Source organism: Vibrio owensii CAIM 1854 = LMG 25443 (assembly GCF_000817815.1).
Lineage (GTDB): Bacteria > Pseudomonadota > Gammaproteobacteria > Enterobacterales > Vibrionaceae > Vibrio > Vibrio owensii.
In genome coordinates this window covers 1-57671 of the sequence record NZ_JPRD01000018.1, presented here as the reverse complement: position 1 = coordinate 57671, position 57671 = coordinate 1, and the positions used below count along the sequence as shown (strand labels likewise).

The window sequence follows — 57671 nt, the reverse complement described above, 5'->3', positions numbered from 1 at the left end:
GGTGTTAATGAAAGACATCGCGCAACCCTCACTCGATTTAGGCATGACTGAAGCATCTAAGCTGCTTAATAAGCGCTTATCTCGCGGTCGCATTGATGGCTTTAAGATGGCTGGTATTTTAGCGTCTATCACACCAAGCCTACATTACGCAGGCATCGAAGAATCAGACGTGATTGTTGAGGCCGTAGTAGAAAACCCGAAAGTAAAAGCAGCAGTGCTGAGTGAAGTCGAATCACATGTCGGTGACGATACCGTTATCACCTCAAACACCTCGACGATTCCAATCAATCTATTAGCAAAATCGCTAAAACGCCCAGAGAACTTCTGTGGCATGCACTTCTTCAACCCAGTGCATCGCATGCCTCTTGTTGAGATCATCCGTGGTGAACACACCTCTGATGAAACCATCAATCGCGTTGTTGCCTACGCAGCGAAAATGGGCAAATCACCAATTGTCGTTAATGACTGCCCTGGGTTCTTTGTAAACCGCGTATTGTTCCCATACTTTGGTGGCTTCAGCATGCTACTTCGCGATGGTGCTGACTTTACGAAAATCGACAAAATCATGGAGCGTAAGTTTGGCTGGCCGATGGGACCTGCATACTTGCTCGATGTTGTTGGTATTGATACTGCTCACCACGCACAAGCCGTTATGGCACAAGGCTTCCCTGAGCGTATGGGCAAACAAGGTCGTGACGCAATAGATGCGCTGTTCGAAGCAGATAAATACGGTCAGAAGAATGGCAATGGCTTCTACAGCTACACCATTGATAGAAAAGGTAAGCCTAAGAAAACCTTCTCTGAAGAAATCTTGCCGGTACTCGCTGACGTTTGTGCCGATAAGCAAGACTTTGACGAACAAACCATCATTCAACGTATGATGATTCCAATGATCAACGAAGTGGTACTGTGTCTACAAGAAGGCATAATTGCCACTCCACAAGAAGCGGATATGGCGCTGGTTTACGGTCTTGGCTTCCCTCCATTCCGCGGCGGCGTATTCCGCTACCTAGATAGCGTAGGTATTGCTGAGTTTGTTGCAATGGCAAAACAATACTCAGAGCTCGGTGCAATGTACCAAGTACCACAGATGCTGATTGATATGGCGGCGAAAGGTGAAAGCTTTTACGGTGCACAACAGCAAGGTTCTATCTAAGGAGGGATTCTAAAATGACTAATCAAACAAGAAATGTTGTCGTAGTCGATTGTCTACGTACTCCAATGGGTCGCTCTAAAGGTGGTGCTTTCCGTCATACGCGAGCAGAAGATCTGTCTGCGCGCCTAATGAAAGGTATTCTTGCGCGTAACCCACAGGTAAACCCAAGCGAGATTGAAGATATCTACTGGGGCTGTGTACAACAAACACTAGAGCAAGGCTTTAACGTTGCTCGTAATGCGGCGCTGCTTGCTGGCCTACCAATTGAGATTGGCGCCGTGACGGTTAACCGCTTGTGTGGTTCATCAATGCAAGCGCTTCACGACGGTACACGTGCCATCATGACGGGTGATGCTGAAATCTGCCTAATTGGTGGCGTTGAGCATATGGGACACGTACCAATGAACCACGGCGTGGACTTCCACCCGGGCATGTCAAAGACGGTTGCAAAAGCAGCAGGCATGATGGGCTTAACGGCTGAAATGCTTGGTAAGCTGCATGGCATTAGCCGTGAACAACAAGACGAGTTTGCTGCGCGCTCTCATGCTCGTGCACATGCTGCAACCTTAGAGGGTCGTTTTAAAAACGAAATCCTACCAATTGAAGGTCATGCGGCTGACGGCACGCTATTCACTCTAGATTACGATGAAGTGATTCGCCCTGAAACATCCGTTGAAGGTCTGTCTCAACTTCGTCCTGTTTTCGACCCAGCAAACGGCACAGTAACAGCCGGTACATCTTCGGCGCTGTCTGATGGTGCATCTGCGATGTTGATCATGAGTGAAGAAAAAGCCAATGAGCTTGGTTTGAAGATTCGTGCACGCATTAAAGGTATGGCCATTGCGGGCTGCGATCCTTCAATCATGGGTTACGGTCCTGTACCTGCGACGCAAAAAGCGCTCAAGCGTGCTGGTCTTTCAATTGAAGACATGGATGTGGTCGAGCTAAACGAAGCATTTGCTGCGCAGTCTCTACCATGTGCTAAAGACTTGGGTCTGCTTGATGTTATGGATGAGAAGGTCAACCTTAACGGTGGTGCGATTGCATTGGGTCACCCACTTGGTTGTTCTGGCTCACGTATCTCAACGACATTAATCAACCTAATGGAAGCCAAAGACGCGAAATACGGTCTGGCAACCATGTGTATCGGTTTAGGTCAGGGTATTGCGACGGTATTTGAACGACCATAGTTTGCTTGAGAAACGCTAGGTTGTAGTGATCAATCCAACAATCACGAGCAAATGAACCAATACTGAAAATTTTTAGTATTACACTTAAGGGCGGCATCTGATGTCGCCCTTTGTTTTACGCTAAATATTGCTTACATGCACAAAAAGCATACATTAAATGCTCAAGTTTCATTTTATTCATAGACAAAGAAGACATACACTTAGCAGCAGTTGATATCTTGCTGCATGTGACCCAGAGTCACGCTACCGCACAATCGGAGAACCTTATGTTTAATGCTCTAGTTCTAAATCAAGAAGACAAACGTACTATCGCTAGCATCGAGCAAATCGATGAAACACAACTGCCTGAAGGCGACGTTCTGATTGACGTTGATTACTCATCGTTGAACTACAAAGACGGTCTTGCAATTACAGGTAAAGGTAAAATCATCCGTAACTTCCCGATGGTGCCGGGTATTGACCTAGCAGGTACAGTAGTAAGCTCAGAAGACGACCGCTACCAAGCAGGCGACAAAGTTGTTCTTACTGGTTGGGGTGTAGGTGAAAACCATTGGGGCGGTATGTCTCAGCGCGCTCGTCTAAAAGCGGATTGGCTGGTACCACTCCCAAAAGGTCTAGACAGCAAGAAAGCAATGATGGTGGGTACTGCTGGCTTCACTGGCATGCTATGTGTTCAAGCACTGCTTGATGCAGGCATCAAACCTGAAAACGGCGAAATCCTAGTAACTGGCGCAAGTGGCGGTGTAGGCTCAGTAGCAGTAACGCTTCTAGCACAGCTTGGCTACAAAGTTGCTGCAGTGACAGGCCGCGTAGAGAAAAACGGCCCACTACTAGAAAAACTTGGTGCTAGTCGCATCATCGACCGCGTTGAATTTGAAGAGCCAGCACGTCCGCTTGAGAAGCAAGTATGGGCAGGTGCGGTTGATACTGTGGGCAGCAAAGTGCTAGCAAAAGTATTGGCGCAAATGGATTACAACAGTGCAGTTGCAGCTTGTGGTCTTGCAGGTGGCTTCGATCTACCAACCACAGTGATGCCGTTCATCCTACGTAACGTTCGTCTACAAGGTGTGGATTCTGTTTCATGCCCATTTGAAAAACGTACTGCAGCATGGGAAAAATTGGTTGAGCTGCTACCAGACAGCTACTTCGAACAAGCTTGTACTGAAGTTGAACTAGCGGAAGCACCAAAATACGCTGAAGACATCACAAACGGCCAAGTAACTGGTCGCGTGGTTATCAAGCTATAAGCGTTAACCCTTCGATAGAATAAACAAAGCCGGGTCATGCCCGGCTTTTTGCTTTTTCGATTATCGGAAAAATCAGTCCAATCCCATATCTTCAATTCGCTTAGCAATCAGACGACTACATTCTTCACGAACCACGGCACGCAACCATTCTTGAGCGGGAGAGTGCTCGCAACGCGCATGCCAAATCATCGAATATTCAAACGGCGTGAATTGGAATGGTAATGGCTTCACTACTAAGTCATAGCGATCAGCAACCAAGTACGCTAAATCGGCTGGTACGGTAATGATAATTGGCAGAGTATCGACAATCGCCAGCGCCGCTTCCAAGTGATAAGCGCGCAATACCATCTGACGTTGCGGCTTCTCCACCAGCGCTTGCTCAATCAGCGCCTTAACCCCATCGCTGATGGCAATCATGGCATGCGGATGACTGAGGTAATCATCCAGACTCATCTCTTTATCGGCTAATGGATGTTGCTTGGAGAGCATGCATAGCACACCGACTCGCCCTAGCACTTCACTACGTAGTGGCTCCACAGGACCTGTAGGGCGACAAATCGCTAAGTCCGCGCCTTCATATGTTAATTGATCAGATAAGCGGTCGTGTTGCAGTGGCAAGAAGTTAAACGACACGTTAGGCGCTTCTTGATAAATACGTGGCAATGCGAAGGGCAGAATGGTTTGCATCGCGTAGTCAGTCGTGGCGATATTAAACGTCTGATCGCAACTGCGTGGATCAAACTCACGTGGAGAAAGTAATTGGCGTAGTGACTCCAAAGGCTCACCCAAAGAACGATCAATTTCTAACGCTTTTTGAGTTGGGATCAAGTGCTGACCTTGACGCGTAAACAGCGGATCACCAAGCAGGTCGCGTAAACGCCCTAGCACACGACTCATTGCCGACTGGCTTAAATTGAGACGCGTTGCTGCTTTACTGACACTGCTCTCTTCGATCAACACACGTAATGCGACCAATAAGTTCAGATCTCGACGATAGATGTCTTCTAATTCCACGATTTGCCACTTACCATGTAGGGGATTTAGGTAAATTGTACTCTTCAGGCAAAAAAAATCCCGCCTTTCAGCGGGGAAGCCCAAGAAAAATGGGGATAGTGTCGGAATGAAGTGTCGTTAAACTTGGTGAGCGGTATATCAATAGGTTCCGATTACAGCAAGAAGCGCTAATTTTCTTGCTCAGACGCACCTGACCATTTGTGCATCTCAATCCAAATCCCAATAATCGTTGCACTCATGCCTACAAGAGGCAGCAATGAGGTTTCAGCTGGTGTTCTGAGTACTAATGCGCAGAACGAGATGAAACACAAAACCGAATAGATGGTTAGTCTGTCTAACGCTGTTAACATCGTGTCTCCTTACCAGTTGTTACCAAATTGTTAATTTAAGGTAAATCAAAAAATTCGGTTTGCCAAGTGGTTATTGAATATTTTTTCAACGAAAGTAAAATTCACCGCTCAGTTAGTTACGAGAATCACATTATGAGTTTTAATCCTGAACTGGCGACCAAGACATTAGAGGCGGAAGGATTACGCTGCCCAGAGCCAGTGATGATGGTCAGGAAGACAATTCGAAACATGCAAGATGGTGAGGTGTTGCTGGTTAAAGCGGACGACCCATCCACTACTCGAGATATCCCGAGCTTCTGCCGATTTATGGATCACCAGTTGATTGCGGCACAAACGGAGCAGCTTCCATACCAGTACCTAATTAAGAAAGGTTTGGAATAATCTCTGCAAGATCAAAAACGGCAGCCCAAAAGGCTGCCGTTTGTTTATTCATCGTATTCTAGTGTGCGAACTTCAGATTGTAGCTTGTTCAATTGTTTCCGCATTGCACGCATTTCCTCATGCATCGGAATGATATGAGCCACCCGAATCCACGCTTCTACCGTTAAACCAGTAAGAATGAAGGACCCTGCCACAATCGGCAGCCACATATCAGTCAGCACCATTGCTAGTAAGCAAAGCGCCAAACCAAAGGTGAATAAATAACTCTGACTCTTTGGGGTCATCCCCATGTAACGTGTAAGCATACCTTTGCCCTCTCGCTATCATTCACACCATTAAATTACCATGACAAGTATGACACTAATATGTCATCCGTCACGGTCTTGAACGATTTTGAGTCAGAGTTTGACGTTGTTTATTACTTCACTAGTTATTGATAATTCACACCATTTTACGTGCAACAAATCAGAACAATGCCGCTCCGATAGCTAGCGCGATAAACAGGAATGCGGTCACCTTACGAATCAACCCTAAAGGCATCTTATCGGCCGACAATTTACCAATCAGAACCACCGGAACGTTAGCCAGCAGCATACCGATCGTAGTGCCAAGAATCACCCAACTCAATGCATCTGCGTATTGCGCACCCAAGATAGAAGTCGCAATCTGAGTCTTGTCGCCAATCTCCGCAACGAAGAAAGCAATAAAGCTGGCAATGAATGGACCCCGGTTGGAGATCTGCTCGTCGTCATCCAGTTTATCTGGGATCAACACCCAAGCCGCCATGGCGACAAAACTGACCACCAGCACCCATTTGAGAACTTCAGGCGAAAGATAATCGGCTACCACCACACCTAACCATGCAGCCAAAGCGTGGTTGGCAATGGTTGCCAAAAAGATTGCTGCAATAATAGGGATTGGCTTGCGGTAACGACTGGCAAGTAATAGAGATAGCAATTGGGTCTTATCGCCAATTTCTGCTAACGCTACAGTAGTAATTGAAATAGCTAAAACGCTCACGACGTGCTCATTGGGGCGGGATAATTATTTTTAACCTAAGACAAATCTCACGCCCCACCCCGGTTCATGATGATTTGTCTAAGGTCTTGCTAAACTCATCGGGCTGATGAGTCTCGAACGCCATGGTGATTTTGCACCAATTATGTTGACGAACGAACTGGATGAAACAGACATTTCATCGAGTAAGCTACTCCCCAAAGACAGGCGCAATTCTAGCCATGTTTCCTCATCACCTCAAGAGTGAAAGCCAGTGAAAACTCCCTTTTAGGAAAAATTCAGCAGATAAAGCGGTAAAAATCCATTAAAGGAGAAAATTGCCCACGAATTAATCAAGATTAGCTCTACTCCCATGCTCAATATCTGGGTATACTTGATTGTTAATTTATTCAACCGTAATTACTTTGAATCGCCATTGTTGAGGCAAGAAAACCCAACAAAAAAGAGACGAATTCACGAGTAATAAGAGAATCGCGCGAACCTGACTTATGCAAAAATACGATATCAAAACCTTCCAGGGAATGATCCTCGCGCTGCAGGATTATTGGGCTCAAAATGGTTGTACCATTGTTCAACCACTAGATATGGAAGTTGGTGCGGGTACCTCTCACCCAATGACCTGTCTACGAGCACTTGGCCCAGAGCCAATGTCTACAGCTTACGTACAACCTTCACGTCGTCCTACTGATGGCCGTTACGGTGAAAACCCTAACCGTCTTCAGCACTACTACCAATTCCAAGTAGCGCTAAAACCATCGCCAGACAATATCCAAGAGTTGTACCTAGGTTCTCTAGAGGTTCTTGGTGTCGACCCACTTGTTCACGACATCCGTTTCGTAGAAGACAACTGGGAAAACCCAACACTAGGCGCATGGGGTCTAGGCTGGGAAGTTTGGCTAAACGGTATGGAAGTGACTCAGTTTACTTACTTCCAGCAAGTTGGTGGTCTTGAGTGTAAGCCAGTAACCGGTGAGATCACTTACGGTATCGAACGTCTAGCAATGTACATCCAAGAAGTAGACTCTGTTTACGACCTAGTTTGGAACATCGCACCAGACGGCAGCAAAGTGACTTACGGTGACATCTTCCACCAAAACGAAGTAGAGCAATCAACTTACAACTTCGAGCACGCAGACGTTGAATTCCTATTTGGTTTCTTCGAACAGTGCGAGAAAGAGTGTAAAGAGCTGCTTGAGCTTGAAAAGCCACTACCACTACCTGCTTACGAGCGCATTCTAAAAGCTGGTCACGCATTCAACCTACTAGACGCGCGTAAAGCGATCTCAGTAACTGAACGCCAACGTTACATCCTACGCATCCGCAACCTGACGAAAGCAGTTGCAGAAGCATACTACGCATCGCGTGAAGCTCTAGGCTTCCCAATGTGTAAGAAAGAACAAGCGTAAGGGGTAGAGTAACATGGCAAAAGAATTTCTAATCGAGCTAGGTACAGAAGAGCTACCACCAACGCAACTTCGCACTCTAGCTGAAGCATTCGCAGCAAACTTCGAAGCAGAACTAAAAGGCGCTGAGCTTGCTCACGAAGGCGTAAAATGGTTCGCGGCACCTCGTCGTCTTGCACTAAAAGTAGCAGCACTAGCAGACAGCCAGTCTGACAAAGTTGTTGAAAAGCGTGGCCCTGCGGTTTCTGCAGCGTTTGACGCGGAAGGCAACCCAACAAAAGCGGCTCAAGGTTGGGCACGCGGTTGTGGCATCACGGTTGACCAAGCAGAACGCATGGTTACAGACAAAGGTGAATGGCTACTGTTCAAACAAGAAGTGAAAGGTCAGCCAACGTCTGAGATCGTAGTTGAACTTGCAGCGAAAGCACTAGCAAACTTACCTATCGCAAAACCAATGCGCTGGGGTAACAAAACAACTCAGTTCATCCGTCCAGTTAAGACGCTAACCATGCTAATGGGCAGCGACCTAATCGAAGGCGAGATCCTTGGTGTTGCTTCTGACCGCACTATCCGTGGTCACCGCTTCATGGGTGAGCAAGAGTTCACTATCGATTCTGCTGAACAATACCCTGCGATCCTAGAAGAGCGCGGTAAAGTAATGGCAGATTACGAAGCGCGCAAAGCAATCATCCTAGCTGACGCACAAAAAGCGGCAGCAGCGGTTGGCGGTATCGCTGACCTAGAAGATGACCTAGTAGAAGAAGTAACGTCTCTGGTTGAATGGCCAGTGGTACTAACAGCGAAGTTTGAAGAAGAGTTCCTAAAAGTGCCTTCTGAAGCGTTGGTTTACACCATGAAAGGTGACCAAAAATACTTCCCTGTTTACGACGAAAACAAGAAGCTACTACCTAACTTCATCTTCGTATCGAACATCGAATCAAAAGAGCCTCGTTACGTAATCGAAGGTAACGAGAAAGTGGTTCGTCCTCGTCTTGCAGACGCAGAATTCTTCTTCAACACAGACCGTAAGCGTCCGCTTATCGACCGTCTACCTGAACTAGAGCAAGCGATCTTCCAAAAGCAACTGGGTACGATCAAAGACAAAACAGACCGCATCACTGAACTTGCTGGCTACATTGCTGAGCAAATCGGTGCTGACGTTGAGAAATCAAAGCGTGCTGGTCTACTAGCAAAATGTGACCTAATGACCTCAATGGTATTCGAATTCACGGATACTCAAGGTGTTATGGGTATGCACTATGCTCGTCACGACGGTGAAGCAGAAGAAGTTGCAGTAGCACTGAACGAGCAATACATGCCTCGTTTCGCAGGTGATGAACTGCCATCAAACGGCGTTTCAACTGCAGTTGCAATGGCAGACAAGCTAGACACTATCGTAGGTATCTTCGGTATTGGTCAAGCACCTAAAGGCAGCGACCCATTCGCACTACGCCGCGCATCTCTAGGTGTACTACGTATCATCGTTGAATACGGCTACAACCTAGATCTTGTTGACCTAGTTGCGAAAGCGAAGTCACTGTTTGGCGACCGCCTAACCAACGACAACGTTGAGCAAGACGTTATCGAGTTCATGCTTGGTCGTTTCCGTGCTTGGTACCAAGACGAAGGCTTCAGCGTAGACATCATTCAAGCGGTTCTAGCTCGTCGTCCGACTAAACCAGCAGACTTCGACCAACGTGTTAAAGCGGTTTCTCACTTCCGTGAACTAGAAGCAGCAGAGTCTCTAGCAGCAGCGAACAAACGTGTAGGTAACATCCTAGCGAAATTCGACGGCGAACTAGCAGCAGACATCGACCTAGCACTGCTACAAGAAGACGCAGAGAAAGCACTAGCAGAAAGCGTTGAAGTAATGACAGAAGCGCTAGAGCCAGCATTTGCTACAGGTAACTACCAAGAAGCCCTAAGCAAGCTAGCTGACCTACGTGAACCAGTTGATGCGTTCTTTGATAACGTAATGGTAATGGCAGACGACGAAGCACTTAAGAAGAACCGTCTGACACTACTGAACAACCTGCGTAACCTGTTCCTACAGATCGCAGACATTTCTTTGCTTCAAAAGTAATTCATTACTCTTAGAAGTGATTAAGAAATAAGTAAAAGGGAAGCAGATGCTTCCCTTTTTTGTTGCCTTCAAACCTATGAAGGTGACGCTTATTATTCATTTTGTGAACAAGACTAAAATTTGTAGGGTGAGACGCGTTTAACTTGTTGGTGTAGAGCTCGGATTGTAGAGGCACAGTTTTGCTATAACTGGACTGTTTATTCGGGGGAAGGACACAATGAAAAAAACAATTCTCGCACTCTCTATCGGTCTACTGAGCGCCTGCAGCCAGATTCCAGAAAATGCCATCGTATTAAGCGTTGGTGATGACACCGCTGTTTTTGAGGAAAACTCACAAGGCTTACTTGTCGCCGAGCAAAAACTCGAAAAAGGCAGTTACACCTTTACCATTGCTGACAGCAAGCAAAGCTGTGGCAGTAGCTTTGCCCTAGCAGAAGAAGATCGCATCAAGTTCAATCGTCCATTAAAAATGGATAACTGCGCCACTGATGCACAAATGCCGCTGCGCATCTTCAAAGCCAATACCTATCAATTTACGCTCAACCCAACCACCAACGAGCTAACGGTCAAAATCAAACCAAAGCAGAGCCAGGACATCACCTACTCTTGCCCTGTCGCAACTGACGCGCCAAAAACCATCAACGTTGCTCAAACCTTTAATGATAGCACTGTCGTTCGTGATGCCTTAACCGGACAAGAAGCCACAGTCGCCAATGGCAGCGTCACCATGCAGCCGGGTCCTATGAGTCAAGGTCTGTTGTTACTAGAAGAGGTTGAACAGCAAGCCGATAAACCGTTCAGCTGGGATAATGCGACGGTGTACTTCGTCATGACCGACCGCTTCTACAATGGCAACCCAGACAACGACAACAGCTACGGTCGCAGCAAAGATGGAAAATATGAGATTGGTACCTTCCACGGTGGTGACTTAGCGGGTCTGACGAAAAAACTCGATTACATCGAATCACTTGGTGTCAATGCTATCTGGATAACTTCACCACTGGAACAAATCCACGGCTGGGTTGGCGGCGGCGATAAAGGCGATTTTAAACACTACGGCTACCACGGCTACTATCACCAAGATTGGACCAAGCTTGATGCCAACATGGGTACCGAAGATGAACTCAGAACCTTCGTCGATACTGCCCATAAGAAAGGTATCCGCGTGATTTGGGATGTGGTCATGAACCACACAGGTTATGCGACATTAGCAGACATGCAGGAATTCGGATTTGGTCAGCTTTACCTTGATGACCAAGAAGCCAAAGAAGTCCTTGGTGAAAAATGGACCGACTGGCAGCCAAAATCAGGACAAAGCTGGCACAGCTTCAACGACTACATCAAATACGGGGATAGCGAAGCGTGGGATAAATGGTGGGGCAAAGATTGGATCCGCACTGACATTGGTGACTACGATGCTCCAGGCTACAACGACATCACCATGTCTTTGAACTACCTACCGGATCTCAAAACCGAATCGACTCAGAAAACCGGATTACCAAACTTCTTCCGCAATAAAGACACCAATGCGCAAGATGAGCTGCAAACCCCACGTGAACATCTGATTACGTGGTTATCCGATTGGGTGCGCGACTATGGCATTGATGGCTTCCGCGTTGACACAGCCAAACACGTTGAAATGGAAGCGTGGGCAGAGTTGAAAGCCAGCACCACCCAAGCGCTTGCTCAATGGAAGCAAAACAACCCGGACAAAGCCTTGGATGACCTACCTTTCTGGATGACAGGTGAAGTATGGGCACACAGCGTGGTGAAGAGCCCGTATTTCGATAACGGCTTCGATTCCATCATTAACTTCGAGTTCCAATCTGACGTGGCACCAAAAGCTCTGAAGTGTTTCGCTCAACTTGATAATGATTACCGCCGCTATGCAGAGCGCATCAATACCGATCCTGAGTTCAACGTGTTGAGCTACCTGTCTTCACACGATACACAGCTGTTCTGGTCAGCTCGCAGCCGCAGCTTTGATGACCAAGCACGTGCAGCGAATGCACTGATGCTGGCTCCGGGTGCAGTACAGATCTATTACGGTGATGAGATAGCTCGTGATTTTGGCATTACTGGTTCAGATGCTCACCAAGGCACACGCTCAGATATGCCATGGGATAAGATTCATGGCGAACGTGAAGATCTACTGCAACATTGGCAAAAGTTGGGGGAATTCCGTAAACGCCACCCAGCGGTTGCTCAAGGTAAGCACATCACTCGCAACCAAGAAGGTTACTACGCATTCGAACGCCAATACCAAGACGATAAGGTGCTGATTGTTTACACCGGTGAGTAAATCACACTCTCTCCACCAGCAAGGGAAGCATAAGCTTCCCTTTTTTATTGCTCTTTTTGCCTTTTTATCTCGTACCTCTGGTCTGATGACACACTTTTTTCTTTTTCGGCTTAATTCACACTTTGCGTCGTATAGACATTAAGGTAAGGTCAAGGATTATCCTATTGACCAGTCAAAGACTGGCGTTAAGACACATAAAGCAATCACAATGAATTAGGTATAACGACAAATGCAGTTCTCTAAGTTTGGTGAAAAATTTAATCAGTATTCAGGTATCACGCAGTTAATGGACGATTTGAATGATGGTCTGCGCACACCAGGTGCCATCATGCTCGGTGGAGGTAACCCAGCCGCCATTCCTGCCATGCTCGATTACTTTCGCCAAGCCAGTGAGGAAATGCTCGCCAGCGGAGAGCTCGTCGCCGCCCTTGCCAACTACGATGGCCCGCAGGGTAAAGACGCGTTCGTTAAAGCGCTGGCTCAGTTATTCCGTGAAACTTACGGCTGGGATATTTCCGAGAAGAACATCAGCCTAACTAACGGCAGCCAAAGTGGCTTTTTCTACTTGTTCAACTTGTTGGCAGGTAAACAGCCAGACGGTTCGCACAAGAAAGTGCTACTGCCTATCGCGCCTGAGTACATCGGCTATGGTGATGCAGGCATTGATGAAGATATCTTTGTCTCTTACCACCCAGAAATCGAGCTGCTAGATAACGGTCTGTTTAAATACCACGTCGATTTTGAGCAGCTCACCGTCGATGACTCTGTTGCGGCAATCTGCGCCTCTCGCCCAACCAACCCAACGGGTAACGTACTGACAGATGAAGAAGTACGTAAGCTGGACAAGCTAGCACGTGAGAACAACATTCCGCTGATCATTGATAACGCCTACGGTCTGCCGTTCCCAAATATCATCTTTGAAGATGTCGAACCGTTCTGGAATGAAAACACCATCCTATGCATGAGCCTATCTAAACTTGGCTTGCCGGGCGTGCGTTGTGGCATTGTGATTGCGAGTGAAGAAATCACGCAAGCGTTGACCAATATGAACGGCATCATCAGCCTAGCACCGGGCAGTGTTGGTCCAGCGTTGGCAAACCACATTATTGGTAAAGGCGACCTGCTTAAACTGAGCTCAGAGGTGATTAAGCCGTTCTACAGGCAGAAGTCGCAGCGTGCAGTTGAACTGCTTCAAGAAGCGATTACCGATGAGCGCTTCCGTATCCACAAACCAGAGGGCGCTATCTTCTTGTGGCTATGGTTTGATGAACTGCCAATTACGACAATGGAACTTTACCAACGCTTGAAAGCGCGTGGGGTCTTGATTGTTCCGGGTGAATACTTCTTTATTGGTCAGAAAGACGAGTGGGATCACGCGCACCAATGCTTGCGTATGAACTACGTTCAAGACGATGAGATGATGCAAAAAGGCATTGCGATTATCGCAGAAGAAGTGGAAAAGGCTTACCGCGAAGGTAAATAAACCGATTAAACTCAGCCGCTTCTCTTTGAAATTGCGGCTTTGAAAGCCCTAAACTAAAAAGAGCGCCCATATGGCACTCTTTCTCATTCTATAACCGTGTGGTTAACTGAAGTTTCATCAGCTGATTAGCTGTTTTCAATCAGGTTGTTACCACCGATAGTAATCTTACGCGGTTGCATTGCTTCTGGAATTTCACGAACTAAATCGATATGAAGTAGACCGTTTTCCATTGATGCACCGACAACTTTTACGTAATCCGCAAGTTGGAATTTACGTTCAAAATCGCGTTCTGCGATGCCTTGGTAAACGTAGTTTTTACCTTCTTCGGCTTTACGCTCGCCCTTCACGATCAACATGTTTTCGTTTTGAGTCAAATCGAGCTGATCTTCAGCAAAGCCAGCGACTGCCATAGTAATACGGTAGTTGTGCTCGTCTTTTTGCTCGATGTTGTATGGAGGGTAACCGCCAGAAGTGTTCTTCGCAGAGCTTGCTTCCATCAGGTTAAACAGACGGTCGAAGCCAATTGCATTACGGTATAGTGGTGAGAAATCTACATTACGCATAATCTATCCTCTTTTAAGCAATAGTCTTAGCCCAGATGAGGGTCATCCACGTGGCGCATTTATGCAAGAAAACGCCGAGCTAAGGGATCCGATGATTCATTCCTCTGACCTACTCTTTAGGTGCGGGGACATGATGTCGAATCTAGGGTCAAGTTGTGTGCTAAAACTGAGTATCCTCTCCTGAGCGATCTCGTTTAGCGATTCCAGAGGCGCTGTTCTTCTCTTGTTGAGCAAGTTAGCCATCCCTCTTCATAACTAGATATAAGGTCGAAAAATGGGCTTTCAAGGGCTCCGATGAAAATATTTTTAGATCCCCGACTCGGTCGTTCCTCCCTCTCGAAGCGTTCCCATATTCATAGGGCGCAGCCGTTCTCGTATCTCGACTCTTTTATCTCGTTTCTACCCAATAAAAAACGCCACCTCTTGCGAGATGGCGTTTTTAGTATGATTTGACTGAGTCTGTACGACTACACGTCTAGGTTTGCTACTTTAAGCGCGTTCTCTTCGATGAAGTTACGACGCGGCTCAACTTGGTCACCCATTAGCGTTGTGAACAATTGGTCTGCGCCTACCGCATCTTCAATTGTTACTTGCATCATGCGACGTGTCTCAGGGTCCATTGTGGTTTCCCAAAGCTGATCTGGGTTCATCTCACCTAGACCTTTGTAGCGCTGTAGGCTTAGACCACGACGCGACTCTTTGATTAGCCACTCAAGTGCCGATGCAAAGCTTGATACTGGCTGAGTACGCTCACCACGCTTGATGTAAGCGCCTTCTTCTAGCAGGCCGTCTAGTGCTTCAGATAGATCCGCTAGCTTACCGTACTCTTTCGAGTTCAGTAGGTCGATGCTAAGTGCGTAGTCATGAGTCACACCGTGAGTACGTACAATGATCTTAGGTAGGTTTAGACCTAGCTCTTCGTGTTGCTCAACTTCGAAGCTGTATTGGCTTGCGCCCACTTCTTTCGCGTTTAGCTGTTCAACTAGCTGTTTTGTCCACGCTTCTACTGCTGCTGCATCGTGACATTGCTCTGCCGTTAGACGTGGCGTGTAGATTAGCTCATGAACTAGCGCGCTTGGGTAACGACGGCTCATACGATCCGCCAGCTTGATACCTGCGTTGTATTGCTGAACTAGCTTCTCTAGCGCTTCACCTGCCAATGCTGGCGCTTCTGCGTTTACGTGTAGCGATGCGTTATCAAGTGCCAAAGCAACTTGGTATTGGTTCATCGCGTCTTCGTCTTTGATGTACTGCTCTTGTTTGCCTTTCTTCACTTTGTAAAGCGGCGGCTGAGCGATGTACACGTAGCCACGCTCAATAAGCTCTGGCATTTGACGGTAGAAGAAGGTCAACAGTAGCGTACGGATGTGCGAACCATCGACGTCAGCATCGGTCATGATGATGATGTTGTGGTAACGCAGTTTATCCGGGTTGTACTCGTCACGACCGATACCACAGCCTAGTGCAGTGATCAGCGTTGCTACTTCTTGAGAAGATAGCATCTTGTCGAAACGCGCTTTTTCTACGTTAAGAATCTTACCTTTTAGCGGTAGGATTGCTTGGTTCTTACGGTTACGGCCTTGTTTTGCGGAGCCGCCTGCCGAATCACCCTCCACTATGTATAGTTCAGAGAGTGCTGGATCTTTTTCCTGACAGTCTGCAAGTTTGCCTGGTAGACCAGCTAGGTCTAGTGCGCCTTTACGACGAGTCATTTCACGAGCTTTACGCGCAGCTTCACGAGCACGAGCTGCATCGATGATTTTCGAACAAACCATCTTCGCTTCTGTCGGGTTCTCAATCAGGAACTCAGACAGTTTCTCACCCATTGCTGATTCAACCGCAGACTTCACTTCAGAAGAAACCAGTTTGTCTTTAGTTTGGCTAGAGAACTTAGGATCTGGCACTTTAACTGAAACAACCGCAGTTAGACCTTCACGAGCGTCATCACCAGATGTTGCTGTTTTCGCCTTCTTAGAGAAACCTTCTTTATCCATAAAGGTATTCAGCGTACGCGTTAACGCAGCACGGAAACCAGCAAGGTGAGTACCACCATCGCGTTGCGGGATGTTGTTGGTGAAACAGTAGATGTTCTCTTGGAAGCCATCGTTCCATTGCATTGCTACTTCAACAGCAATGCCATCTTCACGTTCAAAATCGAAGTGGAAGATTTTCTCAATGATTGGTGTTTTGTTGGTGTTTAGGTGCTCAACGAACGCTTGAATACCACCTTCAAACATGAAGTGGTCACTCTTGTCTGCTTCACGCTCATCAACCAGCTTGATAGAAACACCTGAGTTTAGGAAAGAAAGCTCACGTAGACGTTTTGCTAGGATATCGTAATGGAATTCGATATTTGTGAAGGTTTCAGCGCTTGGCCAGAAGCGGATCTGTGTACCCGTTTGGTCAGTATCACCAATTACTGCTAGTGGCGCTTGAGGCTCACCGTGATGGTAAGTTTGCGTATGGATATGACCGCCGCGGTGGATAGTCAGAACCACTTTTTCAGACAGTGCGTTTACTACTGAAACACCTACGCCGTGAAGACCGCCCGATACTTTGTATGAGTTATCGTCGAACTTACCACCAGCGTGAAGTACCGTCATGATAACTTCTGCTGCTGATACTTTTTCTTCTGGGTGCATTTCTGTTGGAATGCCACGACCATCATCCGTAACTGAAACCGAGTTGTCCTCATGAATTGTCACAACGATGTCTTTACAGTGACCTGCCAACGCTTCATCAATTGAGTTATCCACCACTTCGAAGACCATGTGGTGAAGACCAGTGCCGTCGTCCGTGTCGCCGATGTACATACCTGGACGCTTACGTACCGCATCCAGACCCTTCAGTACCTTAATACTCGATGAATCGTAATTTTCAGACATGAGTTTCTCTCTTCTAGTTTGACTCTATCCTGCCATGTTCCACATGAAACAATTTGCCCGTATCGTCCAACATATCGGCGATTTGGCTTTCAGTGATAGAGCTTACAAATACTTGTGCGCCCGTCTCTTTCAAGCAGTCAGCAAGACGCTTGCGACGTTGGCTGTCTAATTCCGACGCAAAGTCGTCAATTAGGTAAATACATTGTTTTCCGGTCATTTCGGTAAGGTGTTGTCCCTGCGCGACACGCAATGCACACACCATGAGTTTTAATTGACCGCGTGACAAAACGTCCTCAACAGGCGTTCCGTTCACTTTAATGCGCAGATCAGCCTTATTCGGACCACTAAAGGTGTATCCCAACGACTGATCACGCTCGAAATTTTTTTCTAGTATCTCATGATAAGGGGTATCTTTGTCCCATCCACGATAATACTTTAATTGGATCTCAAATTCTGGCAAAAATGTCTGACAGATGGTTTCCGCTACGCTTTTCATCTGTTCGATGTACAGCGCCCGCCATTGACTGATGTTTTCAGCCAAACGAGCCATCTCTTGATCCCAATAACTGAGTTCGCGATAACTTCTGGCGGTTTTAAGCAGTGCATTGCGTTGCTTGTTAAGACGCTTGAAGCGTCCCCATGCATCATAGAAAGCTGGCTCGGTATGAAACACACCCCAGTCGATGAACGCACGACGATGTTTTGGACCATCCGTTAGTAGATCAAACCCTTCCGGATGTATCAACTGCAAAGGTAAAACTTGTGCGAGTTGTGCCAGTTTTTGCCCAGATTGACCGCCTATTTTAACCTCTGTTGAGCCATCACGCTGCTTATTAATGCCGATAGGTAGCTCAAATTGATCCGAGTTCAAAAAACGACCATGAACAAACAGTTCGTCACACTCATTTTGGATAACTCGACCCGTCAGCGAACTCTTGAAAGAGCGTCCGTGTCCGAGCAAGTAAATCGCTTCTAGAACACTGGTTTTACCGCTGCCGTTCGGCCCAATAAGAAAGTTAAAGCCTGCTGATAGGTCAATATCACAGGCTTTAATGTTTCGAAACTGCTGAATGATGAGGCGAGAAAGTGGCATTCAGATGGCTTATAGACGAATTGGCATCACCACGTACATGGCACTGTCGTCGTCTGCGTTTTCAATCAACGCACTTGCGTTCGCATCTGACATCGACACACGTACGTTATCGCAACGCAGTGTATTAAGCACATCAAGCACGTAGCTAACGTTGAAGCCGATCTCGATAGCGTCACCTTCAAAGGTCACGTCTAGCATTTCTTCTGCTTCTTCTTGCTCTGGGTTATTGGCAGTAATGCGCATTTCACTGCCCGCAAGATTTACACGAACACCACGGAATTTTTCATTAGAAAGAATCGCTGCACGAGAAAACGCTTGGCGTAATTCATCACAGCTTGCTTCTAGTGTTTTGGTCGTACTTTGTGGCATTACGCGGCGATAGTCAGGGAAACGACCATCAACAAGCTTAGAAGTGAAGATAAAGTTGTTCACTTCTGCACGCACATTTGAGCTACCAATTTGTAGCACGACAGGTTGCTCTGGTGCGTCCATTAGCTTCACAAGTTCTTGTACGCCCTTACGCGGCACGATGATTTGTTTCTGTGCGAAATCTGCACCGAGTTGTGTTTGAGATACCGCCATACGGTGACCGTCAGTTGCCACGCTACGTAGCGTCGTACCATCGATTTCAAACAACATACCGTTGAGGTAGTAACGAACGTCTTGGTTCGCCATTGAGAATTGTGTTTTCTCGATCAGCGTACGCAGATCAGACTGAGTCAGTGACACTTCCACTTCACTCTGCCAATCTTCAATGTTCGGGAAATCGTTCGCTGGAAGCGTCGCCAGTGAGAAACGGCTACGACCTGAACGAACTTGTACACGATCGCCTTCTAATACGAAGGTGATGATAGAGTCATCTGGTAGACCACGGCAGATATCAAGAAACTTACGAGAAGGAACGGTAATGCTGCCCGCTTCAAAATCCCCTTCTAGAGCCACTTTGCTCACCAATTCCACTTCCAAATCGGTTGCGGTCATGGATAACACGTTCTCTTCTACTTTAATCAGTAGGTTACCAAGAATTGGTAGGGTTGGTCGGCCACCTAGTGCACCCGAAACCTGTTGTAGCGGTTTGATTAAATGACTACGTTCAATGGTAAATTTCATGCTTGGCTCTTTACGCTGTCAGCTCAATTAATGATTTGCTTAGAATACTGTCATTCTAACCGATTACGAAGACAGGGTGCGAATCAAGTTAGAGTAATCTTCTTTAATATCGTGGCTCTCTTCACGCAGCTGCTCAATCTTGCGACATGCATGCAGCACCGTGGTGTGGTCACGACCACCAAATGCATCACCAATTTCAGGCAAGCTGTGGTTGGTCAGCTCTTTTGCCAGCGCCATCGCCAATTGGCGAGGACGAGCAACCGAGCGAGAGCGGCGTTTGGACAGCAAGTCCGCCACTTTAATCTTGTAGTATTCCGCGACCGTCTTTTGAATGTTGTCGATCGTTACAAGCTTTTCTTGTAGAGCAAGCAGATCGCGCAGCGCTTCACGAACAAAATCAATCGTAATTGGACGACCAGTGAAGTTGGCGTTTGCAATAACGCGGTTCAGTGCACCTTCCAGTTCACGAACGTTAGAACGTAGACGCTTGGCAATAAAGAACGCCACTTCATCCGCTAGGTGGATTTGGTGGTCTTCCGCTTTCTTCATCAAGATCGCTACGCGGGTTTCTAATTCAGGCGGCTCGATCGCAACCGTTAGACCCCAACCAAAACGTGATTTTAGACGATCTTCCACACCGCTGATCTCTTTTGGATAACGGTCTGATGTAAGAATGATCTGTTGGTTACCTTCCAATAACGCGTTGAAAGTATGGAAGAATTCTTCCTGTGAACGCTCTTTATTAGCAAAGAACTGAATGTCATCGATAAGAAGCGCATCAACACTGCGGTAGTAACGTTTGAATTCTTCAATCGCATTGTTTTGCAGTGCTTTTACCATGTCTTGGACAAAACGCTCAGAGTGCATGTACACAACTTTCGCGTTTGGCTTGTTATCCACAATCGCGTTGCCCACGGCATGCAACAAGTGCGTTTTACCTAAGCCAGTGCCACCGTATAGGAACAACGGGTTGTAAGCTGCGCCCGGATTATCAGAAACCTGACGTGCTGCAGCCAAACCTAGTTGGTTCGACTTACCTTCCACGAAGTTGTTGAACTTGTGCTTTGGGTTCACGTTTGAGCGGTGGTTGATGTTCGCGATCGCTTGAGCGTCGTCATCCCACGTTTTATGCACAGGCTTACGAGCTTGCAATTGCGCTGGTGCTGAAGATTCAGCAGCCACATCAGCTGGCGTACGTGTCGGTGCCGGCTTAGGAGCTGCAACTGGGCGACTGCCCACTTCAAAGCGTAAGCTAGGGACGTCGTTACCGCAGTATTCCTGCAGTAGACGATTGATGCTGTTCAGGTACTTGTCGCGAACCCAATCCAAAACAAAGCGGTTTGGAGCGAACAGAGTGAGAGTATTGTCATTGAGCTCCGCTTGTAACGGACGAACCCACATGCTGAATTCTGTAGCTGGTAGCTCTTCTTGAAGCTGCTGCAAACATTGCAACCAAAGCGAAGATGACACGGTGCCCCCACTGAGTATTTGAATTATCGGAAAAGACTGGCAATTTTACCTGTTGATAACCAAGATCGCCAGCAATTGATCGATGATCCAGTGAATAAGATCTAAGTTATTCACAATTATTTCGCCCAACTAAGCGAGATCAACACATCTTGCCCCAAATTTGCCCACACATTGATCCACATTTGGGCAAAATCAGCTAGATCGAGCAATTGGTGATAACTCTGTGAATGAATTTTGGTTCATCGATTTTTTTCGATCGTCATTTCTGCTCTTTCCGATCGTTTTTTCATCACTTATCCCTATATCTTGGCTACTATCTATACCAAATAAGATCTTATTACTCTGAGGTCTAGGTTATTGCACTTGGTTATTTCTTTAATTGAGCTAACTGACAGTAGTATTTCCAACCATAAAAGTATGGAGATGTATTATGAAAAACTGGATTAAGGTTGCCGTTGCAGCCATCGCTTTGTCTGCCGCGACCGTTCAAGCCGCTACTGAAGTAAAAGTAGGCATGTCTGGCCGTTACTTCCCATTCACGTTTGTGAAGCAAGATAAGCTGCAAGGCTTTGAAGTGGATATGTGGGATGAGATCGGTAAACGTAACGATTACAAGATCGAATACGTAACAGCGAACTTTTCTGGTTTGTTTGGCCTTCTAGAAACGGGCCGTATTGATACCATCTCAAACCAGATCACCATGACAGACGCACGTAAAGCGAAATACCTGTTTGCAGACCCATACGTGGTAGATGGCGCGCAAATCACGGTACGTAAAGGCAACGACAGTATTCAAAGTGTGGAAGATCTAGCAGGCAAAACCGTTGCGGTTAACCTAGGCTCTAACTTTGAGCAGTTGCTTCGCAGCTACGACAAAGACGGCAAGATCAACATCAAGACTTACGATACTGGTATTGAGCACGATGTAGCGCTAGGCCGTGCTGATGCGTTCGTTATGGACCGTCTGTCTGCATTAGAACTGATTAAGAAAACCGGTCTACCGCTACAACTTGCGGGTGAACCATTTGAAACGATTCAAAACGCTTGGCCATTCGTTGATAACGAAAAAGGTCGTAAGCTACAGGCAGAAGTGAATAAAGCGCTTGAAGAGATGCGTGCCGACGGAACAGTAGAGAAGATTTCTGTGAAATGGTTTGGTGCCGACATCACTAAGTAAAACTTCTCTTCTTTTAGGACGCAGAGCTTTATCTCGCGTCCTTTTTTAACTCAATGACAAGGTGGAACTTCGTATTCCACCTTTTCTTTTCTCAAGGTAAGTCGTATGGGATTTGATTTTAATTACATGTTGGAACTGTTGCCGATACTGCTCAAGTATCTTGGCACAACCATGGAAATGGCCACATGGGGATTGGTCTTTTCACTGATTCTAGCCGTTATTTTAGCGAACATTCGCGTATTTAAGCTGCCAGTTCTCGACCAATTGAGCCAACTTTACATCAGCTTCTTCCGTGGTACTCCGCTTTTGGTACAACTGTTTTTGCTCTACTACGGCTTACCGCAAATCTTCCCATTCATGGTGGGCATTGATGCCTTCTCCGCGGCAGTGATTGGCTTAACGCTCCACTTTGCCGCTTATATGGCAGAGAGTATTCGCGCCGCCATCATTGGTATCGATCGCAGTCAGATGGAAGCGAGCTTGTCAGTGGGGATGACGACACCTCAAGCAATGCGTCGGGTGATTTTGCCACAAGCAACGCGCGTCGCACTGCCTTCTCTTATGAACTATTTCATCGATATGATTAAGTCCACTTCCCTTGCCTTCACGCTGGGTGTGGCTGAAATCATGGCTAAAGCGCAAATGGAAGCTTCTTCAAGCTTCCGCTTCTTCGAAGCTTTCCTTGCCGTCGCTCTTATTTACTGGGGTGTGGTAGTGATTCTGACTCGAGTACAAATTTGGGCAGAGGCAAAATTGAATAAGGCGTACGTACGATGATCAAATTAGAAAATATCCACAAACGCTTTGGCGAAACAGAAGTCCTCAAAGGTATTGCTCTCGATATCAAGCAAGGTGAGATCATCGTTATTATTGGCTCAAGTGGAACGGGTAAATCGACACTTCTACGTACTGTTAACTTCTTAGAGCAAGCAGACGAAGGTCGTATTACCATCGATGACATCTCCGTCGATACACAAAAATACACCAAAGCAGAAGTATTGGCTCTACGCCGCCGAACTGGGTTTGTTTTTCAAAACTATGCCCTATTTGCTCATATGAACGCGCGTCAGAACATCGCAGAAGGCTTGATCACGGTACGCGGCTGGAAAAAAGAAGACGCTCTCAAGCGTGCTCAAGAAATTCTGGATGACATCGGCCTTGGCGATAAAGGAGAAAGTTATCCAGCGGCTCTGTCTGGTGGCCAACAACAACGTGTGGGTATCGGCCGAGCGATGGCGCTGCAACCAGAACTGCTGCTTTTTGATGAGCCAACGTCTGCGTTGGATCCGGAATGGGTTGGAGAAGTTCTCTCATTAATGAAGAAGTTAGCCAATCAACATCAAACAATGTTAGTGGTCACGCACGAGATGCAATTTGCTAAAGAAGTGGCGGATAGAGTGATCTTTATGGCCGAAGGCAACATCGTTGAACAAGGTTCTCCACAAGATATATTCGATAATCCACAAGATCCTCGTTTGAAAAAATTCCTTAACCAAGTTGGAATAGAGTAAAGATCAAGCATCAAGATCAATCGATCCTTGAGATTTTACTCACACTACGTATAATCGCCCGGCCGGAATTTCGTACTCATGAGTCATTGACACATTATGTGAGTGTGATTACAATTCCGCCTCTTTGTTGAGAGGCGTCGGTTGTTCTTCTTTAATAAAGAGCTTCTTTATATAAAGAAAGCAAAATGCCCACGCCGGGTTTAACAAGAACCTAAAACTACTGATCAGTAAAGGTAATTATCATGAAACGCACTTTTCAACCTACAGTTCTAAAGCGCAAGCGTACTCACGGCTTCCGTGCTCGCATGGCAACTAAGAACGGTCGTAAAGTTATCAACGCACGTCGTGCAAAAGGCCGTGCGCGCCTATCAAAATAATCGCTAGTTTATTTTGAACACGTACGCGTTTAATCGGGAGTTACGCTTGTTAACTCCCGAGCATTATCAAAACGTCTTCCAGCAAGCTCATCGAGCTGGCTCGCCTCATTTCACCATCATTGCACGCAATAACAAACTTTCTCATCCTCGATTAGGTTTAGCTGTTCCGAAAAAGCAAATCAAAACAGCTGTTGGTCGTAACCGCTTTAAGCGTTTGGCTCGTGAAAGCTTTCGTAACAATCAACATCAACTTCCAAATAAAGATTTTGTTGTGATTGCAAAGAAAAGCGCGCAAGATTTAAGCAATGAGGAATTATTTAAGTTGTTTGATAAGCTATGGCATCGCCTGTCTCGCCCTTCACGTGGATAGCCATTGGGCTCATTAATCTATATCGCTGGTTTATCAGCCCTCTGATTGGTCCTCGTTGCCGGTTCACTCCAACTTGTTCCACTTACGCGCTAGAAGCTTTGAGAGCTCACGGTTTTGTAAAAGGATGTTGGTTATCAGGCAAACGTCTATTAAAATGCCACCCTTTGAATGAAGGGGGGTATGACCCCGTTCCACCAGTCCAAAAACAAGACAGAGATAACTAACGATGGATTCTCAACGTAATATCCTGCTTATCGCTCTGGCACTGGTTTCTTTCTTGCTGTTTCAACAATGGCAAGTAGCAAAGAATCCAGCACCTCAAGCGGTTGAACAGGCTCAATCAAGCAGTACTCTACCTGCACCATCTTTTGCTGATGACTTGGATCCAGTTCCTGGCCAACAGCAAGCTTCTGCAAAAACTATCACAGTAACGACTGATGTTTTAACTCTGTCGATCGACACCGTTGGTGGCGATGTGGTACATGCCGACCTGAACAAATACGCTGCTGAACTTGATTCATCAGACCCATTCGTTCTGCTAAAAGACACCAAAGGCCACCAGTTCATCGCACAAAGCGGTCTAGTGGGTCCTCAAGGTATCGATCTTAGCAGCACTAACCGTCCTCACTACAACGTGAGCGCAGACAGCTTTACTCTAGCTGACGGTCAAGACGAACTACGCGTTCCAATGACATTCACTGCAAACGGTATCGAATACATCAAAACTTACGTATTCAAACGTGGCAGCTACGCGCTGAACGTGGAATACGATGTTGTGAACAACTCTGGTAACAACGCAACATTTGGTATGTACGCTCACTTGCGTCAAAACCTAATGGACGCTGGTGGTAGCATCACAATGCCGACTTACCGTGGCGGTGCTTACTCAACAGAAGACGTTCGTTACAAAAAATACAGCTTTGAAGATATGCAGGATCGTAACCTGTCTATCAACCTAGCAGATGGCCAAGGTTGGGCAGCAATGATCCAACACTACTTCGCTGCAGCTTGGATCCCACGCAACGAACCAGGTACTAACCTGTACACTCGCGTGATTGGTAACCTAGGTGACATCGGCGTACGTATGCCAAACAAAACTATCGCAACGGGTGACCAAGCGAAGTTTGAAGCAACACTATGGGTTGGTCCTAAGCTACAAAAAGAAATGGCTGCAGTAGCACCAAACCTAGACCTAGTAGTGGACTACGGCTGGCTATGGTTCATCGCTAAACCACTTCACTCATTGCTTGCTTTCATCCAAAGCTTCGTGGGTAACTGGGGTGTGGCAATCATCTGTTTGACCTTCATCGTTCGTGGTGCAATGTACCCACTAACGAAAGCGCAATACACGTCTATGGCGAAAATGCGCATGCTACAGCCTAAGCTGCAAGCTATGCGTGAGCGCATCGGTGATGACCGTCAGCGCATGAGCCAAGAGATGATGGAACTGTATAAGAAAGAGAAAGTGAACCCTCTGGGCGGCTGTCTACCTCTTATCCTACAGATGCCTATCTTCATCGCGCTTTACTGGGCACTAATGGAATCGGTTGAGCTACGTCACTCTCCATTCTTCGGTTGGATTCATGACCTTTCAGCGCAGGACCCTTACTACATCCTGCCTCTACTGATGGGTGCGTCAATGTTCCTAATCCAGAAGATGAGCCCAACAACAGTAACGGATCCAATGCAGCAGAAGATCATGACCTTTATGCCGGTTATGTTTACCTTCTTCTTCTTGTTCTTCCCATCAGGCCTAGTTCTATACTGGTTGGTGTCGAACATCGTTACGCTTATCCAGCAAACTTTGATTTACAAAGCGCTGGAGAAAAAAGGCTTACACACTAAGTAACCTTGATAGAAAAGCATAAGAAAGGCGGCCAAAAGGTCGCCTTTTTGTTTTTGGCTGATTACAATTCAGCTAATTAATTGGTTCTGGCTCCCTAGGGGTGTAAACCCTATAGCCCAGCTAAAAAGGCAAGATTATGACTACAGATACGATTGTCGCTCAGGCTACCGCACCCGGTCGTGGTGGTGTCGGCATTATTCGTGTTTCTGGCCCTAAGGCCAATCAAGTGGCGCTAGAAGTCACAGGTAAGACGCTAAAGCCTCGCTACGCAGAGTATCTGCCATTTCAAGCGGAAGATGGCACCGTGCTAGACCAAGGCATTGCCCTGTACTTCCCTAACCCACATTCGTTTACAGGCGAAGACGTACTTGAACTGCAAGGTCACGGTGGCCCGGTGGTAATGGATATGCTGATTAAGCGTATCTTGGGTATCGACGGCGTACGTGCCGCTCGACCTGGCGAGTTCTCAGAACGTGCCTTCCTAAACGACAAGATGGACCTAACTCAAGCAGAAGCGATTGCCGACCTGATCGATGCCAGCTCAGAAGAAGCAGCAAAATCAGCACTGCAATCATTGCAAGGCCAGTTCTCACAACGCATCCAAACGCTGGTGGAATCTCTGATCCACTTACGCATCTACGTGGAAGCGGCCATTGACTTTCCAGAAGAAGAAATCGACTTTTTGGCCGATGGTAAAGTGTCTGGTGACCTACAAACGATCATCGATAACCTAGATGCGGTACGTAAAGAAGCCAACCAAGGCGCGATCATGCGTGAAGGCATGAAAGTCGTAATTGCAGGCCGTCCTAATGCTGGTAAATCAAGCCTACTGAACGCTCTATCTGGCAAAGAATCCGCTATCGTTACGGATATCGCCGGTACTACGCGTGACGTATTGCGTGAACACATCCATATCGATGGCATGCCTTTACACATCATCGATACCGCTGGTCTGCGTGATGCTTCTGATGAAGTAGAGAAAATCGGTATCGAGCGTGCATGGGATGAAATCGCCCAAGCAGACCGTGTTCTGTTTATGGTTGATGGCACCACAACCGACGCAACGGATCCAAAAGACATTTGGCCAGACTTCGTTGATCGCTTGCCAAACAGTATTGGCATGACGGTGATCCGCAACAAAGCGGATCAAACGGGCGAAGATATGGGGATCTGCCATGTAAATGATCCGACACTGATTCGCCTCTCAGCAAAAACAGGCGCAGGTGTGGATGCTTTGCGTACTCACTTAAAAGAGTGCATGGGCTTCTCAGGCAATACCGAAGGCGGCTTTATGGCTCGTCGTCGTCACCTAGATGCGCTAGAACGTGCGGCTCAGCATCTTCAAATCGGCCAAGAACAGCTTGAAGGCTATATGGCGGGGGAAATCTTGGCAGAAGAGCTGCGTATTACTCAGCAACACTTGAATGAGATTACTGGCGAGTTCAGCTCTGATGACCTCCTCGGCAGAATCTTCTCCTCATTCTGTATCGGTAAATAATCAAAACGCGCGGTGTTAAGCATAAGTTTAACGCCGCGTTTCTTTTTGTACTCACGCACTGTGGTTACCCTAGGCGTGAGTATGGCTCAATAAAGGAAGACACATGATCCACATTATTACAGGCAGTACGTTAGGTGGCGCAGAATACGTAGGTGATCACCTGAGTGATCTGCTCAATGAAAACGGTTTAGAAACGACGATCCACAACCAACCAGAGTTGTCATCGATCGAGAACCAAGGCACTTGGCTAGTGATCACTTCAACTCACGGCGCAGGTGAATACCCAGATAATATCCAACCTTTTATTGCTGCATTACAAAACACACCGCCTAAGATGGCCGATGTGAAGTTCGCGGTGATAGCGATTGGAGATTCAAGCTACGATACATTCTGCGCAGCAGGTCAGCATGCTTATGACCTGTTAGAAGACATTGGTGCAACGCCTATCACTGACTGCTTGAAGATTGATGTACTCAGCCATGATGTACCTGAAGACGCCGCAGAGGTGTGGTTGAAGGAGAATCTGGCACGCTTTACCGCTTAATTCCTCTCTTACAGAGTCGCATCGCGGCTCTGTTTCTCCTCTTTGTGAATAACTTCCTACAAAACTTTTTGTTCAACCGCTCAAAAAACACTCAAACCATCTGTGGATAAGTAAGGTAAGATCCAGTGACTTTCCTTTAGTTATCCCAAGAACAACTTTGATCTGTTTTACCCCCTGTGTATAACCCCTCATTTTGATCTCAGGAAATCCTCGATCTGATCAAGTCATGATCACAAGATATGATCCAAAGAAGATCCATGATCTTGTTGATCATTTTCTAGTTATCCACAGAAACGGTCGATCCTAATAATAGATCCAATAAAAGATCATATATATAGATCTTATATATATAGTCTTAGGGACTAAAATTTGAAAAGCGAGAAAACGATTCTCTCTCACAGAGAAAAAAGGTAAAATACCGCTCTTTTTTATCTGTCCATTAAATCCTTTGAATACCTGAGGTCAGTTCATGCTTTATCACGAAAACTTTGACGTCATTGTTGTCGGTGGCGGACACGCAGGAACGGAAGCCGCGCTCGCATCTGCACGCACAGGACAAAAAACACTCCTTCTTACCCATAACATCGATACATTAGGCCAGATGTCATGTAATCCGGCGATTGGTGGTATCGGTAAAGGTCACTTAGTAAAAGAAGTGGATGCTATGGGCGGTCTGATGGCAGAAGCCATTGACCATGCGGGTATTCAATTCCGAACGCTAAATGCCTCTAAAGGTCCAGCAGTTCGTGCAACTCGCGCGCAGGCGGACCGTGCATTGTACAAGGCGTACGTACGCAACGCGCTAGAAAACGCACCAAACCTAACTCTGTTCCAACAATCGGTTGATGATCTGATTGTGGACCAAGATCGTGTGGTTGGCGTTGTGACTCAAATGGGTCTGAAATTCCATGCAAAAGCTGTGGTTTTAACCGTAGGTACATTCCTTGGCGGTAAGATCCACATTGGTATGGAAAGCTCTTCAGGTGGTCGCGCTGGGGATCCACCATCGATCGCATTGGCGGATCGACTACGTGAACTTCCATTCCGTGTGGATCGTCTGAAAACGGGTACACCACCACGTATCGATGCTCGCAGTGTCGATTTCTCTGTGTTAGAAGCACAGCACGGTGACAACCCAACACCAGTATTCTCATTCATGGGTAAACGTGAGCATCAGCCGCGTCAAATCCCATGTTTTATTACTCACACCAATGAGCAAACTCATGATGTGATCCGCAATAACCTTGATCGCAGCCCAATGTACGCAGGCGTGATCGAAGGTATTGGTCCGCGCTACTGCCCGTCTATCGAAGACAAAGTGATGCGTTTTGCGGATAAAAACAGTCACCAAATCTTCATTGAGCCAGAAGGCCTAACCACGCACGAGTTATACCCGAATGGTATTTCCACCAGCTTGCCGTTTGACGTGCAAGTACAAATCGTTCGTTCAATGAAAGGTTTTGAAAACGCACACATCGTTCGCCCAGGTTACGCGATTGAGTACGATTTCTTCGACCCACGTGATTTGAAGCAAACTTACGAGACCAAGTTCATCAGCGGTCTGTTCTTTGCGGGTCAAATCAACGGTACAACTGGCTACGAAGAAGCGGCAGCACAAGGTTTGATGGCAGGCTTGAACGCAAGTTTGCACAGTCAAGGCAAAGAAGGCTGGAGCCCACGCCGTGACCAAGCTTATATGGGTGTATTGATTGACGACTTGTCGACCATGGGTACCAAAGAACCGTACCGCATGTTCACATCTCGTGCGGAATACCGTCTGTTGCTTCGTGAAGACAATGCAGATCTACGTTTGACGGAAAAAGCGCGTGAACTTGGTTTGATTGATGATGTGCGTTGGGCACGCTTCAATGAAAAAATCGAGAACATGGAAACCGAGCGTCAACGTCTGAAATCGACGTGGATGAACCCAAATTCTGCAGGTATCGATGAGCTGAACAAGCTATTGAAAACACCAATGGCACGTGAAGCAAGCGGTGAAGATCTTCTTCGTCGTCCAGAGATCTCATACTCACAATTGACGCAATTGGATGCTTTTGCTCCTGCTCTCGAAGATCAACAAGCGTCAGAGCAAGTTGAAATTCAAGTCAAATACGATGGTTACATCAAGCGTCAGCAAGAAGAGATCGAAAAATCACTGCGCCATGAGCACACTAAGCTACCAGCGGACTTGGATTACAAAGACGTGAAAGGTCTATCCAACGAAGTAGTCGCTAAGTTGACAGAAGCGAAACCAGAAAGCATTGGTATTGCATCACGTATTTCTGGTATCACGCCGGCTGCGATTTCGATTCTGCTTGTTCACCTGAAGAAGCACGGCTTGCTGAAAAAAGGTGAGGAAGAGTAATGAGCGCTTTACGCACAAGATTGGATGCTCTGATCGCCCAAACTGATTTGGAAGTGTCTGAAAAACAACGCGAGCAGTTAGTCGGTTACGTCGAACTGCTCGACAAGTGGAACAAAGCATACAACCTGACGTCGGTCCGTGACCCACTTGAGATGCTAGTGAAACATATCCTTGATAGCATCGTCGTTAGCACTCACTTACCAGGTGAGCGTTTTATCGATGTTGGCACAGGACCAGGTTTGCCAGGTATTCCATTGGCAATCATGAATCCAGAGAAGACCTTCTTCTTGCTCGATAGCCTTGGCAAACGCATCCGCTTTATCAAGCAAGTTGTGCACACGCTAGGGCTGAAAAATGTGACGGCAATTCAAAGTCGCGCCGAAGAATTCCAGCCAGAAGAAAAATTTGATGGCGTTTTGAGTCGAGCTTTTGCTTCAATGACGGACATGGTGGAATGGTGTCATCATCTGCCTAAACAAGATTCTGGGGTGTTCTTGGCTTTGAAAGGTCTTCACCCTAAAGATGAAATAGATCTGCTTCCTGAATGGTGTAGTGTGACGGAGATCATATCTTTAGCTGTTCCTGAGTTGGAAGGTGATCGTCATCTAGTAATCTTATCGCGCAAGGAAAATTAGCGAGGTAATCGTGGGTAAAATTGTAGCAATCGCCAACCAGAAAGGTGGGGTCGGCAAAACAACAACGTGCATTAACTTAGCAGCTTCGATGGCGGCAACAAAGCGCAAGGTTTTGGTGATCGATCTCGACCCTCAAGGCAATGCTACGATGGCCAGTGGCGTCGACAAGTACATGGTTGACGCGACGGCGTATGATCTTCTGGTTGAAGATACCCCGTTTGATCAAGTGGTTTGTACTGAAACCACAGGGAAATACGATCTGATTGCAGCGAACGGCGACGTCACTGCTGCAGAAATCAAACTGATGGAAGTATTCGCGCGTGAGGTGCGTCTGAAAAACGCCCTTGCGTCAGTTCGCGATAACTATGATTTCATCTTTATTGATTGTCCTCCTTCTCTAAACCTTCTTACAATCAATGCTATGGCCGCAGCCGACTCTGTGCTGGTGCCGATGCAATGTGAATACTTTGCGTTAGAAGGTTTAACTGCTCTTATGGATACAATCAGCAAGTTAGCGGCCGTGGTCAATGAAAACCTCAAAATCGAAGGTTTACTGCGTACCATGTACGATCCACGTAACCGCCTGTCTAATGAAGTATCCGATCAACTTAAAAAACACTTTGGTAGTAAAGTTTACCGTACTGTGATCCCACGTAATGTGCGTTTGGCCGAAGCGCCGAGCCACGGTAAACCTGCAATGTACTATGACAAGTACTCTGCGGGCGCCAAAGCGTATCTTGCTCTAGCGGGCGAAATGCTCCGCCGCGAAGAAATCCCAGTTTAACTCTCTAACCTAAGGAATTCCTCCTATGTCTAAGCGTGGTCTAGGAAAAGGACTGGATGCGTTGTTGTCGACCAGTTCGTTGGCTCGTGAAAAACAACACATTGCATCGCACAGCCAAGCATTGTCGGCAGACGGTGAACTGACTGATTTGGCGATTGGTCAATTGCAGCCTGGTGTTTACCAACCGCGCAAAGATATGGCGCCAGAAGCGCTAGAAGAACTCGCAGCTTCAATTCAATCGCAAGGCATCATTCAGCCAATCGTGGTTCGCCAAGTGGCGAGTGGCCAGTTTGAAATCATCGCTGGTGAACGCCGTTGGCGTGCAGCAAAGCAAGCCGGTCTAAAACGTGTACCTTGTTTGGTGAAAAAGGTCGAAGACCGTGCCGCTATTGCGATGGCACTTATCGAGAACATTCAACGTGAAGATTTGAATGTGATTGAAGAAGCTCAAGCGCTTGAGCGTCTACAGGATGAATTCACGCTAACGCATCAGCAAGTGGCCGATGTGATTGGCAAATCAAGAACCACAGTTAGTAACCTATTACGTCTAAATCAGTTAGAAATTGATGTAAAAGGTCTGGTTGCAGACAAAAAATTAGAAATGGGTCATGCTCGAGCTCTGTTAGCCTTGGAAGGCGAGCAGCAGGTTGAAGTGGCTCTACAAGTGGCTAAGAAGCAAATGACCGTTCGCCAAACCGAACAGTTAGTAAAAAAGTGCTTAGCCCCACAAAATGAGCAAAAAGCTCAACAAGAAGATACCGAAGCGGAGCAAATGTCGCATAAATTGAGTCAACTGCTTGATGCTAAGGTTTCTTTGGTCCGTTCTGCAAACGGCAAAGCGAAAGTGACGATAAGTCTTGATGAGCCTCACAAATTGGATCAACTGATTGCCAAGCTAGAGGCCTAAATGAGATAATTGATTTAGGTCAATTAATTAAAATAATCGAATTTTGTGTGAAAGTTGTCGGATTGTAAACAAAACTGTAAGTTTTTGATGCAATATAATTGCATTCAATTGTTCGCACCGTATAATTTTCGCCAATTTCCCTGCACAGAGAGTTTAGTGCAAAGTGGATATTACTAGAGGTACGAATACATGGTAGCTGCGTTAGCTAGACCAGGACGAGAGCTCGCAAAGCAATTGTTAATGATCCAGTCTGGCGCGGTTATTTTTGTGGCTGCAGGAATGGCGATAGCCGTGAATCCTGAATGGGGAATTTCAGCGCTGGTAGGTGGAGGCATCTTTGTTGTTGCCAATGCTGTCTTTGCGCTATGTGCTTTTATGTTTAGTGGGGCTCGCGCTGCCAAGCGTATCGCGGCGTCTTTCTATACAGGCGAAGTTCTGAAAATCCTCATCACGGTTGTGTTGTTCTACGTAGCCTACATGTATATGCAGGTGGAACTTGTTCCCCTCAAACTAACCTATTTGCTGGTACTAGGTATTAATATCTGTGCACCAGTGCTATTCATTAACAACAAAAAATAGGATGAGTTATGGCTGCGCCAGGTGAAGCGCTAACATCGTCCGGTTACATTGCCCACCACTTATCAAACCTTTCTTTAGCTAAGTTAGGCTTGGTAGCGGATGAAGCAAGTTTCTGGAACGTACATATCGATAGCCTGTTTTTTTCTTGGTTTACTGGTTTAATCTTCCTCGGAATTTTTTACAAAGTAGCGAAGGGAACAACAGCGGGTGTACCGGGTAAGCTTCAGTGTGCTGTAGAAATGATCGTTGAATTTGTCGCGGAAAACGTCAAAGACACGTTCCATGGACGCAACCCACTGATCGCGCCTTTAGCACTGACTATCTTTTGTTGGGTATTTTTGATGAACGTGATGGACTTAGTCCCGATCGACTTCTTACCTTACCCAGCAGAGCATTGGCTAGGTATCCCTTATCTTAAGGTTGTACCGTCTGCTGATGTGAATATCACCATGGCTATGGCTCTAGGCGTTTTCGCATTGATGATTTACTACAGCATCAAAGTGAAAGGTCTAGGTGGATTCGCAAAAGAACTTGCACTACATCCATTCAATCACCCACTAATGATTCCGTTTAACCTACTGATCGAAGTGGTATCGCTACTAGCGAAGCCTCTTTCTCTTGGTATGCGTCTATTCGGTAACATGTTCGCGGGTGAGGTTGTATTCATTCTTTGTGCGGCAATGCTACCATGGTACTTACAATGGATGGGTTCACTACCGTGGGCAATCTTCCATATCTTGGTTATTACGATTCAAGCCTTCGTATTCATGATGTTGACAATTGTTTACCTGTCAATGGCACACGAAGACGCTGATCATTAATTTTTTAAGCTTTTTATTTGGGCACTAAGCCAACAACTATAAATTGGAGATAGTAATGGAAACTTTACTGAGCTTTTCTGCAATCGCCGTAGGTATTATCGTCGGTCTTGCTTCTCTTGGTACAGCGATTGGTTTCGCACTACTAGGTGGTAAATTCCTAGAAGGTGCAGCACGTCAACCAGAAATGGCTCCTATGCTACAAGTTAAGATGTTCATCATCGCAGGTCTACTTGATGCGGTTCCAATGATCGGTATCGTAATCGCGCTACTATTCACTTTCGCAAACCCATTTGTGGGTCAACTAGCAGGCTAATTAACAACTCTGTTAATTGTATTTTTGTAGTTGATTCTTAAAAGGGAGTAGCTGTTGTGAATATAAACGCAACTCTGCTAGGTCAAGCAATCTCGTTCGCACTATTTGTGTGGTTCTGCATGAAGTATGTATGGCCACCGTTGATGCAAGCGATCGAAGAACGTCAGAAGAAAATTGCTGACGGTCTTCAAGCAGCAGAACGTGCTGCAAAAGACTTGGATCTAGCACAAGCCAACGCTTCTGATCAGATGAAAGAAGCGAAGCGCACAGCAACTGAGATCATCGACCAAGCGAACAAGCGTAAGTCTCAAATTATTGATGAAGCTCGCGAGGAAGCTCAGGCTGAACGCCAGAAAATCCTAGCGCAAGCGGAAGCAGAACTTGAAGCTGAACGTAATCGTGCACGCGATGAGCTGCGCAAACAAGTTGCTACTCTGGCTGTAGCTGGTGCTGAGAAAATCCTTGAGCGTACTATCGATAAAGACGCTCAGAAAGATATTCTCGACAACATTACTGCAAAACTTTAAGTCTGGGGGCGCATATGTCTGATATGACTACAATCGCACGCCCCTATGCTAAAGCAGCTTTTGACTTTGCTGTAGACAAAGACCAATTGGACCAATGGGGCCAAATGTTGTCTTTCGCTACTGAAGTTGCCAAAAACGAACAAATGAATGAACTTCTAACGGGTTCTGTCTCTGCTGACAAATTGGCGGAGATTTTTGTTGCAGTTTGCGGTGAACAAGTTGATGCACACGGTCAAAACCTGATTAAGGTTATGGCTGAGAATGGTCGTCTAACGGCCCTTCCAGATGTTTGTGAGCAATTCTTCTTATTGAAGAAAGAACATGAGAAAGAAATCGATGTTGAAGTCATTTCAGCAAGTGAACTTTCTGATGAACAGCTAGCAAACATTGGCAGCAAACTTGAAGTGCGTCTTGAACGCAAAGTGAAGCTGAATTGCAGCGTAGATGAGACCCTACTTGGTGGGGTTATTATTCGAGCCGGAGACCTAGTCATCGATGACTCAGCGCGAGGTCGTTTGAACCGCCTGAGCGATGCATTGCAGTCTTAATGGGGATTGGAGCATGCAACTTAATTCCACGGAAATTAGCGATCTAATCAAACAGCGTATCGAATCTTTCGACGTTGTTAGTGAAGCTCGCAACGAGGGTACTATCGTATCGGTAAGCGATGGTATCATCCGCATCCACGGCCTAGCGGACGTGATGCAAGGTGAAATGATTGAATTACCGGGTGGCCGTTATGCACTAGCACTTAACCTTGAGCGTGACTCGGTTGGTGCGGTAGTAATGGGCCCATATGCTGACCTTAAGGAAGGCATGAAAGTTACAGGTACTGGCCGCATTCTTGAAGTGCCAGTTGGTCCAGAACTTCTAGGTCGCGTAGTGAACACACTAGGTGAGCCTATCGATGGTAAAGGTCCAATCGAAGCTAAATTGACTTCGCCTGTAGAAGTAATCGCACCAGGTGTAATCGACCGTAAATCGGTAGACCAACCTGTACAAACTGGCTACAAATCAGTTGACTCAATGATCCCAATCGGTCGTGGTCAGCGTGAGCTTGTAATCGGTGACCGTCAGACTGGTAAAACAGCAATGGCGATCGACGCGATTATCAACCAGAAAGACTCTGGTATTTTCTCAATCTACGTAGCAATCGGTCAGAAAGCATCGACTATCGCTAACGTAGTTCGCAAACTAGAAGAGCACGGCGCGTTAGCTAACACTATCGTTGTTGTTGCATCTGCTTCTGAATCTGCAGCGCTACAATACCTAGCGCCATACGCAGGTTGTGCGATGGGTGAATACTTCCGCGATCGCGGTGAAGACGCACTGATTGTTTACGATGATCTATCTAAGCAAGCGGTAGCTTACCGTCAGATCTCTCTACTACTAAAACGTCCACCAGGCCGTGAGGCATTCCCAGGTGACGTATTCTACCTACACTCGCGTCTACTAGAGCGTGCAGCTCGTGTAAACGAAGAGTACGTAGAGCGTTTCACTAACGGTGAAGTGAAAGGTAAGACTGGTTCTCTAACTGCTCTTCCTATCATCGAAACTCAAGCAGGTGACGTTTCAGCATTCGTACCGACTAACGTAATCTCGATTACCGATGGTCAGATCTTCCTACAAACTGAGCTATTCAACGCGGGCGTACGTCCAGCGGTTGACCCAGGTATCTCAGTATCTCGTGTAGGTGGTTCAGCTCAGACGAAAATCATCAAGAAGCTATCTGGCGGTATCCGTACTGCACTAGCTCAGTACCGTGAACTAGCGGCATTCGCACAGTTCTCGTCTGACCTTGATGAAGCGACGAAGAAACAGCTAGACCATGGTCAAAAAGTTACAGAACTAATGAAGCAGAAGCAGTACGCTCCAATGTCTGTATTTGACCAAGCACTAGTAATCTTCGCGGCAGAGCGCGGCTATTTAGCAGATGTTGAACTAAGCAAACTGCTAGATTTCGAAGCGTCTCTACTATCGTACGCTCGCGGTCAATACGCTGAATTCGCAGCTGAGATCGACAAGACGGGTGCATACAACGATGAAGTTGAAGCTCAGTTGAAGAAACTGACTGACGACTTCGTAGCAACCCAAACTTGGTAATTAGGTCGGTGGCAGTTTCTGCCACCAACTAACGGAGAGTAACGATGGCCGGCGCAAAAGAGATACGTAATAAAATCGGTAGTGTTAAAAGCACTCAGAAAATTACGAAAGCGATGGAAATGGTAGCAGCTTCAAAAATGCGTCGTTCTCAAGACGCAATGGAAGCTTCTCGTCCATACGCTGAAACAATGCGTAAAGTGATCGGTCATGTGGCTAATGCAAATCTAGAGTACCGTCATCCGTACCTAGAAGAGCGTGAAGCTAAACGTGTTGGTTACATCATCGTTTCGACAGACCGTGGTCTGTGTGGTGGTTTGAACATTAACGTGTTCAAAAAAGCCGTTACAGACATGCAATCATGGAAAGAGAAGGGTGCTGAAGTTGAACTGGCTGTAATTGGTTCAAAAGCAACAGCTTTCTTTAAACATGGTGGCGCAAAAGTTGCGGCACAGGTTTCTGGCCTGGGTGATAGCCCAAGCCTAGAAGACCTAATCGGTTCTGTTGGCGTAATGCTTAAGAAATACGATGAAGGTGAACTGGATCGTCTATATGTGGTGTTCAACAAGTTTGTGAACACTATGATTCAGCAACCAACGATCGATCAATTGCTACCTTTGCCTAAATCGGACAGCGAAGAGATGCAGCGTGAGCACTCATGGGACTACATCTATGAGCCTGAGCCAAAACCTCTATTAGACACACTTCTAGTGCGTTACGTAGAGTCTCAGGTATACCAAGGTGTGGTTGAGAACCTTGCTTGTGAGCAAGCGGCTCGAATGATTGCGATGAAGGCTGCAACGGATAACGCAACCAACTTGATTGAAGATTTAGAACTTGTGTACAACAAAGCCCGTCAGGCTGCGATCACACAAGAACTATCGGAAATCGTTGGTGGTGCATCTGCGGTTTAAGCTTAGGTAAAACGAAATAGTTTAGAGGATTAACGATGGCTACAGGTAAGATCGTACAGATCATCGGTGCGGTAGTCGACGTAGAGTTCCCACAGAGCGAAGTACCAAGTGTATATGACGCTCTAAACGTTACAGAATCTAAAGAGCGTCTAGTTCTTGAGGTTCAACAACAGCTAGGCGGTGGCGTAGTTCGTTGTATCGTAATGGGTAGCTCTGATGGTTTACGTCGTGGCGTTGAAGTGGTTAACACTGGCGCTCCAATTTCAGTACCAGTAGGTACTAAAACTCTAGGTCGTATCATGAACGTCCTAGGTGACGCGATTGATGAGCGTGGTGAGATCGGTGCAGAAGAGGTTTACTCTATTCACCGTGAAGCACCAAGCTACGAAGAGCAATCAAACGAAACAGCACTTCTAGAAACTGGTGTTAAAGTAATCGACTTGGTTTGTCCATTCGCTAAGGGTGGTAAAATCGGTCTATTCGGTGGTGCAGGTGTAGGTAAGACCGTTAACATGATGGAGCTTATCAACAACATCGCACTTCAACACTCAGGTCTATCAGTATTTGCTGGTGTTGGTGAACGTACTCGTGAAGGTAACGATTTCTACTTCGAGATGCAGGAAGCGGGCGTTGTAAACGTTGAGAATCCTGAAGAATCTAAAGTAGCGATGGTTTACGGTCAGATGAACGAGCCACCAGGCAACCGTCTACGTGTTGCACTGACTGGTCTAACAATGGCAGAACGTTTCCGTGACGAAGGTCGTGACGTACTTCTGTTCGTTGATAACATCTACCGTTACACGCTTGCAGGTACTGAGGTATCAGCACTTCTAGGTCGTATGCCTTCTGCGGTAGGTTACCAGCCAACTCTTGCAGAAGAGATGGGTGTACTACAGGAGCGTATCACGTCAACTAAGCAAGGTTCTATCACGTCTGTACAGGCGGTATACGTACCTGCGGATGACTTGACTGACCCGTCTCCAGCAACAACGTTCGCGCACTTGGATGCAACGGTTGTACTTAACCGTAACATCGCAGCTATGGGTCTATACCCAGCGATCGACCCACTAGATTCGACTTCTCGTCAGCTAGACCCACTAGTAGTTGGTCAAGAGCACTACGACACAGCTCGTGGTGTTCAGCAGACACTTCAGCGCTACAAAGAGCTGAAAGATATCATCGCGATTCTAGGTATGGACGAGCTATCTGAAGAAGATAAGCAAGTTGTATCTCGTGCACGTAAGATTGAGCGTTTTCTAACTCAGCCTTACCACGTAGCGGAAGTATTTACAGGTGACCCAGGCGTTTACGTACCTCTTAAAGAGACACTACGTGGCTTCAAAGGTCTACTAGCTGGTGAATACGATGACATTCCAGAGCAAGCGTTCATGTACTGCGGTACGATTGACGATGCTATCGAGAATGCGAAGAAGCTATAAGGCTAACTAGGAGGCGATATGGCACCAATAACCTTTCACCTAGACGTAGTAAGCGCTGAGAAACGTATTTTCTCTGGTCGTGTAGAAACGTTTCAGGTGACCGGTAGCGAAGGTGAACTGGGTATTTTCCACGGTCACACTCCGCTGCTGTCCGCTATTAAGCCTGGTATGGTGCGTATTGTGAAACAGCACGGCCACGAAGAGTTCATTTATGTCTCTGGTGGTATGGTCGAAGTTCAGCCTGGTACTGCTACAGTACTGGCTGATACTGCGATTCGTGGTGAAGATCTAGACGCAGCGAAGGCAGAAGAAGCCAAGCGCCGCGCTGAGGAGCAAATCCAGAATCAGCATGGTGACATGGACTTCGCACAAGCGGCCAGTGAACTGGCTAAAGCCATTGCTCAGCTACGAGTTATCGAGCTGACCAAAAAGCGTCGCTAAGCTCAATTAGCAACGTTGCATGAAAAAAGGCGGCCATTTGGTCGCCTTTTTGATTAATTTTAGTTGGAAATTTACATCCCACCATTAACTATTCCTTTCAAGCTGTTTAAAATAACGCCCAATTAAAATAGAACGTCAATAGGTTATTAATGAAATTCAGTGCTGTGATTCTTGCTGCGGGTAAAGGTACCCGTATGTATTCGAACATGCCTAAAGTGCTACACACTTTGGCAGGGAAGCCGATGGCAAAACATGTTATCGATACATGTACAGGTCTTGGCGCACAAAACATCCACCTAGTATATGGTCACGGTGGTGATCAAATGCAACAAACGCTAGCAAAAGAGCCGGTTAATTGGGTACTGCAAGCGGAGCAACTAGGTACAGGTCACGCGGTTGATCAAGCGTCTCCGAAGTTTGAAGACGATGAAAAAGTACTGGTGCTTTACGGTGATGTTCCACTGATTTCAGCTGAAACGATTGAAAACCTATTAGATGCACAACCAACAGGCGGTATTGCACTACTAACTGTGATGCTAGACAACCCAATGGGTTACGGTCGTATCATTCGCAAAAATGGTCCAGTAGTGGCGATCGTCGAGCAAAAAGACGCAACAGAAGAGCAGAAGCTCATCAAAGAATGTAATACCGGTGTGCTGGTGGCGACAGGTGGTGACCTGAAACGCTGGCTTGCTGGTCTAAATAATGAAAACGCACAAGGCGAATACTACTTAACAGACGTTATCGCGGCAGCACACGATGAAGGTCGCGCGGTTGAGGCGGTACACCCAGTAAACGCGATTGAAGTGGAAGGCGTTAACGACCGTGCTCAACTGGCTCGTCTTGAGCGTGCATTCCAATCAATGCAAGCACAGAAACTTCTAGAACAAGGCGTTATGCTGCGCGACCCAGCACGTTTTGACCTACGTGGTGAACTGCAATGTGGTATGGATTGTGAAATCGATGCAAACGTAATCATCGAAGGTAAAGTATCACTGGGTGATAATGTTGTCATCGGCGCTGGTTGTGTACTGAAAGACTGTGAAATCGACGATAACACCATCGTTCGCCCATACAGCGTAATTGAAGGCGCAACAGTTGGTGAAGAATGTACAGTTGGTCCATTCACACGCCTACGTCCTGGCGCAGAGATGCGTAACGACTCTCACGTGGGTAACTTCGTTGAAGTGAAAAACGCACGTATCGGTGAAGGCTCTAAAGCAAACCACCTAACTTACCTAGGTGACGCAGAAATCGGCCAACGTACTAACATCGGTGCAGGTACGATCACTTGTAACTACGACGGCGCGAACAAGTTCAAGACCATCATTGGTAACGACGTCTTCGTTGGTTCTGACAGCCAACTTATCGCGCCAGTGACAGTTGCGGATGGTGCAACCATTGGTGCTGGTACTACGTTAACCAAAGATGTCGCTGAGGGTGAGCTTGTGATCTCTCGTGCGAAAGAGCGCAAAATTACCGGTTGGCAGCGTCCAGTTAAGAAAAAGTAAGCTTAATTCGCTTACTTCAAAAGAATAAGAACCAAAGCCGCTCTTGATGAGCGGCTTTGTTGTATCTGGTGTTGTGAAAGATAGAGTTTAGTGACTTGGGATCGCCATGCGTTTCTCTAGCCAGCGCACCGCTTGAGAGACCAAAAGAATCAACACCAAATACTCTAAGACGAGAAATGTATAGATCTCTAATGGTAAGTACTCATTCACGACTAATTCATTCGCTCGTCTCGTTAAGTCACTTAAACCTATCACGCTGACCAACGAACTCATCTTTAGGATATAAACGAATTGATTCCCCAGCGGCGGTAAGATTTGGCGAAATGCTTGGGGAAGAATCACTAAGCGCATTTTTTGCCAGTAGTTCAACCCGAGTGACTCCGCTGCTTCGTGTTGTCCACGACTGATGGCTTGGATTCCCCCTCTAAAGACTTCCGCCATGAAGGCACTCTCTGCAATGGTTAGCGCAATCACACCTGCCCAAAAGTGGTTTAGGGATACATCGAGTAGCGTTGGCATTCCGTAATACACCCACAGCAACAATACCAAAACTGGAATAGAGCGAATCACTTCTACGTAAACTCGGTTGATCCACTTGAGCACTGGAGAATCAGAAAGGGCGGGAAGAGCAATGATCAAACCAATTGTCATCGCAAATAGCATGCTGAGCAGTGATACTTGGATCGTGTCATTAAAGCCAGCGATCAGAAACTTGATGTTTGTCAGCCCTTGCTCAGTCGATGGATCAAGAACATACCAGCCCCATTGGTAGTCGGAGCAACCTGTGAGAAAAAGCAATGAAACGAGGCATAGATGTCGATAGTTCACATTTACTCCCTGAACTGACTAAAAAACTTCCTTTGTTGCTGCTATGTTATCAATGAAGCCGTACTAATGGTTAATCATTAAAGGGAATATCTCCTACCGTCATTCTTTTAAGGGAATAGAAAATGAAAAAAACGTTGCTTGCGTTGGGAATGTGTCTGCTCGCGATGGCTCAAGTCGCTCATGCAGAAAGTCGTCTACAAGAGATCTTGGACAAAGGTGTGTTGCGTGTCGGGACGACAGGGGATTGGAACCCGATGACGATGAAAGATCCTGCGACCAATAGTTATCGTGGTTTTGATATCGATGTCACCACTGAGCTTGCTAAAGATCTGGGCGTTAAGGTGGAATACGTTGCGACCGATTGGAAAACACTGGTTAACGGTATCACGGCAAACAAATACGATATTACTGGTAGCGCGTCATTGAACATGTCACGTGCAAAAGTAGCAGGTTATAGCCAACCGTATTTCTATCTTGCGTTTGTGCCTGTGGTGCAAAAGAAAGACCTAGCAAAATTCTCTGATTGGGCAGACTTCGATAAGCCAGATGTGAAAGTAGCGGCAACGCTGGGAACGGTTCAAGAGAAGTTGGTCAAAGACTTCTTTCCATCTGCGCAGCATATTGTGATTGAAGCGCCAGCGCGTGACTTCCAAGAATTACTAGCTCGCCGTGCCGACGTATCGGTAACATCAAACGTAGAAGCGGCCACGCTGGTGGAGAAGTTTAAACAGTTGGCGATTGTTCCAGTTAAAGAGCCGCGCAAACCAACACCAATTGCGATGCTCTTGTCGCAAGATGACCAAGTATGGATTAACTACATCAACCACTGGGTTGAGCTTAAGAAGACTCAAGGCTTCTTTAAGCAAACGGCTGAAAAATGGGGCTTGAAGAGTATGTAAGGTTTTGCCTTATTCTTTCGCCGATAAAAGACAAAGAGCCGCATTAAGCGGCTCTTCTTTATTATGTAGTGGGGTTGAGTTTGACGAAAAATTAGAGCTCGTCTTCACTCACTACGCGAGCGTTGTCCGGAGTTGTAAAGTGCTGAGACAATTCACGGTTAGACAGAATGTAACCCATCCACAGACCACCCATACAAATCACAATCGCAACACCAGTCACCATTTGCGCTTGGCTCGCCATTGCTGCAACCAGTGCGCTTGATAGGCTGCTCACGGTAATCTGTAGACTGTTTTGTAGGCCTGCAGCCGTCGCTGGACTCTGTTGAGCACTTGCTAATGCGCGGTTTACTACGATTGGGTAAAGAGCACCGTTAGCAACTGCAATCAAACAGAATGGCGCTAGGATTGGCCAGATAGAGGTCAGTTGCCATTGTGACGCAGCGAAGATAAGCAGTGCTGCAACACTAAACAGGCCAATCAACTGACGCAGAATCTTTTCATCACCATATTTACGAACGCCGACCTTACCTAAGTAACCACCAACCATGAAAGCAATAGTTTGTGGGATAAAGCTCAAGCCGATGTCTTTTGCTTCATAGCCAAGTTGAGACATGATCTCTGGCATACCAGTTAGGTAAGCAAAGAAAGCCGCAGACGCAGTAGCAAACATAAACACGTTACCTAGGTAAGTTTTAGAACCTAGTAGTGATTTGATGTCTGAAGACATGCTGGTTTGTTTTACTTCTACTTTTTCATCTTTTTGCGCCATTGTCGCAACGACAAGCAGTACCCCCATCAGTGTCAATGCAACAAAAATGCTGTGCCAACCGAAGTTGTTTGCCAACAACACACCTAACTGAGGGGCTAGTGCTGGAGACAGTGCTACAAGCGGCATGATAGTGGCAAAGATTTGTTGGCTCTGGCTAGAGTGGCGTTTGATCACCATCGCTTGCCAAATAACGGCTGGGGCACATACACCGATAGCCTGTACAAAGCGCAGTGCTAACAATTGCCACACTTGCTCACTGAATGCGAGACCGAATGAAGCAACAGTAAACAGCGCTAAACCTGCGGCTAGGGTATTACGATGACCAAATTTGTCTGAAGCCAGACCCCACATCAACTGACCAAAAGCCATACCAACAAGAAAGACGGTCAGAGAAAGTGCGATTTGTTCAGGACCTGTAGCAAAGTCGATTTCCATCGCTTTGAAGGCTGGTAAGTACATATCGGTGGCGATAAAGCCGAGCATAGATAGGGCTGCTAGATAAACAAGCTGTAGTTTTGATATTTTCATGATTCAACCAATCAAATTATTTAATCATTTTTTGTTCAGTATCAGTTGGCGCCAACCCTGATTTATTTACCTCGCCATTCTATTTTTCGATTTTGAGAAAATAAAACGCTAAAATTGTTAGTTATTAATCAAATTTTTTGAAAGGTCGAAATCATGTTCTCCAAGTCTTCACTGGAAATGCTCGATACCGTTGCTCGTTTGGGGAGTTTTACTGCGGCAGCAGAGGTGCTACATAAAGTGCCTTCTGCAATTAGTTATGGTGTGCGCCAAGTTGAGCAAGAGTTAGATGTGGTTTTGTTTCGTCGATTACCGAGAAAAGTCGAGCTAACGCCTGCCGGTGAGTTGTTTATCGAAGAGGCGCGCTTACTGCTCAGACAAATGGCGGAAGTGAAAGCGCAAACTCGACGCGCAGCACATGGCTGGCAATCAACACTCAGGCTCACACTGGATAACGTAGTTAAGCTCGATAAGCTCAAGCCTCTGGTTGAGGATTTCTATCAAGAATTTGAATTTGCAGAGCTGCAAATCAACATGGAAGTGTTTAACGGCTCTTGGGAAGCGATTGCTCAAGGGCGTGCTGATATTGTTGTTGGAGCCACGTCAGCAATCCCGGTAGGTGGTGATTTTGAAGTCAAAGATATGGGGATGTTGGACTGGGCATTTGTTATGTCTCCAGCACATCCTTGTGTTCGCCAACAAACCCTAACTGAAGAGTTTGTCAGTCAATTTCCGGCGATCTGTCTTGATGATACTTCTAACGTGTTGCCGAAACGCCACACAGGACACTACCCCAAACAGCGACGCTTATTACTGCCTAACTGGTACAGCGCAATTGAATGTCTAAAAAATGGGGTCGGAGTGGGGTACATGCCACGCCATATTGCAATGCCTCTTATCCATGAAGGCGTGCTGGTGGAAAAAGTGCTGCAGGATGATAAACCATTGAGCCAATGCTGCTTGGTATGGCGTAAAGATGATAATCACAAGTTGATTCAATGGATGGTGGATTATCTTGGTTCGTCAAGTCAACTGCATCGAGATTGGCTACAACATTCATAAAAATGGAAATTGCTTTAAACACCTGTTGACAACATGGTCAATTTATTAACAATCAAAACAAAGTTCGGTAAATTTAGGATGAAGGATTATGTCAAAGCTAGTGGATCGAAAATGGCAAATCTTACCGATCATTGCATTGTCTGTGTTTATGTTGGTGGGGCTTTACGGTTTTTATATGACGCTTGAGCGTTCTGTGCATGATTCAGTTCAACGCACTACCGAGTCATTGCTCACTGACGTTATTTATGAAATTAAGGAAGATAACCCTCACTTTGCTAGTGAGTCAGATATCGACGACTACATTGGCGATCTCACGCAAGCGGATGCGGACGCTCGTATTCAAGTGATAGATCAGCAAGGGACGGTGGTAGGCGATACAGCACTTTCTGATCGTGCTCTGATTGGCTTGGAGAGTCACGGCGATCGTCCGGAGTTTATTCAGGCTTGGGAAAGCGGTTCTGGCTACGATGTGCGCTTTAGTGAAGTGCTGTCGGTCGACCTATTCTACGTTTCACGCAAGATTGAATTTGATGCTCAGGAATTTGTGGTCGTGTTGTCCGTACCGATGCATCACCTTAAAACCATGACTTCGGAGTTAATGGCAATCCTAGGTGTGATGGTTGTGTTGAGTATTGGTTTTCTTATCGCGACCTCGATCTTCAGCCATCGCCAAATTATCCATAAAGTCTCTGAAGAGCAGAAAAAGCAGGACGAGCGTATTCGTCAACGCACTCTAGAAATCGAGCTAATGCATCGCCTAGCGAATATGCTGGCAGCATGTAACAACCTAGTCGAAGCGCAAATGGTGGTGGAAGACATCGTGCCGCGTATTCTTGGCAAGGTGAATGGCAGTATTTCCCTGATGCGTTCTTCGCGCAACCAGTTGGTTACTCAACTTGATTGGGGAGATAGTTGGCCGGGCAGTCGTTCTTTCGCTCCGGATGAATGCTGGTCATTGCGCAAAGGTCGCAGTCACTTGTCGATTGAATCTTTCCATAACCTCACGTGTGAGCACATGGCATCGGTTGAGAATAACCAAACGTTGTGTATTCCTCTGACTGCGCATGGGAACACCATTGGCATTATGCATTTGTACTTTGGCCAAGGTGATATCAAAGTTGATGAGATGACCATGCAGCTTGCTTACAGTGTAGCGGAGCACCTTGGCCTGGCATTGGCTAACCTGAGCCTGCAAGAAAAACTGCGCTCGCAAGCATTGAGCGATCCGCTGACAGGTTTGTACAATCGCCGCTTCTTCGAGCAAAAGCTGACTGAACACGTGAACAACTCGGCAACCAGTACCGAAGATATGTCTCTATTGATGCTCGATCTCGACCATTTCAAGCGATTTAACGACAACTTCGGCCATGATGCCGGTGATTACGTGCTCAAAGAGATCAGTGCATTGCTGAAGCGAACTGTGTCAGAAGATGAAACGGCGTGTCGTCTCGGTGGGGAAGAACTGGCTGTGATTCTACCGCATTGCGATATGGTGTCTGCGACCGATTATGCACAAAATATAGTTGATCAGATCCGAGCACTGCATCTTGAGCACAAAGGCTTGTCGTTAGGGCAGTTAAGTGTGTCGATTGGTGTGGCAACGTATCCAGAACCGGCTTCGGATATTGAGGGACTGGTGAAGATGGCGGATAAGGCGCTGTACCTTGCGAAAGACCAAGGCCGAGATCGTGTCGTCAACTATCAGCAATACAGCGAGTTCAAAGCACCAGAGCCGGAAACGGCAGAGATTGCGTTGATTCAAAGTTGATAAAAAAATCCCTCGTCAAACGAGGGATTTTTTTATTGCGTGGTACAGGTTACGACAAGAAGAACTTGTAAGACGGGTTGTCTGTTTCGTCTTTGCATTGATAGCCAAGTTCGCGCAAATGCGCAGAAAACTGACCTAAGTCGCTTTCATCTAACTCGAAACCACATAAAACGCGTCCGTAGTCAGCGCCGTGGTTACGGTAGTTGAACAAGCTGATATTCCAATGAGTACCGAGTGTACTCAAGAACTTAAGCAGCGCTCCCGGATATTCTGGGAATTCAAAGCTGTAGAGGCGCTCTTTAAGCGGCTTAGACGGCTTACCACCAATCATGTAGCGCACGTGCAGTTTCGCCATTTCATCATCAGAGAGGTCAACCACAGGGTAGCCACCATCACGTAAGTCGTGAATGATGTTTTCTAGCTCTTCCTGACCGCCTTGCAAACGAACACCGACAAAGATATTCGCCAGTGCGTCATCATTGTAACGATAGTTAAACTCCGTTACGGCACGGCCGCCAATGAGGTTGCAGAACTCAAAGAAGGCACCTTGACGCTCAGGAATGGTAACGGCAAGCAAACCTTCACGTTTCTCACCAAGCTCACAACGCTCAGAAACATAACGTAAGCCATGGAAGTTAGTATTTGCACCAGACAGTACAGTACCTAGATTCTTACCTTGCAGTTTGTTTTGCTCAGCAAACTTTTTCAAACCAGCCAGAGCAAGTGCGCCCGAAGGCTCAGCAATGGCGCGAGTGTCTTCAAAGATGTCTTTTACTGCTGCGCAGATTTCATCGCTAGAGACCGCAATATGGCCATCAATGTACTTTTGGCATAGACGGAAAGTCTCTTCGCCAATGCGTTTTACAGCGACGCCATCGGCAAACATGCTGACTTGGTCTAGTACCACTGGCTCACCAGCATCCAATGCTGCTTTGAGGCATGACGAATCTTCAGGTTCAACTGCAATCACTTTGATTTCTGGCATGAGCTGCTTCACAAGTACCGCAACACCCGCAGCCAAACCGCCACCACCGACAGGAACGAAGATGTAGTCAAGGTGACCATTTTGTTGCAGCATTTCCATGCCGATGGTGCCTTGACCTGCAATCACCAGTGGATGATCGAAGGGAGGGACAAAGGTATACCCGTTTAACTCGGATAGACGCTCTGCCTCGGCTTTTGCCTCATCAAAGTTACTGCCGTGTAGCACCACGTTGCCACCAAAGCCACGTACCGCATCGACTTTTATGTCTGGTGTGGTTTTTGGCATCACGATAGTGGTCTTGATGCCTAGCTTAGTACCTGAAAGCGCCATGCCTTGAGCGTGGTTACCTGCAGATGCTGCGATGACACCTGCGGCTTTTTGCTCTTCAGACAGGCTTGCCACCATGTTGTATGCACCGCGCAATTTGAACGAGTGCACGGGTTGGCGATCTTCACGTTTGATTTGCACATTGTTGCCAATACGAGCAGCAAGGCGAGGCATCTCTTGCAAAGGTGTGACAGTCGCGACTTCATACACAGGAGCACGCAAGATCTGGCGCAGATAATCTGCACCAGATTGGTTTTCCTGTTTTAAGGGAAAGGGTTGACTCATAAAGCTAGCCCTCGAGCTTAGATTTGTCTCGTACTGCACCTTTGTCAGCACTGGTCGCCATGCTTGCGTAAGCTTTGAGTGCAAATGAAACTTCACGTTGGCGGTCTACCGGTTTCCAGCCTAACTCGTCTTGTTTCGCACGGCGCTCGGCAAGTTCTTGTTCAGATACTTGAAGTGAAATTGAACGGTTTGGAATATCAATCGCAATAATGTCGCCTTGCTTCACCAAGCCAATTGCACCGCCGTTTGCCGCTTCAGGAGAAGCGTGGCCGATAGACAGACCTGATGTACCACCAGAGAAACGGCCGTCAGTCAGAAGTGCACACTCTTTGCCAAGGCCCATCGATTTTAGGTAAGTGGTTGGGTACAGCATTTCTTGCATGCCCGGGCCACCTTTAGGGCCTTCGTAGCGGATAATTACCACGTCGCCTGCTTTTACTTTGCCACCCAAGATGCCTTCCACGGCGTCTTCTTGGCTTTCAAATACCACGGCTGGGCCAGTGAACTTATGAATGCTCTCATCAACACCTGCAGTCTTAACGATACAACCATCCAGTGCGATGTTGCCTGATAGAACGGCTAGGCCACCTTCTTGGCTAAAGGCATTTTCTTTGGTGCGAATACAACCTTCTGCACGGTCGTCATCAAGGCGATCCCAGCGGCAATCTTGTGAGAACGCTTGAGTAGTACGAATACCCGCAGGGCCTGCGCGGTAGAACTTAAGTACGTCTTCGTCTTCAGTTTGGATGATGTCGTATTTTGCCAGCTGCTCTTTCATCGAAAGGCCAAGTACGGTGCGTGCATCATTGTGTAGTAGACCTGCACGGTCAAGCTCACCAAGAATCGCCATTACGCCACCAGCGCGGTGCACGTCTTCCATGTGATATTTCTGGGTAGATGGTGCCACTTTACACAAGTGTGGTACTTGGCGAGACAAGCGATCGATATCTTCCATATCGAAATCCACTTCGCCTTCTTGCGCTGCTGCCAGTAGGTGCAAAATGGTGTTGGTCGAGCCACCCATTGCAATATCCAGTGCCATCGCGTTTTCGAACGCATCAAACGTAGCGATGTTGCGAGGCAGTGCTGATTCGTCATCTTGCTCGTAGTAACGACGAGTCAGTTCAACGATACGACGACCTGCATTGAGGAACAGTTGTTCACGGTCAGCGTGCGTTGCTAGCATAGAACCGTTACCCGGCTGAGAAAGACCCAGTGCTTCCGTTAGACAGTTCATTGAGTTTGCAGTGAACATGCCTGAACACGATCCACACGTTGGACATGCGCTACGTTCGATCTGCTCACTTTGCTCATCAGATACTTTTGGATCCGCGCCTTGGATCATTGCATCAACAAGGTCTAGCTTGATGATCTGATCAGAAAGCTTGGTTTTACCCGCTTCCATTGGACCACCAGAAACAAAGATAACAGGGATGTTAAGACGCATAGATGCCATTAACATTCCCGGAGTGATTTTGTCACAGTTAGAGATACATACCATGGCATCGGCACAGTGCGCGTTGACCATGTACTCTACTGAGTCTGCGATCAGTTCGCGTGAAGGTAGTGAGTACAGCATGCCGCCGTGACCCATTGCGATACCATCATCAACCGCGATGGTGTTGAATTCTTTTGCGATGCCGCCGGCTTTTTCGATTTCACGTGCTACAAGCTGACCCATGTCTTTTAGGTGTACGTGACCCGGAACAAATTGAGTAAACGAGTTTACGACGGCGATGATTGGTTTACCGAAGTCTTCTTCTTTCACACCCGTTGCACGCCATAGTGCTCGTGCACCCGCCATGTTACGACCATGTGTTGTGGTTGCTGATCTATATTTTGGCATTTCCTAATCCTTCTTACTTCTGTTCTGGGTACACATAGTCTAACCAGCCCCACTTATCTTCCGTGGTGCCGTTAAATAGGCCAAAGTAGGCCGCTTGTAGTTCTTTAGTGATTGGGCCGCGTTTACCGGTGCCCACTTCAATCTTGTCGATAGTTGCGACTGGTACAACTTCAGCTGCGGTACCTGTCATAAAGACTTCATCGGCAAGGTAAAGCGCTTCACGAGCAATATTAGCTTCGCGTACTTCATAACCTTTATCGCGCGCAATAGTCATGATCGAATCGCGAGTGATGCCCGGCAGAATCGCGCTCGTTGCTGGTGGTGTGGTGATCACGCCGTCTTTGATAACAAAGATGTTTTCACCAGCGCCTTCCGATAGGTAACCATCTACGCTCAGTGCGATACCTTCGTCATAGCCGTGACGACGGGCTTCACCACCAACGAGCAGTGAAGATAGGTAGTTACCGCCTGCTTTAGCTGCCGTTGGGATGGTGTTAGGCGCAGCTCGATTCCAGCTAGAGATCATGGCATCAACCCCAGCTTCTAGCGCTTCTTCACCTAGGTAAGAGCCCCAAGGGAATGCGGCAATGATCAGGTCCATCTCAGTACCAACAGGTGGGCACACGCCCAAGCCAACATTACCGACAAAACCCAATGGACGAATGTAAGCGCTGTCGAGTTTGTTCTGGCGAAGGGTTTCGCGTGTTGCTTCCATGATTTCTTCCACTGTATATGGAATCGGGAAGCGGTAAATCTTGGCAGAGTCTTTCAAACGTTGTGCATGCTCACGGTGACGGAAGACAATTGGTCCTTTTGGCGTGTTGTAGCAGCGTACGCCTTCAAATACAGAGGTGCCGTAGTGCATTGCGTGAGTCAGAACGTGAACGTTCGCCTCTGCCCACGGAACCATCTCGCCATTAAACCAAATGAAATCTGCAGTTTTCGTTGCCATTTATTGCCTTCCTTATGCACTCACGTGTTGTTGTAAGTTGTGATTTGGGAGTTCATCGTTGCGGATCTTAAGTACCTCAACGGTGCGAATGTCCCACAACTTCTCAATTTGATTGACCAAAAACGAGATAGGTCGATCGCTGTCGACGATGATCTCTACGCTGGCTACTTTGCTTTCGTGGTTTTGGGTAGCCGCGACTTGTTTGATCACAAAGCCTCGGTGACGAATCACACGAAGAACGCGCTCCAACAATACCGGTTTATCGTCGGCTTTGATGTCGAGTAAATATCTGTCCATGCGATTGTCTCCTAAGTGTTTTCCAACATATCACTGTTTGATGCACCAGGTGGTACAAGTGGCCACACGTTCTCTTCTTCGTCGATTAAAACGTGAAGCATGTAAGAAGTCTTACTTTCTAGCATCTCTTTGAGAGCCGGTTCGACTTCTTCTTTCTTGGTGATGGTTTTGCCCGGGATATCGAACGCTTTGGCAAGCATTACGAAGTCTGGGTTGTCATCAAGAATGGTTTCGCTGTGGCGGCCGTCAAAGAACAGCGACTGCCATTGGCGAACCATGCCAAGACGTTGGTTATTAAGAAGGACAATCTTCACTGGAATCTGACGACGCTTCAGCGTGCCCAATTCCTGCACGTTCATCATAAATGAACCGTCACCTGTAATAAGGATAGACTGATCATCAGGACGTGCGACTGCAGCGCCCATCGCCGCTGGTAAGCCAAAGCCCATAGTGCCAAGGCCAGCAGAAGTGATGAAGTTTTGTGGATCGCGTGGTTGGATATGTTGTGCTGCCCACATCTGATGCTGACCTACGTCGGTCGAGACAATTGAGCTATCCGGCATCATGTCTGACAACTGTTTAAGTAGCAGCGGAGCGTAGATCAACTCGCCCGGATGATCGTAACGCCATTTGAATCCGCTACGCAGGCTCTCACTGTGATGTACCCAAGGGGTGATGTCTTGAGTCAGCTCTAATTGAGGAAGAATCTTGCTGATTTCGCCACGCAGTGGTGCATTGGCGTGGCGAAGCTTATGGATTTCAGCCGCATCGATGTCGATATGGATTACTTTCGCATGCGGTGCAAACGTGTCGAGCTTCCCTGTCACGCGGTCATCAAAACGTGCTCCAACTACAATCAAAAGGTCACATTCTTGAACCACTAGGTTTGCGGCTTTGGTGCCATGCATGCCCAGCATGCCTAAGTAGTGCGGGTCGTGGCGTTCAATGGTGCCCAAACCTTTTAGCGTGCTTACCGCTGGCATTGGGTTTAAACGTAGGAACTCGCGTACTGAGTCTGTCGCTTTGGCAATTTGTACGCCACCACCAACGTATAGAACTGGTCGAGTTGAAGCGGCAAGCACTTCTTGAGCGCGCTGGATATCAGCAGCAGTGACTAAAGGTGCAGCTGGTGGAACAAAAGGAGGCAGTAATTCGGTTGGCGCTTGAGCAAGCTGAACGTCTTTGGCGATATCAACAATCACCGGGCCAGGTCGACCTGTTTTTGCTACTTCGAACGCTTCGGCTAGCGTTGGGGCAAGGTCTTCAATCTCAGTCACTAGATAACTGTGCTTGGTACAGGCTAGGGACATTCCGATCACATCCATTTCTTGGAATGCGTCGGTACCGATATGAGAGCTAGCAACCTGACCTGTGATGGCTACTAGAGGAACGGAATCGAGGAAGGCGTCGGCAAGGCCAGTAACAAGGTTGGTGGCGCCTGGGCCTGAAGTGGCCATACAAACGGCAACGTCTTGCGTCGCTCGAGCCATCCCGATGGCGGCCATTGCAGCCCCTTGCTCATGACGGCATAAGATGTGTTCAACACCTCCGTCATACAACGCATCGTAGATTGGCATGATGGCTCCACCAGGATACCCAAACACCGTCTCGATGCCTTGCTGTCTTAAAGCGGCTACGACTAGTTCTGCACCGGTCATCGTAAACCTCCTTTGCTACGTTGTGGCTCGTAGCTATCGCCATGTGTTTTGCACTTCATGTGCACTCCCATTCTTCCCGTTAAGCTGTCTAAGGGTTAGACAGATGACAACTTGTAGTTGTAAAAAAACCCCCGGACTTCTCAGTGCGGGGGTTTTTTGTAATTTGTGGTTATCTTTCGCCCACAATCCCCCGCGCGGTGCCAATAATGACCACGATAATCAGGGCTAGCAGTGAGTTGATGTGAGCGAATAAGTTCATCTGTCTGTCGTTCTGTTTTCGTTAATAAGTATTGTGTAATGTTCTACGAAAATGTTTGCGTCACTAGTGGTAACACACAAATCTGCTGCATGACAAGCAAAAAGTCATTCTTTTTTCACATTAAGTACCAATCTGGACAGGCTATATAACATATCCATATAGAAAACATCTGGTTATATAACGTACAAAAATTTGAGGAAATTATGGGGCTGGCAATCATTCATAGTCGAGCAAGTGTGGGTGTGCAAGCGCCGTCGGTAAGTGTGGAAGTCCACATCAGTAATGGGATGCCGGGCTTTACGCTAGTGGGTCTACCGGAAACGACAGTAAAAGAATCGAAAGATCGCGTCCGCAGTGCGATCGTTAATTCCAACTTTCAATTCCCTGCCAAGCGAATTACGGTAAATTTAGCACCTGCGGATCTGCCCAAAGAAGGTGGACGCTTCGATCTGCCGATTGCATTAGGGATTTTGGCAGCTTCAGAACAAATCGTGACAGATAAGCTCAAAAACTACGAATTTGTTGGTGAATTAGCCCTTTCTGGCGGATTAAGAGCTGTAAAAGGCGTGCTGCCCGCTGCGTTGGCTGCGAACAAAAAGCAGCGCCGTTTAGTGGTGCCTCATGCCAATGGTGATCAGGCGGCACTTGTCGGCAAAGAGCAGCACAAATCTGCTCAATCGCTATTGGAAGTTTGTGCTGAGTTGTGTGGCCAACATCAATTGAATTTGTATCAAACCCCGAAGAAAAAAGAGATCAAAAAACACAGCCGAGATTTGCAAGACATCATCGGTCAACAGCAAGGCAAACGCGCTCTAGAGATCGCTGCTGCAGGCAATCACAATCTATTATTTCTTGGTCCACCGGGTACGGGAAAGACCATGCTGGCATCACGCCTGTGTGACTTGTTACCTGAGATGAATGTTGAAGAGGCAATGGAAACCGCCTCTGTGGCATCACTGACCCAAAGTGAAATTAATGAACATAACTGGAAGACGCGACCGTTTCGCGCGCCGCATCATTCTAGCTCAATGGCAGCGCTCGTGGGGGGCGGCTCTGTGCCTAGACCGGGTGAGATTTCATTAGCACACAATGGGTTGCTGTTCCTCGACGAGATGCCGGAGTTTGACCGTAAAGTGCTCGACTCTTTACGTGAGCCATTGGAGTCTGGTGAAATCATTATCTCTCGAGCGCAGGGTAAAACCCGTTTTCCGGCTCGATTCCAATTGGTTGGTGCATTAAACCCAAGCCCGACAGGGTACTACGAGGGCAATCAAGCTCGGACAAACCCGCAAGCCATCCTGCGTTACCTTGGTCGGTTATCAGGCCCGCTTCTTGATCGCTTTGATATGTCGTTAGAGATTCCCGCATTGCCAAAAGGTACACTTGCTGAAGGTGGCGATCGAGGAGAGCCTACCGCTGCGGTTAAGCAAAGAGTCAATCAGGCCAGAGAAAGCATGGTGCAACGCAGTGGTAAAGTGAATGCTTTATTGGGAAGTCGAGAGATTGAAGCCTTTTGCCCGCTGCAAAAAAGCGACGCTGAGTTTTTAGAAAATGCGCTGCATCGTCTTGGATTATCGATTCGTGCTTACCATCGTATCATCAAAGTCGCGCGTACTATTGCTGATCTGGAAGGCTCACCACAAATTGAACGAACGCATCTGGCAGAAGCTTTGGGTTATCGAGCAATGGATAGGTTGCTCAAGCAGTTGACGGCTCAAGCGGTATAAGGAAGAAATCGCAGTGAGCGGTTTTGCTCACTGCGATTAACGTGTCTAGAAGCCGTAGTTCAAACCGACAGACAGCAGGTATTCTTTCTCATCGTAGAAGGTGATGTTGGAATCGTTATTCCCGTAACCTGCCAGAGAGATGAGTGACCAGTTTTGCCAATCGAATACATTCTTGTACTCGTAGGCCGCAAACAAACTGAGCTTACCGTCATCACGCGTCTTATCGAATGTGTCACTGGCTGCTTCGTAGTTTTTCAGCGTGTAACCTGCCGTAACTGCAAAACGATGGCGATTCACGAACTGGAACCAACTTAATTCGAATCGGTAAGAGTCGAAGGATTCCGCTTCGCCATCTGCATCTTGATAGACATAAGTAAATGCAGGTTGCAGCATCGACGTGCGGCTAAGCGGGATACGGTAGTCGCCTTTGATGTGGTAGATCTTTGCATCACGCAGCAAAGATGAATCGGTCACGGTATCTTTTTCTACGTCTTTATCTGCGTACGCCAAATCAAGATTAAAGTTGTCGTCTAAGAAGCGATTGATTTGGAGACGAAACGCATTGCCGCCTTCATCGGTGGTGTTTCTCGATTGCCCCGTTAAGTACGGATCTTGCCAAGTTTCTCCCTCCAAGATGGTTGGTAAGTAGGAAAAGTCGAGCACAGTGCCCGAAGCCAGTTGGTATTTGTAACCAAGTTGGAAGGCGAGAGTACCGATCGCGATGTCGGAACGAGTGGTACCGGCATACACTTGGTGATTGAGTTTGTTACCAAAGGTATACGCTGCACTGCCTAGCGGTGCAACGATAAAAGATTCATCACTTTCGGCACGCTGATTCAATGATGTGATAGTGCTGTTGCTGTCTGTATTGAAGTTGGATTCTGATGAGATGAAGCCTGCGTTCAACGAAATCTCACCGCTAAAACCTGCTGTTTCTGCAAGTTGAGCTTGTGCTGAACTGACGATAAAGGCCAAAGGCAGTAAGGTTAGCCTTGGATTCATTCGCTTTCTCCTTGTTTGTCGAATGAAAGATGTTATTTGAGCGTTGGTCCAGTTTTACAGTGAAACAAATCTGACCATTCTTACAAATGTTTCAATGTGGCAACGGATTCGTATAATTACACGCTGTTTTATTACTCACGCGCTATAGTTACTGATTGGTTACCATGTTGGCATATTTGTTACTCATTTTTAACGCTTCTTTTGTGATTATAAATTCTGCGGTTTGTTCCATCGCAATTTGTATCATCGCCATTTTTAAGCTGTTGCTTCCAACTGCGAAGTTCAAAGCCAAAGGCACCGAGGCTGCCAACAAAATGATGTGGGTGTGGGCAACGGTCAACGCCGGTATTCTTGCGCTCTCTAATCGCGTTGAATGGGACGTTCAAGGCGGTGAAAACCTGAAGAAAGATGGCTGGTACTTACTGATCAGTAATCATCTTAGTTGGACTGACATTGTTGTACTGTGTTGCGTGTTTAAAGATCGCATTCCGATGCCAAAATTTTTCCTCAAGCAGCAGCTATTATATGTGCCTTTTATCGGAATGGCATGTTGGGCGTTAGATATGCCGTTCATGCGTCGCTATTCGCGAGAGTATTTGCTTCGTAATCCAGACAAACGTGGGCAAGATCTGCAAACCACGCGCCGTTCATGTGCCAAATTTAAACATACGCCAACCACAGTGGTGAACTATGTAGAGGGCACACGCTTTACCCAAGATAAGCAACGTAAGAGCCGAGCGGGTTATCAACATTTGTTGCAACCTAAATCTGGTGGTATTGCTTATACGTTAGCGGCCATGGGGGAGCAGTTTGAGAACATCATCGATGTGACCTTAGCGTACCCAGAAAACACCAATAAACCCTTTAAAGATATGCTGATGGGGCGTATGACCAAAATTGTGGTGCGAGTGAAGGTTCTGCCAGTCGATGAGCGAGTGTTAGGTGATTACTTCAATGACAAGCCATACAAACGCCAGTTTCAACAATGGTTAGGCGATGTTTGGCAAGAGAAAGACCAAGTGCTGCAAGAGATTCATAAATAGAAAGGGGAGCAATGTGCTCTAATGCCGATCAGT

General features: G+C 46.9%; 53 protein-coding genes (1 of these 53 running past the window's edge). 36 read left to right on the top strand and 17 right to left on the bottom strand.

Features of this window, described 5'->3' with window-relative positions; genetic code table 11:
• The 3 genes from fadB to acuI all read left to right on the top strand — a co-directional run.
• Nucleotides 1–1156: the 3' portion of a fatty acid oxidation complex subunit alpha FadB gene (fadB, locus tag H735_RS11995; protein ID WP_020195207.1), read on the top strand. It extends 1016 nt beyond the left edge of the window; the window shows 1156 of its 2172 coding nt (coding positions 1017–2172); the start codon falls outside the window, past its left edge; its stop codon occupies nt 1154–1156.
• Nucleotides 1157–1170: 14 nt separating this feature from the next.
• On the top strand, nt 1171–2346 hold the full coding sequence (fadA, locus tag H735_RS11990) for an acetyl-CoA C-acyltransferase FadA (protein WP_020195206.1): 1176 nt from the start codon (nt 1171–1173) through the stop codon (nt 2344–2346).
• Between the two features lie 266 nt (nt 2347–2612).
• On the top strand, nt 2613–3593 hold the full coding sequence (acuI, locus tag H735_RS11985; protein ID WP_009708064.1) for an acrylyl-CoA reductase (NADPH): 981 nt from the start codon (nt 2613–2615) through the stop codon (nt 3591–3593).
• 72 nt (nt 3594–3665) lie between these two features.
• On the opposite strand, the gene H735_RS11980 is transcribed toward acuI, so the two are convergent.
• Together H735_RS11980 and H735_RS11975 are read right to left on the bottom strand one after the other, a co-directional pair.
• On the bottom strand, nt 3666–4607 hold the full coding sequence (locus tag H735_RS11980; protein WP_009708063.1) for a LysR family transcriptional regulator: 942 nt from the start codon (nt 4605–4607) through the stop codon (nt 3666–3668).
• 167 nt (nt 4608–4774) lie between these two features.
• Nucleotides 4775–4957 carry a hypothetical protein gene (locus tag H735_RS11975; RefSeq protein WP_009708062.1) on the bottom strand — a complete coding sequence of 61 codons (183 nt, stop codon included), beginning with the start codon at nt 4955–4957 and terminating at the stop codon, nt 4775–4777.
• A gap of 132 nt (nt 4958–5089) precedes the next feature.
• On the opposite strand from H735_RS11975, the gene tusA reads away from it, so the two are divergent.
• Nucleotides 5090–5338, top strand: a complete 249-nt coding sequence (gene tusA / locus H735_RS11970) for a sulfurtransferase TusA (RefSeq protein ID WP_005426051.1) — start codon at nt 5090–5092, stop codon at nt 5336–5338.
• A 44-nt stretch (nt 5339–5382) separates the two neighbouring features.
• On the opposite strand, the gene H735_RS11965 is transcribed toward tusA, so the two are convergent.
• Both H735_RS11965 and H735_RS11960 read right to left on the bottom strand, forming a co-directional pair.
• Nucleotides 5383–5643: a hypothetical protein gene (locus H735_RS11965; RefSeq protein WP_009708061.1), complete on the bottom strand. Its 261-nt coding sequence runs from the start codon at nt 5641–5643 to the stop codon at nt 5383–5385.
• A 160-nt stretch (nt 5644–5803) separates the two neighbouring features.
• Nucleotides 5804–6358, bottom strand: coding sequence for a TMEM165/GDT1 family protein (locus H735_RS11960; RefSeq protein ID WP_010444803.1), 555 nt, complete (start codon nt 6356–6358; stop codon nt 5804–5806).
• Nucleotides 6359–6843: 485 nt separating this feature from the next.
• Here H735_RS11960 and glyQ point away from each other — a divergent pair, with 485 nt between their 5' ends.
• The 4 genes from glyQ to H735_RS11940 all read left to right on the top strand — a co-directional run bounded on the left by glyQ (nt 6844) and on the right by H735_RS11940 (nt 13626).
• Nucleotides 6844–7761, top strand: a complete 918-nt coding sequence (glyQ, locus tag H735_RS11955; RefSeq protein ID WP_005440855.1) for a glycine--tRNA ligase subunit alpha — start codon at nt 6844–6846, stop codon at nt 7759–7761.
• Between the two features lie 13 nt (nt 7762–7774).
• The gene (gene glyS / locus H735_RS11950; RefSeq protein ID WP_005378875.1) at nt 7775–9841 is read left to right on the top strand and encodes a glycine--tRNA ligase subunit beta; all 2067 of its coding nucleotides are present in this window, start codon (nt 7775–7777) and stop codon (nt 9839–9841) included.
• Nucleotides 9842–10058: 217 nt separating this feature from the next.
• Nucleotides 10059–12143, top strand: coding sequence for an alpha-amylase (locus tag H735_RS11945; protein ID WP_020195204.1), 2085 nt, complete (start codon nt 10059–10061; stop codon nt 12141–12143).
• Nucleotides 12144–12372: 229 nt separating this feature from the next.
• Nucleotides 12373–13626, top strand: coding sequence for a valine--pyruvate transaminase (locus H735_RS11940; RefSeq protein WP_020195203.1), 1254 nt, complete (start codon nt 12373–12375; stop codon nt 13624–13626).
• A 125-nt stretch (nt 13627–13751) separates the two neighbouring features.
• On the opposite strand, the gene H735_RS11935 is transcribed toward H735_RS11940, so the two are convergent.
• The 5 genes from H735_RS11935 to dnaA all read right to left on the bottom strand — a co-directional run bounded on the left by H735_RS11935 (nt 13752) and on the right by dnaA (nt 20747).
• Nucleotides 13752–14189, bottom strand: coding sequence for an Hsp20 family protein (locus H735_RS11935; RefSeq protein WP_020195202.1), 438 nt, complete (start codon nt 14187–14189; stop codon nt 13752–13754).
• 467 nt (nt 14190–14656) lie between these two features.
• On the bottom strand, nt 14657–17074 hold the full coding sequence (gyrB, locus tag H735_RS11930) for a DNA topoisomerase (ATP-hydrolyzing) subunit B (protein ID WP_005440849.1): 2418 nt from the start codon (nt 17072–17074) through the stop codon (nt 14657–14659).
• 13 nt (nt 17075–17087) lie between these two features.
• Entirely contained in the window at nt 17088–18167 is a 1080-nt protein-coding gene (gene recF / locus H735_RS11925) for a DNA replication/repair protein RecF (protein ID WP_005440847.1), read from the bottom strand.
• 9 nt (nt 18168–18176) lie between these two features.
• A complete protein-coding gene (dnaN, locus tag H735_RS11920) occupies nt 18177–19277 on the bottom strand; it encodes a DNA polymerase III subunit beta (RefSeq protein WP_005440839.1) in 1101 nt (366 codons plus the stop codon).
• A 63-nt stretch (nt 19278–19340) separates the two neighbouring features.
• Nucleotides 19341–20747 carry a chromosomal replication initiator protein DnaA gene (gene dnaA / locus H735_RS11915; protein WP_005440837.1) on the bottom strand — a complete coding sequence of 469 codons (1407 nt, stop codon included), beginning with the start codon at nt 20745–20747 and terminating at the stop codon, nt 19341–19343.
• A gap of 430 nt (nt 20748–21177) precedes the next feature.
• On the opposite strand from dnaA, the gene H735_RS11910 reads away from it, so the two are divergent.
• The 23 genes from H735_RS11910 (at nt 21178) to glmU (ending at nt 41406) form a co-directional block, all read left to right on the top strand.
• Nucleotides 21178–21924 (top strand): amino acid ABC transporter substrate-binding protein, encoded by a 747-nt coding sequence (locus H735_RS11910; protein ID WP_020195200.1) that lies wholly within the window; start codon nt 21178–21180, stop codon nt 21922–21924.
• A 105-nt stretch (nt 21925–22029) separates the two neighbouring features.
• Complete coding sequence (locus tag H735_RS11905) at nt 22030–22701, top strand: amino acid ABC transporter permease (protein WP_005440833.1); 672 nt, start codon at nt 22030–22032, stop codon at nt 22699–22701.
• A complete protein-coding gene (locus tag H735_RS11900; protein ID WP_020195199.1) occupies nt 22698–23435 on the top strand; it encodes an amino acid ABC transporter ATP-binding protein in 738 nt (245 codons plus the stop codon). The genes H735_RS11905 and H735_RS11900 overlap by 4 nt, the downstream gene beginning before the upstream one ends.
• A gap of 242 nt (nt 23436–23677) precedes the next feature.
• Nucleotides 23678–23812, top strand: coding sequence for a 50S ribosomal protein L34 (gene rpmH, locus H735_RS11895; protein ID WP_005378825.1), 135 nt, complete (start codon nt 23678–23680; stop codon nt 23810–23812).
• 46 nt (nt 23813–23858) lie between these two features.
• On the top strand, nt 23859–24182 hold the full coding sequence (gene rnpA, locus H735_RS11890; RefSeq protein WP_009699098.1) for a ribonuclease P protein component: 324 nt from the start codon (nt 23859–23861) through the stop codon (nt 24180–24182).
• Nucleotides 24149–24406: a membrane protein insertion efficiency factor YidD gene (yidD, locus tag H735_RS30010; RefSeq protein WP_078608021.1), complete on the top strand. Its 258-nt coding sequence runs from the start codon at nt 24149–24151 to the stop codon at nt 24404–24406. Before rnpA ends, yidD begins: the two co-directional genes overlap by 34 nt.
• 2 nt (nt 24407–24408) lie before the next feature.
• The gene (yidC, locus tag H735_RS11885; protein WP_009708036.1) at nt 24409–26031 is read left to right on the top strand and encodes a membrane protein insertase YidC; all 1623 of its coding nucleotides are present in this window, start codon (nt 24409–24411) and stop codon (nt 26029–26031) included.
• Nucleotides 26032–26164: 133 nt separating this feature from the next.
• On the top strand, nt 26165–27526 hold the full coding sequence (mnmE, locus tag H735_RS11880; RefSeq protein WP_005440826.1) for a tRNA uridine-5-carboxymethylaminomethyl(34) synthesis GTPase MnmE: 1362 nt from the start codon (nt 26165–26167) through the stop codon (nt 27524–27526).
• A 103-nt stretch (nt 27527–27629) separates the two neighbouring features.
• Nucleotides 27630–28070 carry an FMN-binding protein MioC gene (gene mioC, locus H735_RS11875; RefSeq protein ID WP_005440825.1) on the top strand — a complete coding sequence of 147 codons (441 nt, stop codon included), beginning with the start codon at nt 27630–27632 and terminating at the stop codon, nt 28068–28070.
• 469 nt (nt 28071–28539) lie between these two features.
• A complete protein-coding gene (gene mnmG, locus H735_RS11870) occupies nt 28540–30435 on the top strand; it encodes a tRNA uridine-5-carboxymethylaminomethyl(34) synthesis enzyme MnmG (protein ID WP_005440822.1) in 1896 nt (631 codons plus the stop codon).
• The gene (gene rsmG / locus H735_RS11865) at nt 30435–31070 is read left to right on the top strand and encodes a 16S rRNA (guanine(527)-N(7))-methyltransferase RsmG (RefSeq protein ID WP_020195198.1); all 636 of its coding nucleotides are present in this window, start codon (nt 30435–30437) and stop codon (nt 31068–31070) included. The genes mnmG and rsmG overlap by 1 nt, the downstream gene beginning before the upstream one ends.
• Nucleotides 31071–31080: 10 nt before the next feature.
• The gene (locus tag H735_RS11860) at nt 31081–31854 is read left to right on the top strand and encodes a ParA family protein (protein ID WP_005440815.1); all 774 of its coding nucleotides are present in this window, start codon (nt 31081–31083) and stop codon (nt 31852–31854) included.
• A 25-nt stretch (nt 31855–31879) separates the two neighbouring features.
• Complete coding sequence (locus tag H735_RS11855; protein ID WP_020195197.1) at nt 31880–32761, top strand: ParB/RepB/Spo0J family partition protein; 882 nt, start codon at nt 31880–31882, stop codon at nt 32759–32761.
• A 189-nt stretch (nt 32762–32950) separates the two neighbouring features.
• Nucleotides 32951–33340 carry a F0F1 ATP synthase subunit I gene (locus tag H735_RS11850; protein ID WP_005440813.1) on the top strand — a complete coding sequence of 130 codons (390 nt, stop codon included), beginning with the start codon at nt 32951–32953 and terminating at the stop codon, nt 33338–33340.
• 8 nt (nt 33341–33348) lie between these two features.
• Entirely contained in the window at nt 33349–34161 is an 813-nt protein-coding gene (gene atpB / locus H735_RS11845) for a F0F1 ATP synthase subunit A (RefSeq protein ID WP_020195196.1), read from the top strand.
• 55 nt (nt 34162–34216) lie between these two features.
• Entirely contained in the window at nt 34217–34474 is a 258-nt protein-coding gene (gene atpE / locus H735_RS11840) for a F0F1 ATP synthase subunit C (protein ID WP_005372317.1), read from the top strand.
• 56 nt (nt 34475–34530) lie between these two features.
• Nucleotides 34531–35001, top strand: coding sequence for a F0F1 ATP synthase subunit B (gene atpF / locus H735_RS11835; RefSeq protein ID WP_005451032.1), 471 nt, complete (start codon nt 34531–34533; stop codon nt 34999–35001).
• 14 nt (nt 35002–35015) lie between these two features.
• Nucleotides 35016–35549 (top strand): F0F1 ATP synthase subunit delta, encoded by a 534-nt coding sequence (gene atpH, locus H735_RS11830; protein ID WP_005440809.1) that lies wholly within the window; start codon nt 35016–35018, stop codon nt 35547–35549.
• 13 nt (nt 35550–35562) lie between these two features.
• Entirely contained in the window at nt 35563–37104 is a 1542-nt protein-coding gene (atpA, locus tag H735_RS11825) for a F0F1 ATP synthase subunit alpha (protein WP_009708033.1), read from the top strand.
• A gap of 44 nt (nt 37105–37148) precedes the next feature.
• Nucleotides 37149–38015 carry a F0F1 ATP synthase subunit gamma gene (gene atpG, locus H735_RS11820; protein WP_005440806.1) on the top strand — a complete coding sequence of 289 codons (867 nt, stop codon included), beginning with the start codon at nt 37149–37151 and terminating at the stop codon, nt 38013–38015.
• Nucleotides 38016–38050: 35 nt separating this feature from the next.
• The gene (atpD, locus tag H735_RS11815; RefSeq protein ID WP_005451025.1) at nt 38051–39454 is read left to right on the top strand and encodes a F0F1 ATP synthase subunit beta; all 1404 of its coding nucleotides are present in this window, start codon (nt 38051–38053) and stop codon (nt 39452–39454) included.
• Nucleotides 39455–39472: 18 nt separating this feature from the next.
• Nucleotides 39473–39895, top strand: coding sequence for a F0F1 ATP synthase subunit epsilon (locus tag H735_RS11810; RefSeq protein WP_005429758.1), 423 nt, complete (start codon nt 39473–39475; stop codon nt 39893–39895).
• Between the two features lie 149 nt (nt 39896–40044).
• Nucleotides 40045–41406: a bifunctional UDP-N-acetylglucosamine diphosphorylase/glucosamine-1-phosphate N-acetyltransferase GlmU gene (gene glmU, locus H735_RS11805; RefSeq protein ID WP_020195195.1), complete on the top strand. Its 1362-nt coding sequence runs from the start codon at nt 40045–40047 to the stop codon at nt 41404–41406.
• A gap of 87 nt (nt 41407–41493) precedes the next feature.
• Here glmU and H735_RS11800 read toward each other — a convergent pair whose 3' ends face one another.
• Nucleotides 41494–42234, bottom strand: a complete 741-nt coding sequence (locus H735_RS11800; RefSeq protein ID WP_020195194.1) for an amino acid ABC transporter permease — start codon at nt 42232–42234, stop codon at nt 41494–41496.
• 122 nt (nt 42235–42356) lie between these two features.
• Here H735_RS11800 and H735_RS11795 point away from each other — a divergent pair, with 122 nt between their 5' ends.
• A complete protein-coding gene (locus H735_RS11795) occupies nt 42357–43133 on the top strand; it encodes a transporter substrate-binding domain-containing protein (RefSeq protein WP_020195193.1) in 777 nt (258 codons plus the stop codon).
• A gap of 91 nt (nt 43134–43224) precedes the next feature.
• Here H735_RS11795 and punC read toward each other — a convergent pair whose 3' ends face one another.
• The gene (gene punC / locus H735_RS11790; protein ID WP_020195192.1) at nt 43225–44430 is read right to left on the bottom strand and encodes a purine nucleoside transporter PunC; all 1206 of its coding nucleotides are present in this window, start codon (nt 44428–44430) and stop codon (nt 43225–43227) included.
• 153 nt (nt 44431–44583) lie between these two features.
• On the opposite strand from punC, the gene punR reads away from it, so the two are divergent.
• Nucleotides 44584–45489, top strand: a complete 906-nt coding sequence (gene punR, locus H735_RS11785; protein WP_020195191.1) for a DNA-binding transcriptional activator PunR — start codon at nt 44584–44586, stop codon at nt 45487–45489.
• An 88-nt stretch (nt 45490–45577) separates the two neighbouring features.
• On the top strand, nt 45578–47257 hold the full coding sequence (locus H735_RS11780) for a sensor domain-containing diguanylate cyclase (protein WP_020195190.1): 1680 nt from the start codon (nt 45578–45580) through the stop codon (nt 47255–47257).
• Nucleotides 47258–47306: 49 nt separating this feature from the next.
• Here H735_RS11780 and ilvA read toward each other — a convergent pair whose 3' ends face one another.
• From ilvA to ilvG, 5 genes are read right to left on the bottom strand one after another with little or no spacing between them, the layout of a single operon-like run.
• Nucleotides 47307–48854: a threonine ammonia-lyase, biosynthetic gene (ilvA, locus tag H735_RS11775; RefSeq protein ID WP_020195189.1), complete on the bottom strand. Its 1548-nt coding sequence runs from the start codon at nt 48852–48854 to the stop codon at nt 47307–47309.
• Between the two features lie 4 nt (nt 48855–48858).
• Nucleotides 48859–50700, bottom strand: a complete 1842-nt coding sequence (gene ilvD / locus H735_RS11770; protein WP_020195188.1) for a dihydroxy-acid dehydratase — start codon at nt 50698–50700, stop codon at nt 48859–48861.
• Between the two features lie 13 nt (nt 50701–50713).
• Nucleotides 50714–51652, bottom strand: coding sequence for a branched-chain-amino-acid transaminase (ilvE, locus tag H735_RS11765; RefSeq protein ID WP_009708024.1), 939 nt, complete (start codon nt 51650–51652; stop codon nt 50714–50716).
• Nucleotides 51653–51664: 12 nt separating this feature from the next.
• Entirely contained in the window at nt 51665–51949 is a 285-nt protein-coding gene (gene ilvM / locus H735_RS11760; protein WP_005440786.1) for an acetolactate synthase 2 small subunit, read from the bottom strand.
• A gap of 11 nt (nt 51950–51960) precedes the next feature.
• Complete coding sequence (ilvG, locus tag H735_RS11755) at nt 51961–53607, bottom strand: acetolactate synthase 2 catalytic subunit (RefSeq protein ID WP_020195187.1); 1647 nt, start codon at nt 53605–53607, stop codon at nt 51961–51963.
• A 462-nt stretch (nt 53608–54069) separates the two neighbouring features.
• Between ilvG and H735_RS11750 the strand changes: the two genes are divergently transcribed.
• A complete protein-coding gene (locus H735_RS11750) occupies nt 54070–55593 on the top strand; it encodes a YifB family Mg chelatase-like AAA ATPase (RefSeq protein ID WP_020195186.1) in 1524 nt (507 codons plus the stop codon).
• 45 nt (nt 55594–55638) lie between these two features.
• Here H735_RS11750 and H735_RS11745 read toward each other — a convergent pair whose 3' ends face one another.
• Nucleotides 55639–56595: a DUF2860 domain-containing protein gene (locus H735_RS11745; RefSeq protein WP_020195185.1), complete on the bottom strand. Its 957-nt coding sequence runs from the start codon at nt 56593–56595 to the stop codon at nt 55639–55641.
• Nucleotides 56596–56759: 164 nt separating this feature from the next.
• On the opposite strand from H735_RS11745, the gene H735_RS11740 reads away from it, so the two are divergent.
• Nucleotides 56760–57638 carry an acyltransferase gene (locus H735_RS11740; RefSeq protein ID WP_020195184.1) on the top strand — a complete coding sequence of 293 codons (879 nt, stop codon included), beginning with the start codon at nt 56760–56762 and terminating at the stop codon, nt 57636–57638.
• The last annotated feature ends 33 nt before the right edge of the window (nt 57639–57671 follow it).

Bases quoted from the DNA above. Each gene is read 5' to 3' on its own strand.
- fadA (WP_020195206.1), top strand. From the start codon at position 1,171: ATGACTAATCAAACAAGAAATGTTGTCGTAGTCGATTGTCTACGTACT.
- acuI (WP_009708064.1), top strand. From the start codon at position 2,613: ATGTTTAATGCTCTAGTTCTAAATCAAGAAGACAAACGTACTATCGCT.
- H735_RS11975 (WP_009708062.1), bottom strand. From the start codon at position 4,957: ATGTTAACAGCGTTAGACAGACTAACCATCTATTCGGTTTTGTGTTTC.
- tusA (WP_005426051.1), top strand. From the start codon at position 5,090: ATGAGTTTTAATCCTGAACTGGCGACCAAGACATTAGAGGCGGAAGGA.
- H735_RS11965 (WP_009708061.1), bottom strand. From the start codon at position 5,643: ATGCTTACACGTTACATGGGGATGACCCCAAAGAGTCAGAGTTATTTA.
- glyQ (WP_005440855.1), top strand. From the start codon at position 6,844: ATGCAAAAATACGATATCAAAACCTTCCAGGGAATGATCCTCGCGCTG.
- glyS (WP_005378875.1), top strand. From the start codon at position 7,775: ATGGCAAAAGAATTTCTAATCGAGCTAGGTACAGAAGAGCTACCACCA.
- H735_RS11945 (WP_020195204.1), top strand. From the start codon at position 10,059: ATGAAAAAAACAATTCTCGCACTCTCTATCGGTCTACTGAGCGCCTGC.
- H735_RS11940 (WP_020195203.1), top strand. From the start codon at position 12,373: ATGCAGTTCTCTAAGTTTGGTGAAAAATTTAATCAGTATTCAGGTATC.
- H735_RS11935 (WP_020195202.1), bottom strand. From the start codon at position 14,189: ATGCGTAATGTAGATTTCTCACCACTATACCGTAATGCAATTGGCTTC.
- gyrB (WP_005440849.1), bottom strand. From the start codon at position 17,074: ATGTCTGAAAATTACGATTCATCGAGTATTAAGGTACTGAAGGGTCTG.
- recF (WP_005440847.1), bottom strand. From the start codon at position 18,167: ATGCCACTTTCTCGCCTCATCATTCAGCAGTTTCGAAACATTAAAGCC.
- dnaN (WP_005440839.1), bottom strand. From the start codon at position 19,277: ATGAAATTTACCATTGAACGTAGTCATTTAATCAAACCGCTACAACAG.
- H735_RS11910 (WP_020195200.1), top strand. From the start codon at position 21,178: ATGAAAAACTGGATTAAGGTTGCCGTTGCAGCCATCGCTTTGTCTGCC.
- H735_RS11905 (WP_005440833.1), top strand. From the start codon at position 22,030: ATGGGATTTGATTTTAATTACATGTTGGAACTGTTGCCGATACTGCTC.
- H735_RS11900 (WP_020195199.1), top strand. From the start codon at position 22,698: ATGATCAAATTAGAAAATATCCACAAACGCTTTGGCGAAACAGAAGTC.
- rpmH (WP_005378825.1), top strand. From the start codon at position 23,678: ATGAAACGCACTTTTCAACCTACAGTTCTAAAGCGCAAGCGTACTCAC.
- yidD (WP_078608021.1), top strand. From the start codon at position 24,149: ATGGCATCGCCTGTCTCGCCCTTCACGTGGATAGCCATTGGGCTCATT.
- yidC (WP_009708036.1), top strand. From the start codon at position 24,409: ATGGATTCTCAACGTAATATCCTGCTTATCGCTCTGGCACTGGTTTCT.
- mnmE (WP_005440826.1), top strand. From the start codon at position 26,165: ATGACTACAGATACGATTGTCGCTCAGGCTACCGCACCCGGTCGTGGT.
- mioC (WP_005440825.1), top strand. From the start codon at position 27,630: ATGATCCACATTATTACAGGCAGTACGTTAGGTGGCGCAGAATACGTA.
- mnmG (WP_005440822.1), top strand. From the start codon at position 28,540: ATGCTTTATCACGAAAACTTTGACGTCATTGTTGTCGGTGGCGGACAC.
- rsmG (WP_020195198.1), top strand. From the start codon at position 30,435: ATGAGCGCTTTACGCACAAGATTGGATGCTCTGATCGCCCAAACTGAT.
- H735_RS11855 (WP_020195197.1), top strand. From the start codon at position 31,880: ATGTCTAAGCGTGGTCTAGGAAAAGGACTGGATGCGTTGTTGTCGACC.
- H735_RS11850 (WP_005440813.1), top strand. From the start codon at position 32,951: ATGGTAGCTGCGTTAGCTAGACCAGGACGAGAGCTCGCAAAGCAATTG.
- atpB (WP_020195196.1), top strand. From the start codon at position 33,349: ATGGCTGCGCCAGGTGAAGCGCTAACATCGTCCGGTTACATTGCCCAC.
- atpE (WP_005372317.1), top strand. From the start codon at position 34,217: ATGGAAACTTTACTGAGCTTTTCTGCAATCGCCGTAGGTATTATCGTC.
- atpH (WP_005440809.1), top strand. From the start codon at position 35,016: ATGTCTGATATGACTACAATCGCACGCCCCTATGCTAAAGCAGCTTTT.
- atpA (WP_009708033.1), top strand. From the start codon at position 35,563: ATGCAACTTAATTCCACGGAAATTAGCGATCTAATCAAACAGCGTATC.
- atpG (WP_005440806.1), top strand. From the start codon at position 37,149: ATGGCCGGCGCAAAAGAGATACGTAATAAAATCGGTAGTGTTAAAAGC.
- atpD (WP_005451025.1), top strand. From the start codon at position 38,051: ATGGCTACAGGTAAGATCGTACAGATCATCGGTGCGGTAGTCGACGTA.
- H735_RS11810 (WP_005429758.1), top strand. From the start codon at position 39,473: ATGGCACCAATAACCTTTCACCTAGACGTAGTAAGCGCTGAGAAACGT.
- glmU (WP_020195195.1), top strand. From the start codon at position 40,045: ATGAAATTCAGTGCTGTGATTCTTGCTGCGGGTAAAGGTACCCGTATG.
- H735_RS11795 (WP_020195193.1), top strand. From the start codon at position 42,357: ATGAAAAAAACGTTGCTTGCGTTGGGAATGTGTCTGCTCGCGATGGCT.
- punC (WP_020195192.1), bottom strand. From the start codon at position 44,430: ATGAAAATATCAAAACTACAGCTTGTTTATCTAGCAGCCCTATCTATG.
- punR (WP_020195191.1), top strand. From the start codon at position 44,584: ATGTTCTCCAAGTCTTCACTGGAAATGCTCGATACCGTTGCTCGTTTG.
- H735_RS11780 (WP_020195190.1), top strand. From the start codon at position 45,578: ATGTCAAAGCTAGTGGATCGAAAATGGCAAATCTTACCGATCATTGCA.
- ilvA (WP_020195189.1), bottom strand. From the start codon at position 48,854: ATGAGTCAACCCTTTCCCTTAAAACAGGAAAACCAATCTGGTGCAGAT.
- ilvD (WP_020195188.1), bottom strand. From the start codon at position 50,700: ATGCCAAAATATAGATCAGCAACCACAACACATGGTCGTAACATGGCG.
- ilvE (WP_009708024.1), bottom strand. From the start codon at position 51,652: ATGGCAACGAAAACTGCAGATTTCATTTGGTTTAATGGCGAGATGGTT.
- ilvM (WP_005440786.1), bottom strand. From the start codon at position 51,949: ATGGACAGATATTTACTCGACATCAAAGCCGACGATAAACCGGTATTG.
- ilvG (WP_020195187.1), bottom strand. From the start codon at position 53,607: ATGACCGGTGCAGAACTAGTCGTAGCCGCTTTAAGACAGCAAGGCATC.
- H735_RS11750 (WP_020195186.1), top strand. From the start codon at position 54,070: ATGGGGCTGGCAATCATTCATAGTCGAGCAAGTGTGGGTGTGCAAGCG.
- H735_RS11745 (WP_020195185.1), bottom strand. From the start codon at position 56,595: ATGAATCCAAGGCTAACCTTACTGCCTTTGGCCTTTATCGTCAGTTCA.
- H735_RS11740 (WP_020195184.1), top strand. From the start codon at position 56,760: ATGTTGGCATATTTGTTACTCATTTTTAACGCTTCTTTTGTGATTATA.